Source organism: Sphingomonas sp. T1, assembly GCF_902506585.1.
Classification (GTDB): Bacteria; Pseudomonadota; Alphaproteobacteria; order Sphingomonadales; family Sphingomonadaceae; genus Sphingomonas; species Sphingomonas aerolata.
Window position 1 is genome coordinate 1,693,542 of the sequence record NZ_LR733875.1, and the last position, 57,671, is coordinate 1,751,212.

General features: G+C 68.2%; 49 protein-coding genes and 1 tRNA gene (1 of these 50 only partly in view). 23 read left to right on the forward strand and 27 right to left on the reverse strand.

Features of this window, described 5'->3' with window-relative positions; all coding sequences use genetic code 11:
* The 12 genes from GV027_RS07655 to GV027_RS07710 all read left to right on the forward strand — a co-directional run.
* On the forward strand, positions 1–1,315 hold a 1,315-nt coding region (locus GV027_RS07655; RefSeq protein ID WP_236559107.1), incomplete at its 5' end, for an efflux transporter outer membrane subunit.
* Between the two features lie 95 nt (positions 1,316–1,410).
* The gene (locus GV027_RS07660; protein WP_159511502.1) at positions 1,411–2,118 is read left to right on the forward strand and encodes a phosphocholine cytidylyltransferase family protein; all 708 of its coding nucleotides are present in this window, start codon (positions 1,411–1,413) and stop codon (positions 2,116–2,118) included.
* A complete protein-coding gene (locus GV027_RS07665; RefSeq protein ID WP_159511503.1) occupies positions 2,115–3,221 on the forward strand; it encodes a hypothetical protein in 1,107 nt (368 codons plus the stop codon). The genes GV027_RS07660 and GV027_RS07665 overlap by 4 nt, the downstream gene beginning before the upstream one ends.
* A 56-nt stretch (positions 3,222–3,277) precedes the next feature.
* Positions 3,278–4,384, forward strand: a complete 1,107-nt coding sequence (locus tag GV027_RS07670; protein WP_443029526.1) for a CDP-alcohol phosphatidyltransferase family protein — start codon at positions 3,278–3,280, stop codon at positions 4,382–4,384.
* Between the two features lie 73 nt (positions 4,385–4,457).
* Complete coding sequence (locus GV027_RS07675; protein WP_051916461.1) at positions 4,458–5,786, forward strand: lipopolysaccharide biosynthesis protein; 1,329 nt, start codon at positions 4,458–4,460, stop codon at positions 5,784–5,786.
* 95 nt (positions 5,787–5,881) lie between these two features.
* On the forward strand, positions 5,882–6,346 hold the full coding sequence (locus GV027_RS07680; RefSeq protein ID WP_056679741.1) for a DUF2141 domain-containing protein: 465 nt from the start codon (positions 5,882–5,884) through the stop codon (positions 6,344–6,346).
* Positions 6,347–6,412: 66 nt separating this feature from the next.
* Entirely contained in the window at positions 6,413–7,450 is a 1,038-nt protein-coding gene (locus GV027_RS07685; protein WP_159511504.1) for a diacylglycerol/lipid kinase family protein, read from the forward strand.
* A complete protein-coding gene (locus GV027_RS07690; RefSeq protein ID WP_159511505.1) occupies positions 7,447–8,340 on the forward strand; it encodes a hypothetical protein in 894 nt (297 codons plus the stop codon). The genes GV027_RS07685 and GV027_RS07690 overlap by 4 nt, the downstream gene beginning before the upstream one ends.
* On the forward strand, positions 8,337–9,116 hold the full coding sequence (locus GV027_RS07695; protein ID WP_159511506.1) for a nucleotidyltransferase family protein: 780 nt from the start codon (positions 8,337–8,339) through the stop codon (positions 9,114–9,116). The genes GV027_RS07690 and GV027_RS07695 overlap by 4 nt, the downstream gene beginning before the upstream one ends.
* A gap of 101 nt (positions 9,117–9,217) precedes the next feature.
* Positions 9,218–9,946, forward strand: a complete 729-nt coding sequence (dapB, locus tag GV027_RS07700; protein ID WP_056405144.1) for a 4-hydroxy-tetrahydrodipicolinate reductase — start codon at positions 9,218–9,220, stop codon at positions 9,944–9,946.
* A 4-nt stretch (positions 9,947–9,950) separates the two neighbouring features.
* The gene (gene nth, locus GV027_RS07705) at positions 9,951–10,640 is read left to right on the forward strand and encodes an endonuclease III (protein ID WP_159511507.1); all 690 of its coding nucleotides are present in this window, start codon (positions 9,951–9,953) and stop codon (positions 10,638–10,640) included.
* A 23-nt stretch (positions 10,641–10,663) separates the two neighbouring features.
* Positions 10,664–10,740: transfer RNA gene (locus GV027_RS07710), tRNA-Arg, on the forward strand.
* A gap of 30 nt (positions 10,741–10,770) precedes the next feature.
* Here the strand turns inward: GV027_RS07710 and GV027_RS07715 are convergent.
* Positions 10,771–11,475 carry a dihydrofolate reductase family protein gene (locus GV027_RS07715; protein WP_159511508.1) on the reverse strand — a complete coding sequence of 235 codons (705 nt, stop codon included), beginning with the start codon at positions 11,473–11,475 and terminating at the stop codon, positions 10,771–10,773.
* Between the two features lie 163 nt (positions 11,476–11,638).
* On the opposite strand from GV027_RS07715, the gene GV027_RS07720 reads away from it, so the two are divergent.
* Positions 11,639–12,643 carry an SDR family oxidoreductase gene (locus tag GV027_RS07720; RefSeq protein WP_159512801.1) on the forward strand — a complete coding sequence of 335 codons (1,005 nt, stop codon included), beginning with the start codon at positions 11,639–11,641 and terminating at the stop codon, positions 12,641–12,643.
* 144 nt (positions 12,644–12,787) lie between these two features.
* Positions 12,788–13,597 carry a retropepsin-like aspartic protease family protein gene (locus GV027_RS07725; protein WP_159511509.1) on the forward strand — a complete coding sequence of 270 codons (810 nt, stop codon included), beginning with the start codon at positions 12,788–12,790 and terminating at the stop codon, positions 13,595–13,597.
* A gap of 67 nt (positions 13,598–13,664) precedes the next feature.
* Here GV027_RS07725 and GV027_RS07730 read toward each other — a convergent pair whose 3' ends face one another.
* Positions 13,665–14,504 carry a hydroxypyruvate isomerase family protein gene (locus GV027_RS07730; protein ID WP_236559108.1) on the reverse strand — a complete coding sequence of 280 codons (840 nt, stop codon included), beginning with the start codon at positions 14,502–14,504 and terminating at the stop codon, positions 13,665–13,667.
* 172 nt (positions 14,505–14,676) lie between these two features.
* Here GV027_RS07730 and GV027_RS07735 point away from each other — a divergent pair, with 172 nt between their 5' ends.
* Positions 14,677–14,934: a hypothetical protein gene (locus tag GV027_RS07735; protein ID WP_037531029.1), complete on the forward strand. Its 258-nt coding sequence runs from the start codon at positions 14,677–14,679 to the stop codon at positions 14,932–14,934.
* Positions 14,935–14,944: 10 nt separating this feature from the next.
* On the opposite strand, the gene GV027_RS07740 is transcribed toward GV027_RS07735, so the two are convergent.
* Together GV027_RS07740 and GV027_RS07745 are read right to left on the reverse strand one after the other, a co-directional pair.
* Positions 14,945–15,472 carry a hypothetical protein gene (locus tag GV027_RS07740; protein WP_159511510.1) on the reverse strand — a complete coding sequence of 176 codons (528 nt, stop codon included), beginning with the start codon at positions 15,470–15,472 and terminating at the stop codon, positions 14,945–14,947.
* Between the two features lie 97 nt (positions 15,473–15,569).
* Positions 15,570–15,830 (reverse strand): hypothetical protein, encoded by a 261-nt coding sequence (locus tag GV027_RS07745; protein WP_031393857.1) that lies wholly within the window; start codon positions 15,828–15,830, stop codon positions 15,570–15,572.
* Between the two features lie 244 nt (positions 15,831–16,074).
* Here GV027_RS07745 and GV027_RS07750 point away from each other — a divergent pair, with 244 nt between their 5' ends.
* Both GV027_RS07750 and GV027_RS07755 read left to right on the forward strand, forming a co-directional pair.
* Positions 16,075–17,193 carry a fatty acid desaturase family protein gene (locus tag GV027_RS07750; RefSeq protein WP_159511511.1) on the forward strand — a complete coding sequence of 373 codons (1,119 nt, stop codon included), beginning with the start codon at positions 16,075–16,077 and terminating at the stop codon, positions 17,191–17,193.
* A gap of 77 nt (positions 17,194–17,270) precedes the next feature.
* Complete coding sequence (locus tag GV027_RS07755; RefSeq protein ID WP_159511512.1) at positions 17,271–17,585, forward strand: hypothetical protein; 315 nt, start codon at positions 17,271–17,273, stop codon at positions 17,583–17,585.
* A 177-nt stretch (positions 17,586–17,762) separates the two neighbouring features.
* Here the strand turns inward: GV027_RS07755 and GV027_RS07760 are convergent, their stop codons facing one another.
* From GV027_RS07760 to GV027_RS07775, 4 genes are all read right to left on the reverse strand, one after another.
* Positions 17,763–18,854 (reverse strand): acyl-CoA dehydrogenase family protein, encoded by a 1,092-nt coding sequence (locus GV027_RS07760; protein WP_159511513.1) that lies wholly within the window; start codon positions 18,852–18,854, stop codon positions 17,763–17,765.
* 4 nt (positions 18,855–18,858) lie between these two features.
* Positions 18,859–20,067, reverse strand: coding sequence for an acyl-CoA dehydrogenase family protein (locus tag GV027_RS07765; protein WP_159512803.1), 1,209 nt, complete (start codon positions 20,065–20,067; stop codon positions 18,859–18,861).
* Positions 20,068–20,315: 248 nt separating this feature from the next.
* Positions 20,316–21,869, reverse strand: a complete 1,554-nt coding sequence (locus GV027_RS07770; protein ID WP_056409205.1) for an alginate export family protein — start codon at positions 21,867–21,869, stop codon at positions 20,316–20,318.
* 52 nt (positions 21,870–21,921) lie between these two features.
* Complete coding sequence (locus tag GV027_RS07775; protein ID WP_260171256.1) at positions 21,922–23,268, reverse strand: dicarboxylate/amino acid:cation symporter; 1,347 nt, start codon at positions 23,266–23,268, stop codon at positions 21,922–21,924.
* A gap of 230 nt (positions 23,269–23,498) precedes the next feature.
* Here GV027_RS07775 and GV027_RS07780 point away from each other — a divergent pair, with 230 nt between their 5' ends.
* Together GV027_RS07780 and GV027_RS07785 are read left to right on the forward strand one after the other, a co-directional pair.
* Positions 23,499–25,259, forward strand: a complete 1,761-nt coding sequence (locus tag GV027_RS07780) for a sensor histidine kinase (protein WP_201302597.1) — start codon at positions 23,499–23,501, stop codon at positions 25,257–25,259.
* Positions 25,256–26,581 (forward strand): sigma-54-dependent transcriptional regulator, encoded by a 1,326-nt coding sequence (locus tag GV027_RS07785; RefSeq protein ID WP_056409201.1) that lies wholly within the window; start codon positions 25,256–25,258, stop codon positions 26,579–26,581. Before GV027_RS07780 ends, GV027_RS07785 begins: the two co-directional genes overlap by 4 nt.
* A 226-nt stretch (positions 26,582–26,807) precedes the next feature.
* On the opposite strand, the gene GV027_RS07790 is transcribed toward GV027_RS07785, so the two are convergent.
* From GV027_RS07790 to rpiA, 15 genes are all read right to left on the reverse strand, one after another.
* Entirely contained in the window at positions 26,808–27,863 is a 1,056-nt protein-coding gene (locus GV027_RS07790; RefSeq protein ID WP_042467687.1) for an AbrB family transcriptional regulator, read from the reverse strand.
* Positions 27,860–28,522 carry a spermidine synthase gene (locus GV027_RS07795; protein ID WP_159511514.1) on the reverse strand — a complete coding sequence of 221 codons (663 nt, stop codon included), beginning with the start codon at positions 28,520–28,522 and terminating at the stop codon, positions 27,860–27,862. Before GV027_RS07795 ends, GV027_RS07790 begins: the two co-directional genes overlap by 4 nt.
* Positions 28,519–29,817 (reverse strand): Hsp70 family protein, encoded by a 1,299-nt coding sequence (locus tag GV027_RS07800; RefSeq protein WP_159511515.1) that lies wholly within the window; start codon positions 29,815–29,817, stop codon positions 28,519–28,521. The genes GV027_RS07795 and GV027_RS07800 overlap by 4 nt, the downstream gene beginning before the upstream one ends.
* Positions 29,818–29,917: 100 nt before the next feature.
* The gene (locus GV027_RS07805; RefSeq protein WP_159511516.1) at positions 29,918–33,190 is read right to left on the reverse strand and encodes a PAS domain-containing protein; all 3,273 of its coding nucleotides are present in this window, start codon (positions 33,188–33,190) and stop codon (positions 29,918–29,920) included.
* 43 nt (positions 33,191–33,233) lie between these two features.
* Positions 33,234–33,701: a YaiI/YqxD family protein gene (locus GV027_RS07810; RefSeq protein ID WP_159511517.1), complete on the reverse strand. Its 468-nt coding sequence runs from the start codon at positions 33,699–33,701 to the stop codon at positions 33,234–33,236.
* A gap of 244 nt (positions 33,702–33,945) precedes the next feature.
* Entirely contained in the window at positions 33,946–35,712 is a 1,767-nt protein-coding gene (locus tag GV027_RS07815; RefSeq protein ID WP_159511518.1) for a DEAD/DEAH box helicase, read from the reverse strand.
* 57 nt (positions 35,713–35,769) lie between these two features.
* A complete protein-coding gene (locus GV027_RS07820) occupies positions 35,770–36,942 on the reverse strand; it encodes an NAD(P)/FAD-dependent oxidoreductase (protein ID WP_261362608.1) in 1,173 nt (390 codons plus the stop codon).
* A gap of 308 nt (positions 36,943–37,250) precedes the next feature.
* Positions 37,251–37,433 (reverse strand): hypothetical protein, encoded by a 183-nt coding sequence (locus GV027_RS07825; RefSeq protein WP_031396458.1) that lies wholly within the window; start codon positions 37,431–37,433, stop codon positions 37,251–37,253.
* On the reverse strand, positions 37,433–37,888 hold the full coding sequence (locus tag GV027_RS07830; RefSeq protein ID WP_031441771.1) for a GreA/GreB family elongation factor: 456 nt from the start codon (positions 37,886–37,888) through the stop codon (positions 37,433–37,435). The genes GV027_RS07825 and GV027_RS07830 overlap by 1 nt, the downstream gene beginning before the upstream one ends.
* Before the next feature lie 4 nt (positions 37,889–37,892).
* Positions 37,893–38,636, reverse strand: a complete 744-nt coding sequence (locus tag GV027_RS07835; protein ID WP_031441770.1) for an HAD-IIB family hydrolase — start codon at positions 38,634–38,636, stop codon at positions 37,893–37,895.
* Positions 38,633–39,442: a Cof-type HAD-IIB family hydrolase gene (locus GV027_RS07840; RefSeq protein ID WP_236559109.1), complete on the reverse strand. Its 810-nt coding sequence runs from the start codon at positions 39,440–39,442 to the stop codon at positions 38,633–38,635. Before GV027_RS07840 ends, GV027_RS07835 begins: the two co-directional genes overlap by 4 nt.
* Before the next feature lie 8 nt (positions 39,443–39,450).
* A complete protein-coding gene (gene gnd, locus GV027_RS07845) occupies positions 39,451–40,434 on the reverse strand; it encodes a phosphogluconate dehydrogenase (NAD(+)-dependent, decarboxylating) (protein ID WP_056409181.1) in 984 nt (327 codons plus the stop codon).
* Between the two features lie 147 nt (positions 40,435–40,581).
* On the reverse strand, positions 40,582–41,706 hold the full coding sequence (tal, locus tag GV027_RS07850) for a transaldolase (RefSeq protein WP_159511521.1): 1,125 nt from the start codon (positions 41,704–41,706) through the stop codon (positions 40,582–40,584).
* Positions 41,706–43,799 carry a transketolase gene (tkt, locus tag GV027_RS07855; protein ID WP_159511522.1) on the reverse strand — a complete coding sequence of 698 codons (2,094 nt, stop codon included), beginning with the start codon at positions 43,797–43,799 and terminating at the stop codon, positions 41,706–41,708. The genes tal and tkt overlap by 1 nt, the downstream gene beginning before the upstream one ends.
* 70 nt (positions 43,800–43,869) lie before the next feature.
* The gene (gene rpiA, locus GV027_RS07860; protein ID WP_159511523.1) at positions 43,870–44,544 is read right to left on the reverse strand and encodes a ribose-5-phosphate isomerase RpiA; all 675 of its coding nucleotides are present in this window, start codon (positions 44,542–44,544) and stop codon (positions 43,870–43,872) included.
* A gap of 560 nt (positions 44,545–45,104) precedes the next feature.
* Here rpiA and GV027_RS07865 point away from each other — a divergent pair.
* From GV027_RS07865 to GV027_RS07875, 3 genes are read left to right on the forward strand one after another with little or no spacing between them, the layout of a single operon-like run.
* Positions 45,105–46,295, forward strand: coding sequence for an efflux RND transporter periplasmic adaptor subunit (locus GV027_RS07865; RefSeq protein WP_159512805.1), 1,191 nt, complete (start codon positions 45,105–45,107; stop codon positions 46,293–46,295).
* Positions 46,296–46,301: 6 nt separating this feature from the next.
* Positions 46,302–49,577 carry a multidrug efflux RND transporter permease subunit gene (locus GV027_RS07870; RefSeq protein ID WP_159511524.1) on the forward strand — a complete coding sequence of 1,092 codons (3,276 nt, stop codon included), beginning with the start codon at positions 46,302–46,304 and terminating at the stop codon, positions 49,575–49,577.
* Positions 49,577–51,151 (forward strand): efflux transporter outer membrane subunit, encoded by a 1,575-nt coding sequence (locus tag GV027_RS07875; protein WP_443029527.1) that lies wholly within the window; start codon positions 49,577–49,579, stop codon positions 51,149–51,151. Before GV027_RS07870 ends, GV027_RS07875 begins: the two co-directional genes overlap by 1 nt.
* A 46-nt stretch (positions 51,152–51,197) precedes the next feature.
* Here the strand turns inward: GV027_RS07875 and GV027_RS07880 are convergent, their stop codons facing one another.
* Positions 51,198–51,635, reverse strand: a complete 438-nt coding sequence (locus tag GV027_RS07880; protein ID WP_159511526.1) for a phasin family protein — start codon at positions 51,633–51,635, stop codon at positions 51,198–51,200.
* Positions 51,636–51,900: 265 nt separating this feature from the next.
* Between GV027_RS07880 and acnA the strand changes: the two genes are divergently transcribed.
* Positions 51,901–54,585, forward strand: a complete 2,685-nt coding sequence (acnA, locus tag GV027_RS07885; protein WP_159511527.1) for an aconitate hydratase AcnA — start codon at positions 51,901–51,903, stop codon at positions 54,583–54,585.
* Between the two features lie 455 nt (positions 54,586–55,040).
* Here the strand turns inward: acnA and mtnP are convergent, their stop codons facing one another.
* The 3 genes from mtnP to GV027_RS07900 all read right to left on the reverse strand — a co-directional run.
* Positions 55,041–55,904: an S-methyl-5'-thioadenosine phosphorylase gene (gene mtnP, locus GV027_RS07890; protein WP_159511528.1), complete on the reverse strand. Its 864-nt coding sequence runs from the start codon at positions 55,902–55,904 to the stop codon at positions 55,041–55,043.
* Entirely contained in the window at positions 55,901–57,292 is a 1,392-nt protein-coding gene (locus tag GV027_RS07895; protein ID WP_107931942.1) for an amino acid permease, read from the reverse strand. The genes mtnP and GV027_RS07895 overlap by 4 nt, the downstream gene beginning before the upstream one ends.
* Positions 57,293–57,459: 167 nt before the next feature.
* Positions 57,460–57,671, reverse strand: the 3' portion of a protein-coding gene (locus tag GV027_RS07900; protein WP_159511529.1) for a HesB/IscA family protein. The gene runs 142 nt beyond the window's last position; only the last 212 of its 354 coding nucleotides appear in the window; its start codon lies off the right edge, out of view — the gene reads right to left on this strand; its stop codon occupies positions 57,460–57,462.

The window sequence follows — 57,671 nt, forward strand, 5'->3', positions numbered from 1 at the left end:
CGCCGCGACCGCGGTTGCCCCACCCCCCGCGTGGCGGACCGCGCTGGGGCCGGGTACGCCGATCCGGGCGGACTGGTGGAGCGCGTTTGGTGATCCTGCGCTGACGAGCCTCGTCGCGCGGGCGCTTGCCAACAGCCCCGATCTCGGTGCTGCCGCGGCGCGGATCGACGAGGCGCGGGCCGCCGCGCGGCTGGCACGGGCGCAGCAGACGCCGCTGGTCACCGGATCCGCGCCCGGCACCACCGGGCAGACGGTCGGCGCGCTCGGCACGCCGATCGATGCGATCGGCGCGCAGCCCGCGGTCAGCATCAGCTATGATCTCGACCTGTTCGGCCGCCTGCGCCAGGCGAGCCGCGTGGCGCAGGCGCAATTGCTCGCGAGCGAAGCGTCGCGCGACACCGTCCGCCTTGCGATCGCGAGCAGCGTCGCGACCGGCTACATCACGTTGCGCGCGCTCGACCAGCGGCTCGCGGTCGCGCGCCAGACGCTCGATGCGCGCGCCGAGGGCCTGCGCATCGCCCGCCGCCGCGCCGAGACCGGCTACACCTCGAACCTCGAACTGCGCCAGGCCGAGGCGGAATATCACGCCACCGAACAGCTCGTCCCCGCCGCCGAACTGTCGATCAGCCGCCAGGAAAACGCGCTCAGCCTGCTGCTCGGCGATGTCCCCGGGCCGATCCCGCGCGGCCTGCCGCTCGACCGGCTCGCCGCGCCCGCCATCCCCGACGGGCTGCCCGCGGACCTGCTCCGCCGCCGCCCCGACCTCTATCAGGCGGAACAGACGCTGGTCGCGACCGACCGCTCGCTCGACAGCGCGCGCGCGGCGATGCTGCCCAATCTCGCGCTCACCGGCTCGGCGGGTGTCGTGCTGTCGAGTGCGCTCGCCGATCCGATCGCGGTGTTCTCGCTCGGCGCGAGCGTGCTCAGCCCGATCTTCGACGGCGGGCGGCTGGGCGCACAGGCCGATGCCGCGACCGCGCGCCGCGACCAGGCGGCGTTCGCCTATCGCCGGACTGCGCTCCAGGCGTTCCGCGAGGTCGACGACAGCCTTGCGGGCGTCCGCCGCTCGGGCGAACAGGCCAATGCGTTCGCCGCGCAGCGCGATGCGCTCGCGGGCGCGCTGCGCAACGCCTCGAACCGCTACCGTGCGGGCTATTCGGCCTATATCGACCAGCTCGATGCGCAGCGCGGGCTGCTGACCGCGGAGCTGTCGCTGGTCCAGGCGCGCGCGGACCGGCTGACCGCCTATGTGACGCTCTACCAGGCGATGGGCGGCGGCTGGTCGCGCGACGATGCGGCGATCGTGCGGCGCTGAGGAGGGTTACGCAGGACACCGCCTGCGGCCCTGCCCCCGCATTCGCACGCGAAGATCTGCATTTTCCTGCCACAGTTGATGCATAAGCGGGTGCCATGAAGGCCATCATCCTTGCCGCGGGCCACGGATCGCGGCTCCTGCCGCTGACGCTCAGCACGCCGAAATGCCTCGTGCAGGTCGGCGGGCGGGCGATCCTCGATTCGCAGCTCGACGCGGTCGCGGCGGCGGGGTTCGATGGCGCGGTGATCGTCGGCGGGTATCGTATCGACCAGATCGCCGCGCATCTGGCCGGGCGGTGCGGCGATCCGCCGACGACGCTGATCTTCAACCCCTTCTGGTCGGTCGCCAACAGCATCGGCAGCGTCTGGGCGGCGCGCGCGCATCTGGGCGCCGCGTTCGCGCTGATGAACGGCGACACATTGTTCGACGCGGCGATCCTGCAGGCGGCGCGCGCCGAGCCCGCGCCGGGCGTGACCCTGGTGGTCGAGCCGCTCCATGAACCCGGCCTCGACGACATGCTGGTCGAGGCGGAGGGCGACCGGGTGATCGCGGTCGGCAAGCATCTGGTCGGGCATCAGGCGACCGACCGGTCGCTCGGGCTGATCCTGTCGGGTGGCGGCACCGCCTATGCAGACGCGCTGCACGCGGTGATCGGCGAGGACGAGGGGATCCACGCCTATCACCACGCGGTTGTGCGCCGCGTCGCCGAAGGGGCCGGCGTCCGCGCGCTGCGGATCCCCGCCGGCGCGCGCTGGCAGGAGATCGACCGGCCCGAAGACATTGCGCAGTGGCAGGCGTCATGACCCGCAAGGTCGCGTTCCTGTTCCTCGGCGAGACGCTGCTGATCCCGCATCTCTATCCGATCGTCGAGGCGCTCGCCGCTGCCGAGCCGACGCTACCGATCGAATTGTGGGTCAGTACCTCGGTCCACGAGGCGCTGCTTGCACGCTGGAGCACGGGGCTTGGGCAGGTCACGATCCGGCGCGCACCGGGGTTTCGCGCGCTGCCCGGCCATGCGGAGGGCGACAATCCGCCGCTGCCGCCCAAGCTGCCGACGCTGTTCCGCCTCCTACCGCATCTGCTGCGCACGCCGGTGGTGGTGTGCGCCGAACAGACCAGCCTGTGGCTGCCCGCGACGCTGCCGCTGCGGACGCGATTCATCGACACGTTCCACGGCGCGGGGTCGATGATGGCGCGCGGGCATTGGCGACGGCGCGCGGGTTGGCGCACCTTGGTCGCGGCCGAGCGCGACCGGCAGGCGCTGATCGACGGCGGCGACGCGCCCGAGCGGATCGTCACCACCGGCTATGTGAAGGCCGCATTCCGCCAGCGCACCCCCGCCGCGCGGCTGTTCGCCGATCCGCGGCCGGTGATCCTCTACACCCCGCACTGGCAGGCGCACCGCTCGTCCTGGTGGCGCTGGGGCCCCGAGGTGGTCGAACGGATCCTCGCCGACGGGCGCTACAACCTGATCTTCGCGCCGCACCAGCGGCTGGTCGAGCGCGCGCCCGAGCTGCGCGGCTTCGTCGCCGGGCTCGCCGGCCGCGCGGGGGTGCATGCCGATCTCGACAGCTTCGCGATGGTCGATGGCAGCTACACCGCCGCCGCCGACCTGTATCTCGGCGACACGTCGAGCCAGGTGGTCGAATATATGATGCGCCCGCGGCCGTGCGTGTTCCTGAACGCGCTGGGCGCCGACTGGGTGGACGATCCCTCTTATGCGATGTGGGGCGCAGGCGCGGTGGTCGACAGCCTCGACGCGCTGATCCCCGCGATCGACGCCGCGCCCGCGCTGCATCCCGGATATCGGGCTTTCCAGACGCGGTTCGTCGAGACCGCGCTGGGCGACGTGGCGGGCGGCGCGCCCGCACGCGCGGCGCAGGCGGTGCTCGCCGCGCTGCGCTGAACCAGCCCGGGCTCGCAATCCGCGCGCAATCGGCTATCGGGCAGCGGATGCAAGACATGCCAGCACTCGTGCCCCTGGGCGACAATCCGACCCTGCTCTGGGGGATGCGCAACGACGAGCGGCTGCGTCGGATCGGCGTGGCGCAGGGCTTTGCCGGCAGCGACGCGGCGGACGGCCCGGCGATCCTCGCCAACATGGCGTTCGCGTTCGACCCGGTCTGGACCGCGCATCTGAAGACGCGCCCCGGCACCGTGATGACGCGCGCGGGCGTTCCCGTGCTGGCGCATGTCCGGACCGCCGAGGAGCGGGCGCGGGTCGCCGCGGCGATGCACGCGGACGCAACCCTCGACGCCGCCAGCGGGCTGACGATCATCGCCGCCGAGTCGGACGAGGGGATCCTCAACGAGGCGCTGCGCAAGCGCGAAAAGCCGTTTGCCAAACGGCTCGTCCCCGCCGCGGTCCCCGCGATCGAGCGGGCGAGCTATGTCGGCGCGTACAAGGGCGTCACCGACCTGCTGACCAAATATCTCTGGCCCGAATGGGCGCTGGCGATCACCCGGGTCTGCGCGCGCGCGGGGATCACGCCGAACCAGGTCACCGCGATGGGATCGGTGCTGTGCATCGTCGCGACGATCGCCTTCTGGTATGGCTGGTTCTGGACGGGGCTTGCCACCGGCCTCGTCTTCATGGTGCTCGACACCGTCGACGGGAAGCTCGCGCGCTGCACGATCACCGCGTCGAAGCTCGGCAATGCATGGGATCACGGCGTCGACCTGGTCCATCCGCCCTTCTGGTGGTGGGCCTGGGCCGCGGGCTGCGCGCCCTATGGCCGGCCACTCGACGATGCGACCTTCTGGGCGGTGATCGGTACGATGCTGTTCGGCTATGTCGCGCAGCGGCTGATCGAGGGCGCGTTCATCGTCCGGTTCGGGATGCACATCCATGTCTGGGAACGCTTCGACAGCTGGTTCCGGCTGATCACCGCGCGACGCAACCCGAACATGGTGATCCTGTTCGCGGGGCTGGTCGTGACGCGGCCCGACTGGGGGATCATCGGCGTGGCGGCGTGGACCGCGATCTCGCTGGTCGTCCATCTCGTCCGGCTGTTCCAGGCGATGGCACGGCGCGCGAAGGGCGGCGCGATCACCAGCTGGCTCGCCTGATCGCGTCGAACGCCCCGACCCGCCAGCCGCGACTTGCCGCACCGCACCGCGCGCTTTAGGGGCCGCAGGGCGCATGACCCAGGCCCCCGCCCCTTCCCCCACGACCAAGGATTTCGGTGGCGTGCTGCGTTCGGCGGCGCGCAACCTGGGCTGGCTGCTCGCGAGCCGCAGCGTGCTGGCGATCCTGTCGCTCTTCTATCTCGGCTTTGCGACGCGCACATTGGGGGTCGTCGATTTCGGCCGGTTCGCGCTGATCACCGGCGCGGTCCAGGCGCTGACGACGTTCGTCGGGTTCCAGACGTGGCAGATCATCGTCCAGTACGGCGTCCAGCCGCTCCACGACGGTGACAGCCCGCGGCTCGCGCGGCTGTTCCGGCTGGCGGCGCGGCTCGACCTGTCGAGCGCAATCCTCGGCGCGCTGCTGACGATCGGCATCCTCCAGATCTGGGCAAACGCGTTCGGCATTCCGCGCGACCTGATGCACTACACGCTGGTCTTCGCGGTGATCCAGCTGCTGACGATCCGCTCGACCCCGCTCGGCATCCTGCGGCTGCGCGACAAATTCTCGCTGTCCGCGCTCGCCGACAGCATGACGCCGGTGATCCGCTTCGTCGGCGCGGGCGCGGCGATGCTGTTCGACCCGACGATCCGCGGCTTCATGATCGCCTGGGCCGCGGCCGAGCTGGTCACCGCGGCGACCTACTGGATTATGGTGTGGCGCAGCGGCGACTTCGCGCTGCTGCTGGGCGGGCGCAGCGGCTGGCGCGCGCTGGTCGCGGAAAATCCCGGCGTGGTGAAGTTCGCGCTGAGCACCAATGCGAGCGCGACGCTCGGCCTGTCGAGCAAGCAGATCCCGTTGCTGCTGGTCGGTGCGTCGATCGGCCCCGCCGCGGCGGGTGCGTTCCGGCTCGCGGCACAGGTCGCGCAGGCGCTCGCCAAATTGTCGCAGCTCCTGTCGCGCGCCGCCTTCCCCGAGATCGTCCGCGCGGTGCGGACCGCGGCGCCCGAGCGGCTGCGCTATATCCTGGTGCGGACGATGCTGGCGAGCAGCGCGGCGGCGCTCGCGATCCTCGCGGTCGTCGCGCTGATCGGCGAACCGATGCTGAAACTGGTCGGCGGCAAGTCGTTCGGCAGCGCCTATCCGGTGCTGCTCTGGCTTGCGGCGGCGGGGTGTTTCGACCTGGCGACCGTCAGCCTCGATACCGTGCTGACCGCGGTCAACCGCGCGGGCACGGTGTTCGCGATCCGCGTCGTCGGCGTCGTCCTGCTGTTCATCGGCGCGTTCGCGCTTATGCCGCTCTATGGTTCGTCCGGGGTGGCGATGGGCGTCGCGATCGGCTCGGTTGCGGTCGCGATCCTGCTGGGGTTCGCTGCGGCGAATCTGACGCGCAGCCGTCCCTGAGAGCGGCACGCCCCGCCGCGGTCGATAAAGCGCGGGTTCACAGAGCCGACGTCATTGGCCTCCAAATTGCCGTTATGCGATTGCAAGGGTCCCCCATGACGAATCTGCCTCTCCTGCTCGCGCTCGCCGCGGGTGCAACGCTCGCCTCGACGTCCGCGGCTGCCGCGGAGACGTGTGTCGGCACGCCCGGCAACGGCGCGGCCAAGCTCGTGCTTGAGGCGACCACGCTGCACAATGCGGTCGGCGAGGTCGCGTTCACCGTCTATCCCGACGACAAGGGCCGGTTCCTGTCCAAGGGCGGCAAGCTGGCGCGCGCGCGCGTGTCCGCCGCGCAGCCGCACGCCTGTTTCTGGCTGAAGCCCGGTTATTACGCGATCGCGCAATATCATGACGAGAACAGCGACCATGATTTCAACCGCACGCTGTTCCTGCCCAAGGAGGGGTTTGGATTTTCGAACGACGCCCCCACATCGGTCGGTCTGCCCTCCTTCGCGTCGGCGCGGGTGGCGTTGCCGGCCGGGGGGACGGTCGTGCGGATGAAGATGCGGTATCGGCGCTAGCGTCGATCAGGGGCAGACGTGCCATAAAAATGTAGCGATACTAGCCTGCGACAGGTAGCCAAGAGTGTGAGCGACGCCGTTTCCAATTTCCAGGCCTTTGATGGCGTGCCGTTTCCAGCGGCCAGACGCGGCGCGGCACCGGACGTGACCGCGCGCAGTGCCGCGTCGCAGATCCGCACCGGGATCATCTGCAACCCCAAGAGCCACCGCAATCGCAGCAGCGTCGAGGCGACGCGGCCGTTCGTGTCGGGCACGGTGCTCGCGGTCACGCCGCGGACCCAGGCCGAGCTGGCCGCGGTGCTGACCGATTTCGCGCAGCACGGGATCGAGCTGCTGGTGATCGACGGCGGCGACGGCACGATCCGCGACGTGCTGACCGCGGCGGCGACGGTGTGGACGGGCGCGATGCCGCGCGTCGCGATCGTGCCGTCGGGCAAGACCAACGCGCTCGCACTCGATCTCGGCATCCCCGATCACTGGACGCTCGACCAGGCGCTCGCCGCGGCGCGCGACGGCGCGAGCATCGTCCGCCGCCCGGTCGAGGTCGAACGCGCCGGCACCGGCCAGAAACTTCGCGGTTTCCTGTTCGGCGCGGGCGCGTTCGTCGAGGCGACCGGGCTCGCCCAGCGCGCGCACCGCGCGGGCGCGTTCAAGGGGTTCGCGGTCGGCGTCGCGCTGAGCTGGGCGATCGTCCAGACCTTGTTCGGTCGCGCATCGGGCATGTGGCGCGCGGGCAACCGGATGCACGTCCGCTACGATTCCGCCGCCGATGCCGGCCGGGTCGCGGATACCGACACGCATCGCTACATCCTGCTCGCCTCAACGCTGACGCGGATGCCGCTGGGCGTCCAGCCGTTCGGCGCGGCGCGCGACGGGCTGAAGACGCTGCTGGTCGATGCGCCGCCGCGCTGGCTCGCCGCCGCCGCGCCGCTGATCGTCGCGGGATCGCCGGCGAAATGGCTCGACCGGGCGGGCTATCACCGGATCGATACGCCCGCGCTCGACGTAACGATGGAGGCGGGCTTCATCCTCGACGGCGAAGTCTATCCGGGCGGCGCGCTGACGATCCGCCAGGCGGCGCCGATCAGCTTCGTCGTTCCGTGAGCGCGACGCTTGGCGCGCTGGTGCGCGACCAGCTCGCCACCCCGGTAATCCCCGCGGTGCGGCGCGTCGCCGAGGCGCTTGCGGCAACGCCCGGCGCGGTCGGCATCCTGTTCTACGGCTCCAACCTGCGGACCGGCGCGACCGAGGGGGTGCTCGACTTCTACGTGCTGACCGCGGGCGCGCCCGAACGCGGCATCTGGCCGACCGTCAGCTACTGCGAGTTCGACGAGGCGGGCGAGACGCTGCGCGCGAAGATCGCGACGATGCGACTGTCGACCTTCGCCAAAGCGGCAGACGCGGGGACGCTCGACACGACGATCTGGACGCGCTTCGTCCAGCCCTGTGCATTGGTCTGGTCGCGCGACGAGGCGACGACCGCGCGGATCGCCGAGGCGATCGCCGCCGCCGCACGCTCCGCCGCGCGGTTCGCCGCCGCGCTCGGCCCCGAGACGGGCACCCCGCGCGACTATTGGCGGGCACTGTTCCGCCAGACCTATGCCGCTGAATTCCGCGTCGAAAAGGGTGGACGCGAGGATCAGATCATCGGCTTTGACCCCGACCGCTATGACCGGCTGCTCCCGCTCGCCTGGGCGGCGGACGGGATCGCCGTGACCGCCGAGGGCGAGGCGCTGCGCCCTGCCCTGCCGGCCGCACGCCGCGCCGCGGTGCTGCGCGCGTGGCGGCTGCGGCGGCGCGCGGGCAAGCCGATCAACATCGCCCGGCTGATGCGCGCCGCCTTCACCTTCGACGGGGCGGCCCGCTACGGCGCGTGGAAGATCGAGCGGCACACCGGGATCGCCGTGCCGCTGTCGCCCTGGGCCGAGCGGCATCCGATCCTTGCCGCGCCCGGCGTGCTGTGGCGCGTCTGGCGCGCGCGGCAGGCGGCATGACGGACGCCGTGACCCGTGGCCGCCCGCCGTTCAACGCGCTGATCCTCGCCGGGTCGCGCGGCGGCGTCGATCCGCTCGCGGCCTATGCGGGCGTCACGCACAAGGCGCTGATCCTGCTCGAGGGGCGGACCTTGCTCGCGCGGGTCGCGGACGCACTGCGCGAGGCGGGCGCGGGCGTGATCGCGGTATCGGTATCGGACGCCGCGGTGCGCGATCATGCGGTCGCGCTGGGGCTGCGGGTGCTCGACGCCGCGAGCGGCCCGAGTCTGAGCGTCGGCGACGGGATCGCCGCGCTCGGCACCCCGCTGCTCGTCACCACCGCGGATCATGCGCTGCTCCGGCCCGAATGGATCACGCGGTTCCAGGCCGACATTCCCGCAGACGCCGATGTCGCGGTGCTGCTCGCGCGCCGCGACGTGGTCGAGGCGGCGGCGCCGGGGACGCGGCGCACCTATCTCCGCTTCGCCGATGGCGGCTGGTCGGGGTGCAATTTGTTCCGCTTCGCCACGCCGCGATCGATCGCCGCGATCGATCTGTGGCGGCAGGTCGAGGCGGATCGCAAGCGGCCTTGGCGGATCGTCCGCCGGCTCGGCCCGGGGCTGTTGCTGCGTTATGCGCTGGGCCGGCTGACGCTCGGCGATGCGATCGCGCATCTCGGGCGCAAGGCGGGGCTGGTCGCGGCAGCGGTCGCGACGCCGTACGGGCTGGCCGCGGTCGATGTCGACAAGCCCGCCGATCTCGACCTCGTCCGGTCGCTCCCGTCCGTCCCGCGATAACGCTATCGCGCGGATTTGGGGTCTATTCGCGACCCCCCGCTTCGTGCGAAAGCGCGCGCATGATTGCACCGACCTCGCCTCCGTCCGCCCCCCGGGCCCGCATGACCGCGATCGGCATCTATGGCAGCGCCGGCCGGATGGGCCGCGCGATCACCGACGCGATCGAGACTGCGGGCGCGACGCTCGCGGGCGGCGTCGATGCCGGCGACGACCCCAGCCCGCTCGCCGCCGCCGCCGACGTGCTGGTCGACTTCTCGACCCCCTCGGCGATCGAGGCGCATCTCGCCGCCGCGCGCGCGGCGGGCACCGCGCTCGTCATCGGCACGACCGGCCTGACCCCGCAGCACCAGTCGCTGATCGACGCAGCGGCTGCCGACATCGCGATCCTCCAGACCGGCAATACCTCGCTCGGCGTCACGTTGCTCGGCATCCTGGTGCGCGAGGCCGCGGCGCGGCTCGGCCCCGACTGGGACGTCGAGATCGTCGAGATGCATCACCGGCACAAGGTCGACGCGCCCTCGGGCACAGCACTCCTGCTCGGCGAGGCCGCCGCGCGCGGGCGCGATTCGACGCTTGCAGAACTGCGCGTCGACAGCCGCGCCGGGCTGGTCGGCGCGCGCAGCGAGGGGACGATCGGTTTCGCGTCGCTACGCGGCGGATCGGTGATCGGCGACCACAGCGTGATCTTCGCGGGCGAAGGCGAGCGGATCGAGCTCAACCACCGCGGCGACGATCGCAGCATCTTCGCACGCGGTGCGGTGCGTGCGGCGCTCTGGCTCGCCGACCAGCCCGCCGGCCGCTACCGGATGGGCGACGTGCTGGGGCTGTGAGCCAGTGAAGAAGGCCGACGTCGTCGACTTCTATGCGCGGCTCGCCGAGGCCGATCCGCATCCCGAGACCGAGCTCGAATTCGTCAATCCCTACACGCTCGTCGTCGCGGTCGCGCTGTCCGCACAGGCGACCGACATCGGCGTCAACAAGGCGACGCGCGCGCTGTTCCGCATCGCCGACACGCCGCAGGCGATGCTCGCGCTCGGGATCGACGCGCTGAAGGAGCACATCAAGACGATCGGCCTGTTCAACACCAAGGCCAAGAACGTCATCGCGCTGTCGCAGATGCTCGTCGACGAGCATGACGGCATCGTCCCGAACGACCGCGCCGCGCTCGAACGCCTGCCAGGCGTCGGCCGCAAGACCGCCAATGTCGTGCTCAACGTGGCGTTCGGCGCAGAGACCTTCGCGGTCGACACACACATCTTCCGCGTCGGCAACCGCACCGGCCTCGCGCGCGGCAAGACCCCGCTCGCGGTCGAAATGAAGCTCGACGCGGCCACCCCCCAGCCCTTCCGCCTCCACGCGCATCACTGGCTGATCCTGCACGGCCGCTATGTCTGCAAGGCGCGCACCCCCGAATGCTGGCGCTGCCTCGTCGCGGACCTGTGCGCGTTCAAGCCCAAGACTCCGCCGCCCAAGCTCACCGCCAAGATCGGCACGGCCAAGAAAATGGCTGGCGCACCCGACTAGGCTTTGCTACGCGCACGCCTCAGGCACCCGTAGCTCAGCTGGATAGAGCGCTGCCCTCCGAAGGCAGAGGCCACTGGTTCGAATCCAGTCGGGTGCGCCATGTCCGTTCCGCTATGTACGCCGACTGCGCTTAGCCGACCGCCGCCACCCGGTACCGCAAATTGACCGCCCCGGCGGCCAGGTGTTCGCATCCGAGCAGCGACAGCGTCACCTTGCCCTTCAGACCGTCGCCCGCCGCGACGATCCGCTCCGCATTGGTACCGCCGTCGAGTGCGGGTGCGATGACGAGGTTGAGTTCGTCGACCAGGCCGGCGGCGAGGAACGAGCCGTTGATGCCGGCGCCGCCTTCGAGCAGCAATGTTTCGATGCCGAGTTCGCGCCGCAGCGTTGTGAGCGCACCGGCGAGGTCGATCTCGTCGCTGTCCGACACGAGGTAGGACACGCCATTGGCGGCGAGCTCCGCGAGATGGGCGTCGCTCACACCGCATGCGAGCAGCACGACCACAGGGTCGCCGCCGATGTCGGGACCGGCGAAGCGGGTCTTGCCGGCGCGATCGAGCGTGATCGCGAAGGACGCGGCATCGCGCGCCTGGAACAGCGACGGTCGCGCGGGCGCGTCCGCCGTCGTCGACGCACGCGGCTCTCCCTTCGCCATCTCCGCCATGGTGACGCGTCCGACGATCCAGCCATCGGCGTCGAGGCGCTCGTGAAGCGCCTCGTAGGCACGCGTCCACTCGCTGGCGGGGCCATCCGGGCTGTCGGTGTAGCGGCTCGGATGCAGGCCACCATCGACCGACGCGGTCATGAGGCAGATGATGCGGGGGCGGTCGGTCATGGCAGGATACTCGCGGGTGCAGACCGGGCATGAACGCCGCTCGGCACCCGCGGTTTCCGCGGTATCGGGCCGGATGACCGCGCCGATGGAACGGTCCGCGCCGCGGTTCGTCGAGCAGGGACCAGCACGCCGGCGACCCCGACCCACCGACAAGGATCCGATCATGAGCAACGGTGAAACCTCACGCCGCAGCATCCTGGGCAGTGCCGCCATCGGCCTTGCAGCGGCGGCCGCGCCGGGCATGGCGCGGGCCCAGTCGACCGAGCCCTCCGCCACCGGGCCCGCCCCCAGCCTGCGCGACCCGCGCAATGCGTACACCCGCACCCCCTTCCCCGAGCAGCGTCAGGCCTGGCCCGCGCTCGCCAGCAAGATGACCCCCCGCCCCGATCATGGCGAGCAGAGCTATCGCGGCAGCGGGAAGCTGGTCGGTCGCAAGGCGCTGCTCACCGGTGGCGACAGCGGCATCGGGCGCGCGGCCGCGATCGCCTTTGCGCGCGAGGGCGCGGACGTCGCGATCAACTATTATCCCAGCGAGGAGCCGGACGCGCGCGAGGTCGCCGACCTGATCCGGCAGGCGGGGCGCAAGGCGGTGCTGCTGCCCGCCGACATCCGCACGCAGAAGGCCTGCGAGGATACGGTCAAAAAAGCGATCGCGCAGCTCGGCGGTCTCGATATCCTGGTCAACAATGCCGCCTATCAGCAGTCCAAGGCGGACATCATGGAGATCAGCGACGAACAGTTCGTCCGCACCTACGAAACCAACGTGTTCCACGTCTTTCGCTTTTCGAAGGCCGCGATCCCCGCGATGCCGCCGGGTTCGGTGATCATCAACACGATCTCGCAGAACGCCTATGATCCGAATGACGACCTGATCGACTATGCCTCGACCAAGGCGGCGATCCAGAACCTGACGCGCGGCATGGCCAAGCAGCTCGCCAAGAAGGGCATCCGCGTCAACGCCGTATCGCCCGGCCCGATCTGGACACCGCTTCAGGTCGCGGGCGGGCAGCTGCCGGGCAAGATGCACGAATTCGGCCAAGACACGCCGCTCGGCCGCGCGGGACAGCCGTCGGAACTCGCGATATTGTTCGTCGCGCTGGCATCCGGCGAGGCGAGCTACTCGACCGGGACCGCGGTCGGCGCGCATGGCGGTGCGGGCTTCCCCTGATCCCGGACCGCGCCCGCGTCGCCAAGCGCCATGGACGTCGACCGAAGCGCATCGTGCCGCGCTAACCAACTGTAAACACAATGACGCTAGGGTTCTGTTGATCCTCCGGGACGGATGTCCGTGGACGAGGAAAAGAGGACTGCCGTGGGCATCAGAGCAACCGTCCGCGCAGGGGCACTCGCGATCGCGCTGGCGTCCGCGCTGACCGCTACCGCTGCCGCCGCGCAGGTCCGCGTCGCGATCGGCGGGCAGGTCCAGGACGTCCCGGCGAACACGGTGCGCACCGTCACCACAATCAACGGTCGGACGCGCATCGTCGACACTGCGTGGCGCGGCGGCACGGCGACACCGGGCATGGCGGTGATCACGACGACCGAGACGACCGACGAGGACGACGAGGGGCACATATTGTCGCGCACCGTCGTCACCTGTATCGAGCCACAGCGCACGATGGTCGCCGCGGTGAGCTATGCGCCGCCGCCGCCGCCCCGCATCGAGCTCGACCCCGCCGATTTCGACCCCGCCGATTTCGACGAGCCCGTGACCTTCGCGCAGCCACATGTCCTGCGGATCAATCGCGATCCCTGGGGCGGGCATTTCGTCGCGGCGATGATGGTCAACGGCGTCCGCATCCGTGCGATCGTCGATACCGGCGCGGCCTACACCATCCTGTCGGCGGACGATGCGCGCGCGACAGGGGCCGACCGTGCCGTGCAGCGCGAGGAAACGGCGATCGGCATCGGCGGCTATACCCGGCTCGGCGTCGCGCGTGTCGCCTCGGTCGAGATCGGCGGGCAGAGCCTCGGGCGGATGGCGATGCGCATCGGCCAGCGCGGCATGCCCTATACGCTGCTCGGCCAGCCCGAGATCGCGCGGCTGGGACGTGTGACGATCGAGGACGGCGTGATGACGATCACGCCGCGCGCGTTGACGACGCAGCTCGCGATGCGCTGAGGCCCGAGGGTCGCGCGCGCACGCGCTGGCCCCGGCAGTTACGAAGCGTCGACCGTCCGGCTCCCGGTCACACCGTGCAGGTCCGGACCGCCTGGGCGAGCGCCGTCAGGGGATCGCCGACCGGCACAAATTCATGCGCGAAATAGCCCTGGAATTTGAGATCGGCGACGCTGCGCGCCACTGCCCGCCAATCGACCTCCTGCGTGCCGTCGAGATTATGCCGCCCGGGAACCCCGCCGGTATGGAAATGGCCGATCCAGTCGATGTTCTTGCGGATCGTGTCGATCAGGTCGCCTTCCATGATCTGCATATGGTAGATGTCGTAGAGCAGCTTCACGCGGGGCGACGCGACTTCCTTGGCGACCCGCACGCCCCAGGCGGTGTGGTCGGCCATGTAATCGGGGTGGTCGACCTTGCTGTTGAGCAGCTCGACGCAGATCGTCACATCATGATCCTCGGCGATCCGCTTGAGACGGTTCAGCCCCGCGACGGCGTTGTCGGCGCCCTCCGCCTCGGACAGGCCGCGGCGATTGCCTGAAAAGGCGATCACATTGGGGACGCCTGCCTTTGCGGCCTGCGGGATACCGATGCGGAACGCCCGTTCGATCGCCGCGTGGTTTTCCCGCCGGTTCAGACCATTGGGGATGGTCATGATGTCGGCGGCATAGCCCATCGTGCAGCGCAGTCCGTGCCGGCGCGGCACCGCATATTCGGCGGGCTGCAGCAGGTCGATGCCGTCCAGCCCGATCCGCGCCGCGGCGGCGCACAAAGCATCGAGCGGCATGTCCTGATAGCACCAGCGGCTGACGGACTGCCTCAGCCGGCCACGCCGCACGGGCGCCGCGGCGATCGCCGAGGTCGCGCACAAGGCGAGAGAGGAAGCGATGACAGTGCGCCGAGTAATCATGCCCGCACACTAGGCCAGACGGCCCTGCCGGCAAGCGGTATTGCACCCCGAAGCCACACGCCGCGAATGGCGTGCGACCAAGCCCTTGATCACGGGAAGATTTCGTGGTGGTCGGGGTACAAAGCGAACCTCGCTTGTCAGGGACCGGGGGCGCATGATGGAGATGCCGGCGATGTCCGACGATTATGCACGCGGACGGCGGGACGGGCTTCGTCTCGCACTCTCGATTCTCGCTGCCGAGGAGGCCAAATGGGAGGCGCTGCTCGGTGAGAGTTCCTCTTGGCGGACGAACGCGACGCGCGCGATCCGGCACAAGGCGTATCAGGTCGCCACCAAGCGCGTGCAGACCGCGCTCAACCGCCTGTTGCCCAAGGCGGAAACCGCGTTGCCGGCCGAGATCGCATCGATGATCGATCAGGCCGGTTTATAGGGGAATCGTGTCAGCGGCGGTTGGCGTTGAATGCGGCTTTCTCGGCCTCGGTGGCGCGGCGCGGGGCGGATTCGAGCTGGGGCAGCCGCAAGGGTGGGCGTGACGGGTCGCGCCGGGTGGTTGCGGCGTCGGTGCTTGCCGCGCGGCGCGGGGTGGGCGTCGGCGCGGCCGCGGGCGGTGCGGATGGCGGGGCATCCTGCAGCGCATAGGCCTTGGCCTCGACGGCCGCGAGACGGCCCTTGAGCAGGTCGATCTCGACCGTCTCGGGGGTGGTCTGCATCTCCGCGAGCGACTTTTCGAGCGCCTCGATACGCTTTTCGGCGATCGAGAGGCGGACGGATTCTTCGGTGCGGGCGATATCCTGCGCGACCCGTTGCGTCTCGGTGCGCCTGAAATCGGCATCACGCCGTGCCATCGGGTCGCGGCTGTCCGTATCGGCGCCCCCACGCGTCCAGCGTGGCGGATCGCACGCCGACAATGCCAGGGGCAGTGCGAGCAACGGGACGATCAGGGCGCAGCATCGGACGATACGGGTCATGTCCCAGCCCTACACGGCGCGGCCGTGAAACGTCTATTGCCCGAAATCGGGCAACTTAGGTTGCGGGGGCGACGCATCCGCCGCCCCCGCGCACTACTCAGTTGCTGTCCGAGTTGTCGTCGTCATTTTCCTTGTCGATGACGAGATATGCAACACCGGCGATCACGCCTGCGCCGATGACCAGCGGTGCGATGCTGTCCGCGGCGACCTTGCTCGAACGCTTGGTGGCGGTGCCGGCGCGAGCCGACGACGCGACCGACAGCGACTGCGCGGCGTTGCCGGTGACAGGTGCTGCGCTCGCCGCGACGGGAAGGGCAGTCATGGCAAGCGCGGCTGCGCCAAGGATCAATGTCTTCATAAAATTCGCTTTCTCGAAAATGAGCCCGGTTGGGAACCACCGCCCTAACGATTGCGCCAGTAAAGTGTTCCTAATTCAGATCAACGATGCAGGAGGGTCTTCACGGCCCCGCGTGCCTGCCTGGACGACGACGCGCAATCGGCCGCGGCCCGGCCGGGTGGTTGATTCCGGTCGTCCCGTCACCATTTTTCAGCCTGAATTCTTCTGTATCGACGACGATACGTCACCCGAAAATGGTATGATCATGGCAACCGCATTCGTCACGCCCGACCCCCTTGCTGCGGCCCTGTCGCGGGCCTCGGCCGCGCTTGCGCGTCCCAAGGCGGCGCAGGCGGGTCGCGAGGATATCGCGATGATCAAGGCCGCGGCGTCGCTGACGCGCGACCTGCATGCGGCGCGCCCGATCGTCTACTGGACCGATCTGATCGCGTCGGCGGGGCTCGGCTATGCGGGCATGGCGGTGGCGATCGTCGCGACGCCGGTCTGGGCCAAGCTGCTCGGCGCGGTCGTCGCAGTGCTCGCACTGTACCGCGCGCTCAGCTTCATCCACGAACTGTCGCACATGAAGCCGAACGCCGTGCGCGGCTTCACGGCGGGGTGGAACATCCTGTTCGGTGTGCCGGTGATGATGCCGTCGCTGATGTACGAGGGCGTCCATACGCTGCATCACGCCAAGACCCGCTACGGGACGAACCGCGATCCCGAATATATGCCGCTCGCCCGCGGGCCGGCGGCGACGCTCGCGATCTTCGTGCTGGTGTCGGCGCTGCTGCCGATCGGGCTGATCCTGCGCTACGGCGTGCTTGCGCCACTGTCGCTGCTGTCGCCCAAGCTGCGCGAGATCGTCGTCACGCGCTATTCCGCGCTCGCGATCAACCCGCAGTTCCGCCGCAAGCCGCCCGAGGGCGCCGCGCTGCGCAGCTGGCGGATCTGGGAGACCGCGGCGAGCATCTGGGCGATCAGCTTCGTCGTGTTGACCGCGACCGGCGTGTTCCCGCTTGCCGCCTCGCTCACCTTCCTCGCCATCGTCTCGGCGATCGCGGTGCTCAACCAGGTCCGCACGCTGGTCGCGCATCTGTGGGAGAATGAGGGCGATGCGATGAGCATCACGGACCAGTATCTCGACAGCGTCAACGTGCCGCCGCCGGGCCTGCTCGCCGAGATCTGGGCGCCGGTGGGCCTGCGCTATCACGCGCTGCACCATCTGCTGCCGGGGCTGCCCTATCATGCGCTGCCCGAGGCGCATCGCCGCCTGACGGGCGAGCTTGGTGACGGGTCGTCCTATCACCATGCCAATTATTCGACGCTGTCGGGGCTGATCGTCAATCTGGTCAAGGCCTGCCGCAAGGCCGTGCGCGGCTGATCACGCCGGTATCGCTGCGCCGATCATCACGGTAAGCCCCCGCCCGGGCAGCACCCTGCCCGCGGCGGAGGCTCTACGTGTTACCCAAATTCTACCATCAGTGGATCGACTGGGTCGGCGACGGCACCGGGCTACCCGACACCATCCTGCATATCCATGCGGGCATGGCGCTGCTGATGATCGCACGGCTGATCACGCGGCGTTCGTTCGGCACCTTCATCCCTTGGACCGTGGTCGCGGCGGGCGAGGCGTTCAACGAGATCATGGACCGGCTGAACTACGGGTCGTGGCGCTGGGACGACACGCTGGTCGATGTCGCGAACACGATGTTCTGGCCGACCGTCATCTGCCTCGGTGTCCGCCTGCGGCCGATCATCGCGCGGCGCGGCTAGCGCCGGACGCCCTGCCGTCGCCCCCTCTTCCCGTTCGTCCCGAGTAGCTGCTGAGCGAAGCCGAAGCGGCGTATCGAAGGACAGGTTGGCGGATGAAACCTGTGCTTCGATACGAGCCCTCGATACGCCCCTTCGGGGCTACTCGATCTCTACTCAGCACGAACGGGAGAGCGGACCTCAGGCGGCCTTGGCGAGGTCGATATAGCGCTGGAGGTGATGATCCTCGTCGCCGAGCTGGTGGTCGATCATCACCAGCCGCTTGGCATAATGCGACACCGCATATTCCCAGGTCATGCCGATCCCGCCGTGAAGCTGGATCGATTCCTCGGCGACGAGCGCGCCCGTCCGACCGATCGTGTATTTCGCCGCCGCCAGTGCGCGCGCGCGCGCGGTCGCATCGTCGCCGTCGAACGCCGCCGCCGCGTTGATGACGGCGGACTGCGCCTGTTCGATCTCGAGCAGCACGGTCGCCATGCGGTGCTGGAGCGCCTGGAACTTGCCGATCGGCACGCCGAACTGCTTGCGGTCGCGCAGATAGCCGAGCGTCGCCTCCTTGACGAACGCCATCGCGCCGAGCGCCTCGGCGGACAGCGCGAGCAGCCCCGCCTCGATCGCCGCATCGACCACCGCACGCCCCTGCCCGTCCGTGCCGATCCGGGCGTCGGCGCCGAGCGCGACGCCGTCAAACGTCACCTCGCCCGCGCCGCCGCCCTCGACGACGCTGTAGCGGCGGACCGACACCCCGGTGGCGTCAGCGGGGACGAGCAGGACGAGCGGGTCGCCCGCCTGTTCGACGCTGACGACGAAGACCGATGCGGCCCCCGCCTGGTGCACGACCGCCTTGGTGCCGCTGAGCGTCCAGCCGTCTCCAGCAGGCGTGGCGGTCACGCGACCTTGCGCATCCTCGTGCGCGAAGGCGGCGATCGTCTCGCCCGCGACGACCTTCGCCAGCACCGCGTCGTGTCCGCCCGCCGCGGCGAGCGCGCGACCGGCCATGAGGGCGCCGAGGAACGGCTCGACCACCAGCGCGCGGCCGAGCGCCTCGAACACCACCATGATGTCGAACCCGCTGCCGCCGAATCCGCCCGCGGCCTCGTCGAACAGGGCCGAGACGATGCCGAGTTCGGTTAGTTGCTGCCAGACCGCGGGATCATAACCCGCCTCGCCATAGGCACCCGCGTTGCGCGTCTCGATCGGATAGCCGTCGCGGAGTGCCCGGACGAGCGTGTCGGCCAGCATCCGGCGGTCATCGCTATGCTCGAAGTTCATATGCTCAGAGACCCAATATGGCTTTGGAGATGATGTTCTTCTGGATCTCGTTGGATCCGCCGAAGATCGACAGCTTGCGGTTGTTGAAATAGCTCGGCGACGCGGTCGCGGCATCGTCGGGCCCGACCGGCTCGCCATTCCACCCCGCCTCGAGCGCCTCGGGGATATAGGGCGCGGCATAGGCGCCATAGGCGCGCCGCGTCAGCGCGGTGATCTCCTGGCGGATCTCGGTCCCCTTGATCTTGAGCATCGAGCTTTCCGCGCCCGGCGCACCGCCGCCCGCCACCGCCGCGACGACGCGCAAATTGGTGGTCTGCATGTTGGCGAGGTCGATCTCGACGCGCGCCATCCGCGCCGCGAACAGCGGATCGTCGGCGAGCGGGCGGCCATTCTTCGTCTGCGTGCGCGCGACCGTCTTCAGCTGCTCGAACGACGCGATCGAGAAGCCGACGCCGGCGATGTTGGTCCGCTCATAGGTCAGCAGATATTTGGCATAGGTCCAGCCGTCATTCTCGGTACCGACCAGATTCTCGACCGGCACCTCGACATCGGTGAAGAACACCTCGTTCACCTCCTGCTCACCGTCGATCAGCGTGATCGGGCGGACCTCGATGCCGGGGGTCTTCATGTCGATCAGCAGGAAGCTGATCCCCTCCTGCTTCTTGGCGGCGGGGTCGGTGCGGACGAGGCAGAAGATCATGTCGGCATGCTGGCCCAGCGTCGTCCAGGTCTTCTGCCCGTTGACGACATAGACCTCGCGGCCATCCCGCGTCTCGCGCACCGCGGTGGTCTTGAGCCCCGCGAGATCGGAGCCGGCGCCGGGTTCCGAATAGCCCTGGCACCACCAGTCGGAGCCGTCGAGGATGCGCGGCAGCCAGTGGCGCTTCTGCTCTTCCGACCCGTATTTGATCAACACCGGCCCCAGCATGTTGACGCCGAACGGCACGACGCGCGGCGCGTGCGCGAGCGCGGATTCATTGTCGAAGATGAACCGCTGGATCACGCTCCAGCCCGGCCCGCCCCATTCGCGCGGCCAGTGATTGGCAAGCCAGCCGCGCTCGTTGAGGATCGCGTGCCATTCCTCCATGTCGGCCTTGCGCAGCCGGCGGCCCTCGCGGACCAGCGTCGAGAGACGCGCGGGGAGTTTTTCGCGGAAGAAGTCGCGCACCTCCTCGCGGAAGGCCTCTTCGTCGGGTGTGAAGCTCAGATCCATGACCATGTGACTCCTGATGATGGAGTCCATGTGCCACAGTCGATCACGAAATTGAAGGACCGGTATGGTCGGGAGGACGGAAAATACGGGTGGGTGCGACGCAGGTTAATCCTGACGGTATCGCGCCCCCCGCCCCCCCTGCCGTCATCCTGACGAAAGTCAGGACCCAGGGTCACAGGCGCTGACGTTCCTGGCTCTGGGTCCTGACTTTCGTCAGGATGACGGATTGGGGCGGGGAGGATCGTCGGTCAGAAGCGGTAGCTGAGCCAGCCGGCGAGGAAGTCCGAGTTCTTGTACCCGGCGCGGGTCAGTGACGACCCCGCGATCAGATGCTCGTAGCGGCCGGTGAAGGACAGCCGCGACGAGATCGGATAGACCGCCTGGAAGCGGATCGTGTCGGCGATCTTGCTGCCAGACACATTCTGCGTGCCGGCAAAGGCGCTGCCATTGGCGCGGTACACGGCGTCGTTCTGCGAATCGCGCCACGACAGCTGATATTCCGCAGTCAGACGCAGCTTGTCGAGCACGGTGAAGCTGACGTTCGGCGCGACCGCGATCAGGTTGGTCGGCGTCGCGAACAGCTGATAGCTGTAATAGATGTTGTTGCCGAACGGCGCGAGCGCGGTGCGCAGCGTGCCGTTGCCATAGGCACCACCACCGCTGGCATAATCCGCATGGAAGCCGACGCGCGGCGCGTTGCGCCCCTTGCCGAGCTTGTAGGTCTGCGCGAGCAGGATCAGCCACGCCTTGATCGAGCGGTTGTCATAGCTGCCGCCCTGATAATTGACGGTCCAGTCGAGATTGACCGGTCCGGCATCACCCCAGAAATGCAGGCCGTAGAAATTGCGGACCTCGCGCGCATTGTCGGTGCCCCAGACCGCATTGCGGTTGCGCAGCCGCCAGAGGAACGGATCGAGATAGAGCTTCGACCCGCCGAACAGCGTGTCGGGCAGGACGACGCCGGTCGAGATGCCCGAGAAGCGCCGCGCGCTCTCCGCATCGTCGTCGCGCGTGCCTTGCGTGCCGTAGGCGGTCGGCTTGAAGTCGAACACGTCGGCGCGCACGCCCGCGGTCCGCGCCCAGGCGCGAAAGCCGTTGAACCCGAAATACAGCGTGTTGTTGTCGCGCGGCACGACCATCAGGTTTGGCCCGTCAGCAAAGGTCTGGCGACCATAGCGCACCCCGACATCGACATCGGCGACGGTGCCCGTCAGGTCGACGAACGCCTGCTGCACCGCGAGCTTGTTGCGCAGGTTCGGCAGCACGTTGCCGAGATTTTCACCCTCGAGCGTGCCGTGCGCGACCTCGCCATAGAAGCGCAGATGCTCGCCGACATGCAGGTCGGCGCCGCCGAACAGGCGAAGGATGTCCTGCCGCTGCGCCTCGCTGTCGCGCAGATTGGGGTTGGTGGTGTGGTTGACGCGCAGCCGCGCCTCGCCCGACAGCGTCAGGTAGACGTCGCCGTCGCCCGCGATCGAGATGAATTTCAGCTGGTCGATGATGTCCTTGCGCTTGGCCGGGTCGCGCAGTTTCGACCAGTCCTCCGCCCAGCGTGACTGGTTGTAGCCGCCCGCGGTGACGCCGTCGCCGACCGCGGCATTGGGATAGCTCTCGGCGATCGGCGAGGCCGCGCTGGTGCCGGCCGCGTCCTTGGACACGGGACCGAGCCGTTCGCGCGCCTTGGGCGGTGCGCTCTCGGGAGCAGCCTGTTGCGGCGCGGCCTGGGCGAGCGCCATTGCGGGAAGGGTCGCGACGGCAAAGCCGGCCGCATGGCGCACGCGGCGCATCATCATCGAGGTCATAAAAGCTATCCGGTACTGGTCGCGGGGCCGGCCAACGCCGGCCCCGTCGGGATCATGCGGCAGGAGCGGCGGCGGTCGTGATCGGCGCCGGCGCGAGTTCGGGCAGCTGGCCCGACAGCGCCGCGTTCAGCTTGTCGCGGTCGAGCGCACCTTCCCAGCGAGCGACGACGATCGTCGCGACCGCGTTGCCGATGAAGTTGGTCAGGCTGCGGCACTCGCTCATGAAGCGGTCGACGCCGAGGATCAGTGCCATGCCCGCGATCGGCACGGTCGGCACGATCGACAACGTGGCCGCCAGCGTGATGAAGCCCGCACCGGTAACGCCCGCGGCGCCCTTTGACGAGATCATCGCGACGACGAGCAGCAGCAGTTCCTGCCCGAGCGTCAGGTCGGTGTTGGTCGCCTGTGCGATGAACAGCGCGGCCAGCGTCATGTAGATGTTGGTGCCGTCGAGGTTGAACGAATAGCCGGTCGGCACGACCAGCCCGACGACCGACTTCTCGCAGCCCGCAGCCTCCATCTTCTGGATCAGGTTCGGCAGCGCGGCTTCCGACGACGAGGTGCCGAGCACCAGCAGCAGTTCGGCCTTCAGATACTTGATCAGCTTGAAGATCGAGAAGCCCGTCAGACGCGCGACGGTGCCGAGGATGACGACGACGAACAGCGCCGCGGTCAGGTAGAAGGTCGCGACCAGCGCGCCGAGATTGGCGAGGCTGCCGATCCCGTATTTGCCGATCGTGAACGCGATCGCGCCGAACGCACCGAGGGGGGCGGCGCGCATCAGGATGCCAACCAGCTTGAAGACGATCAGGCTGAGACGCTCGAGGAAGTTGAGCACGGGCTTGGCAGGCTCGCCGACCAGGCTCAGCGAAATGCCGAACAGGATCGCGATCAGCAAAATCTGCAGGATGTTGCCGTCGGTGAACGCGCTGACCATCGTGTCCGGGATGATGCTCATCAGGAACCCGGTGATCGTCGTCTCATGCGCCTTGACCGTATAGTCGGCGATGCCCTTGGTATCGAGCGAGGCGGCGTCGATGTTCATCCCCGCGCCCGGCTGGACGACATTGGCGACGATCAGGCCGACGATCAGTGCGAGCGTCGAGAAGAACAGGAAGTAGGCGAACGCCTTGCCCGCGACACGACCGACCGCGCCCAGTTCCTTCATCCCGGCGATACCGGTGACGAGCGTCAGGAAGATCACCGGGGCGATGATCATCTTCACCAGCTTGATGAACGCGTCGCCGAGCGGCTTCAGCGCCGCGCCGTACGTCGGATAGAAATGCCCGAGCGCTGCGCCCAGCGCGATCGCGATCAGCACCTGGATATAGAGCTGGCTGGTCCAGCCTTTGCGTGCCGGCGTTTCCGCGACCGCATATGTCTGGGATGGTAGGGTCAACATCGCCTCCTGAAAGTCTCGTCCACTCACGCGGGACGTTAGTGAGGGCGGTAATGCCGGGCCGGACCCCGGACTACAAGTGATCACGTCAAGCACGTCAAACCCTTGGATTCGCGTGAGTTTGCTCCGTACCGATGGTTCGAATGTGCGGAAAATGCACATTTTTGCCGATGGCGTCACGCGAATGTGTGTGATAATCCGCACAGATGAGACGGACTCGATCCTCGCTGGTGACGACCGCGTTGGCGGTGCTGATGGCGTTCGCCGCGCTCGGTGTGATCGTCTCGGTGGTCGCCTCCGTCTATGGCCGGCGGACGGTGGCGGATGCGACCGCCGCGGTCCGGCTGCGGGCGATGCAACAGACGCGCAGCAACCTGCGGCTGCTTGAGGCGGAACTGCAGACCTATCGCCTGCTCCCCGTCATGCTCGGCGAATATACCGATGTCCGGGCGGCCCTCGCGTCGGGCACGGTCGATCCGGCGCTCAATGCCAAGCTCGCGCTGCTCGCGGCGCGCACCGGTGCACCGGTCATCTATGCGCTCGATACGCAGGGGATGACGATCGCCGCGTCGAATGCGGACCGCCCCGACAGCTTTCTCGGCCATGATTATCGCTACCGCGACTATTTCACCAAGGCGATGGCGTCGGGCGCGACCGAGTTCTTCGCGCTGGGCAGTGTCAGCGGACGCCCCGGCCTCTACCTCTCGCGACGGATCGACCGCGCGGGACGGCCGCTTGGCGTCGTCGTCGTCAAGGTCGAGTTCGACCGCATCGCACAGGCCTGGATCCAGGATCACATGACGACCTTCGTCGTCGATGCGGACGGCGTGATCCTGATCTCCAGCGATCCGCGACTCGAATTCCACACGACGCGCGCGCTGTCCCCTGCACGGCGTCGGACACTCGCGCAGACGCGGCAGTTCGGCACGCTGCCGCTGCTCCGCGCACCGCTGACGCTGGCGGACGACCGGTCGCGGCTCAGCGACGGGACGCCCGCGGTGACGGTGTCGCTGCCCGTGCCGATCGCGGGCTGGCATCTGGTCCATATGGAGCCGCTCGACGCGGCGCTGCGCAGCGCTGCGGTGCGAACGCGCTCGGCGACGACGATCGCCGCGCTGGCGACGATCGCGGCGATGCTCGGCGCATGGTGGCTGCACCAGCGCCGCAAGCGCAACGCGGGCGCGCGGGCCGAACTCGAGGCCGAAGTCGCACGCCGCACCGCCGAGCTCAGCGCCACCGCCGACCGGTTGCAGATCGAGGTCGAACAGCGCGAGGCCGCCGACCAGCGCTTCCGCCAGGCGCGCGAGGAGCTCGCCCATGCCAACCGCGTCGGCTCGATCGGCACGATCACCGCGAGCGTCGCGCACGAGATCAACCAGCCGGTCGCGGCGATCCGCACCTTTGCCGACAATGCCGCCGCGTTCCTCGCGCGCGACGAACCCGCGCGCGCCGCGACCAACCTGCAGGCGATCGTCGATCTGACCAGCCGGATCGGCACGATCACCGCAGGGCTGCGGCGCTATGCCAGGCGCGGCGCGGGCTCGATCGGCCCGGTCGCGCTCGACGCGGCGATCGACGGCGTCCGCCTGCTGATCGGCGACCGGTTCCGGGCGAAGGGCGTGACGCTCGACCTGCCGAGCGGGCCCGAGGCGCGGCTGACCGTGATCGCCGGCCGCGTCCGCCTCGAACAGGTGCTCGTCAACCTGCTCCAGAACGCGCTCGACGCGGTCGCCGAGCGGCCCGATGCGCGCGTCGACGTCACCGTCGGGCGCAAGGGCCGCGATGTCGTGCTGACCGTCGCCGACAACGGCCCCGGCATCGATCCCGGCATCGCCGACGACCTGTTCACCCCGTTCGCGACCAGCAAGACCGACGGCCTCGGCCTCGGGCTCGGCATCGCGCGCGACATCATGACCGAGTTCGGCGGCACGCTCGACCTCGTCCCTGCTCCACGAGGCGCCGTCTTCCGCATGATCCTGGTAAAAGCATGAGCGAGCAGAGCGTCCTGCTCGTCGACGACGACGACGTGCTGCGCGGCGCGCTCGAACAATCGTTCGAACTCGCCGGCATCGCGGTGATCGCCGAGCGCGATCCGACCGTTGCGCTCGCGCGGATCGATGCGGGCTTCGACGGCGCGGTGGTGTCCGACATCCGCATGCCCAAGATGGACGGGCTGGAGCTGTTCCGCCGCATCGCCGCGATCGACCACGAGATCCCGGTGCTGCTGATGACCGGCCACGGCGACGTCGCGATGGCGGTCGCAGCGCTCAAGAACGGTGCGTTCGACTTCATCCCCAAGCCGTTTGCGACCGATCACCTGATCGCGGGCGCGAGGCGGGCGCTCGAGATGCGCCGCCTCGTCCTCGACAATCGCCGGCTGCGCGCCGCCGCCGAGGAGACGATCGGCGCCGAACCGCTGATCGGCGAGACCCCGGTGATGGTCCGGCTGCGCGAGACGATGCGGCAGATCGCGCAGGCCGATATCGACGTGCTGGTCGAGGGCGAGACCGGCACCGGCAAGGAACTCGTCGCGGTGCTGCTCCACCGCTGGAGCAACCGCCGGTCTCGGCCGTTCGTCGCGGTCAACTGCGCCGCGCTGCCCGAGGCGGTCGCGGAGATCGAGCTGTTCGGCCATGACGGCGATTCGCGCCTGCCCCGCACCGGCCGGATCGAGGCGTCGAACCGCGGCACGCTGTTCCTCGACGAGATCGAGAGCACGCTGCCCGCGGTCCAGGCCAAACTGCTCCGCGTGCTCGAGGAACGCGAGGTCATGCCGGTCGGCGGCGACCTGCCCCGCGCGCTCGACCTGCGGGTGATCGCCGCGGCGAAACCCGGGCTCGACCAGGCGGTCGAGGACGGCCGGTTCCGCGCCGAGCTGCTGTTCCGGCTCGATGCGGTGCGGTTGCGCATTCCGCCGTTGCGCGAACGCCGCGACGACGTGCCCTTGCTGTTCGGGCATCTGCTGCACCAGGCCGCCGAGCGGTTCGGGCGCGAGGTGCCGACGATCGACACCGCGACGCTCGCCTATCTCGGCCAGCATGACTGGCCGGGCAATGTCCGCGAGCTCGACAATCTGGCGAAACGGCTGGTGCTGCGCGTCGAGGCGGATGCGCCCGCGGACGAGGATGGCGACCTGCCGCTCCCCGCGCGTGTCGACAAGTTCGAGGAAGCGACGATCCGCGCGACGTTGCACCAGGTCAGCGGCGACGTCCGCTCCGCGCTCGCCGCGCTCGGCATCCCGCGCAAGACCTTCTACGACAAGCTGAAACGCCACGAGATCGACGTCGAGGCCTATCGACCGACCAAGGGGTGACGGGCCCATTCCGTTCGCCCTGAGCGAAGTCGAAGTGACGGGTCGAGGCTACCGGTAACGCCCCCAACCCCGTTCGCCTTGAGCGAAGTAGAGGTTACAGGCCGGGACTACCGGTAACGCCCCCAACTCCGTTCGCCCTGAGCGAAGTCGAAGGGCAGGTCCCGCGCGCAAGTGCTTCGACTTCGCTCAGCACGAACGGATTGGGGTTAGGCGGGTCGATCCACCCCTAGGTCGGAATAACCGGCACCACCCCGCCCTGCCGCGTCGCCACGAATCGCGCGAGCGGCGGTCCGATCAGCAACACGCCAAGAAACCGCATCACCTGCAGCGCCATCACGAACGGCACGTCGACCGGGCTCGACGCGGCGATGATCGCGACCGAATCCATCCCACCGGGGCTCGACGCAAGATAGGCGGTGACCGGGTCGATCCCCGCCCAGCGCGTCAACGCCGCCGCGATCCCGCCACAGAACGCGATCAGCAGCCCGACCGACAGCAGGATCCGCGGCATCGCCTTGCCGGCGACCCGGAGCGTATCGCGCGTGAACGACAGCCCGATCTTCCACCCGACCACCGCATAGCTGATCGCGAGCAGCCATTGCGGCAGCACCGGCTGCGCGATCCCGGTGACGTTGAGCACCCCGCCCAGCACGAGCGGTCCGAGCAACGCGCCCGCGGGCAGCCGCAGCTTGACGCCAAGAACCGCGCCGACTCCCGCGATCGCCACCGTCCGCAGCACTGCGACCGGATCGACGCCCACGAACCACGCCGCGGCCGGATGGTGCCCGCTGCCGCCGCCGACCATCACCGCCGCCAGCACCGAGGCGACGACCGCGACGCACACGACGCGCGTATAGGTCATCACCGCGACCAGCCGCGAATCCGCGCCATAGGCCTGTGCCATCAGCACCATCGCGCTCGCGGCGCCCGGCGTCGAACCCCACACCGCGACGGTGCCCGGCAGCACCTGCCAGCGGCTGAGCAGATAGCCGAGCACACTGCTGGCCGCGAGCGTCGCGACATTGACCGCGAGGAACACCGGCCAGTGCTGCGCAACGGTCGCGACGATCCCGGTGGTGATCGACCCCGCGATCAGCGTCCCCACCGCCGCCTGTGCGCCGCGAAAGGCGAGGATCGGCACCCCCAGCGACCAGCCGCGCACCGCGAGCACGACCGCCGCGATCATCGGTCCGAGCAACAGCCCCGCGGGCAGTCCGATCCATTCCAGCGCCCCCGCCACCAGCGCCGACAGCGCGACCAGCAGAGCCCAGCGCCAGATCATGCCTTGGTCGCGAACCAGATCACGTGACGCGCCCCGCCCTTGCGCGTCGCGCGCGCGACGACCTCGTCGACCACGAACCCCGCCTCGTCGAGCCGGCGAGTGAACGGCTTGCTCGGCGCCGACGACCAGACCGCGAGCACCCCGCCCGGCCGCAGCGCGGCACGCGCCCGCGCCAGCCCCGAAGCGCCGTAGAGCCGGTCGTTCCCCGGCCGCGAAATCCCGTCGGGACCATTGTCGACGTCGAGCAGGATCGCATCCCACTCCCCGTCCGCGATCGCCGCGGCGACATCGCCCTCGAATATCCGCGTGCGCGGGTCGCTCAGGCTGTCGCCGTGCAGCGCCGCCATCGGCCCGCGCGCCCATTCGACCACCGCGGGCACGATCTCGGCGACCGCCACCTCGGCATCGGGCCCGAGCCGCGCAAGTGCTGCACGCAACGTGAAGCCCATGCCGAGCCCGCCGATCAGCATCCGCACACCCGGCCGCGCGCCGATCCGGTCGCACGCCTGCTCGGCCAGCGCCTCTTCGGACCCGCTCAACCGGCTGTTCATCAGCTCGTTCGCGCCGAGCATGATCGAGAATTCCGCGCCGCGCTGGAGCAGCCGCAACTCGCCGCCGCCCGGCACCTGCGCCGTCCCAAGAAGAACCCGCGGGATCATGCAGACCACGCCGCAATGTCGTCCTGCTCGCCGATCAGCGCGAGGCCGTGCGCGATCGAGGTCAGCTCGCCACCGCTCATGATCGCGGCCTCGCCGAACCGGTCGACGAAGATCTGCCGCACCCGCGGGATCAGCGACGATCCGCCGGTCAGGAACACCCGGTCGATATCGCCGCCGCCGACCTTCGCCGCGGCCAGCGCGCTGTCGACCGTCGCCTCGATCCGCGCGACATCGTCGGCGATCCAGCCCTCGAACTGCGCGCGCGTCACCTCTGCCTCGATCTCCAGCCCGGCACCCGCAAAATGGAAATGCGCGTCCTCGCCCTGCGACAAGGCCCGCTTCAGCGTCCCCACCGCGTCGTACAGCGGATAGCCGAGCTCGTTCTCGATCACCGCGATCATCCGACCGATCGCATCCGGGTCGATCGCAGTCTTCTGCAACCGCTCGAGCTCGGTCATCGTCTTGCGGTTGCGCATCAGCGCGAGCCTGGACCAGTCCGCGAAATCGGCGAAATAGGCGCGCGGGATCTCCAGCTCCTTGCCGAACGACTTGTACGCGCCGCCCTTGCCCAGCATCGGCAGCACCAGCCGGTCGAGGATGCGGTAGTCGAACCGGTCGCCCGCAATGCCGATGCCCGCATGGCCGAGCGGCGTGCAGCGTCGCGCCGCGCCCGGCTCGGCGACCCGCACGACCGAGAAATCACTCGTACCGCCACCGAAATCGGCGACCAGGATCGTCGCGGGCTCGGTCAGCCGCGTCGCATAGCTGTACGCAGCGCCGAGCGGTTCGTAGACGTAATGGATCTCCGCGCCGAAGCCCTTGAACATCGCGTCGTAGCGCGTCCGTGCCAGCGCCTCGTCGGGCCGCGCGCCGGCATATTCGACCGGCCGCCCGACGACGATCCGCTGCGGCCGCGTGTCGAGTTTGCCGCCCGCATGCGCGATCAGCTTGTCGAGGAACAGCTTGCCCATCTCCTCGAAGCGATAGCGCTTGTCGAAGACGGAGGCCTGCTCGAACGTCTTCATCGCCGCGACCGACTTGAACGACTGGATGAACCGGCTGTCGAGCGGATATTCCATATATTCCGCGATCGCCCACGGCCCCGCATCGACCGCGAGCCCCTTGCCGCTGTCGTCCTGCCAGAAGCAGAGCGCGGAGCGGAACACCGGGCTGGTCTCGGCGGGCGCGGCGAAGGTCACGAGTTCGGGCGTGCCGCCGGGCGTCCCGAGCGCCACGACGCTGTTGGTCGTGCCGAAGTCGAGCCCCAGTGCGGGACTCGCGGCTGGCGTTTGCATGAAGGTCTCCGGGAGCGGGTGGCGCCTGCCTATGCCGACCGGGGCCCCGGGATGGCAACCGGTAAAGTCGCGTGCGGCGCGTCTTCGCGCTCGCCCGGGGTCAGCGCGCGACCATCTCGCGGATCCGTTCGGCGAGCACGTCGAGCGCGAACGGCTTGGTGATCATCTCCATCCCCGGCCCCAGAAACGCGCCGCGCACCGCCGCCTTTTCGGCATAGCCGGTGACGAACAGAATGCGCAGATCGGGGCGATGCCGCCGCGCGACCTCGGCGAGCTGGCGCCCGTCCATCCCGGGCAGGCCGACATCGCTGACCAGCAGGTCGACCCGCCGCTCGCTTTCGAGGATCGGGATCGCCGCGCGTGCGTCGCCCGCCTCCATCACGCCGTAGCCGAGGCTGCCGAGGATATCGACGATCAGCATCCGCACCGCGACATCGTCCTCCACCACCAGCACGCATTCGCCGTCCGCGCGCGGCAGGTCGCGGTCCGCGGTCGGCACGCTGGCCGCCGCAGTGCCGTGGAAGCGCGGCAGGTACAGCTTGACCGTCGTGCCCTCGCCCTCCTCCGAACAGATCCGGACATGCCCGCCCGACTGACGTGCAAAGCCATAGATCATCGACAGGCCGAGCCCGGTGCCCTGCCCGATCGGCTTGGTGGTGAAGAACGGGTCGAACGCCTTCTCGATCACCGCCTTCGACATGCCCGTGCCGGTGTCGCTGACGCCGATCGCGACATAGTCGCCGGGCGCGAGATCGCCGATCGCCTCGGTATAGTGCGCGTCGAGATGCATGTTCTCGGTCTCGATCGTCAGCCGCCCGCCCTCGGGCATCGCGTCGCGCGCGTTGATCGCGAGGTTGAGCAGCGCGCTTTCGAGCTGGTTGGCATCCGTCGTCACCGGCCAGGTCGCGTCCTGCCGCCGGATCTCGAGCCTCGCATTCTCGCCGAGCGTTCGTGCGAGCAGATCCTCCATGTCGGCGATCAGCCGGTCGACATCGGTCGCCTTCACGTCGAGCGACTGGCGCCGCGAAAAGGCGAGCAGCCGCTGCGTCAGCCCCGCGGCACGCTGCGCGGAGACCGTCGCCGCCTCCAGATAGCGGTCGACCTTGTCCGGGCGCGGTTCGGGCACGTTGCGCCGGACCATGTCGAGTCCGCCCAGGATACCGGTGAGCATGTTGTTGAAATCATGCGCGATGCCGCCGGTCAGCTGGCCGACCGCCTCCATCTTCTGCGCCTGGCGCAGCGCATCCTCGGCGCGCGCGAGCTGCGCCTCGCGCTCCTTGTCCGCGGTGACGTCGCGCCCGACCGCGTTGATCAGCCCGTCGCCCGGCCGCGCCGCCCAGCTGATCCAGCGATAGCTGCCATCCTTGTGGGCATAGCGATTGTCGATTCGCGCGACTGCCTCGCCGCGGGCGATCCCCGCCGCGGCCAAGCCGGCATGCGCGACGTCGTCGGGGTGGAGCAGCGAGAAGAGCTGGCGTCCGACGATCTCGTCCATCGACCAGCCCAGCATGTCGGTCCAGGCGGGATTGGCGGCGACGATCGTGCCGTCGAACTCGGCGCGCAGCATAATGTCCGACGACAATTCCCACAACCGGTCCCGGTCCGCGGTCGACACCTCGACGGCCTCGGCCAGTCCCTCGTTGATCGCGCGCAGCTGGCGCTCCGCCGCCTTGCGCGTCGACTGGTCGAGGATCGCGCCGATCATCCGCGTCGGCGCGCCGTCCTCGTCGCGGATAACGTAGCCGCGGTCGAGCACATCGGCATAGCGGCCGTCGGCGCAGGCGAACCGGTATTCGTCGGTCCAGTCGCTGTCCTGCCCGTAAATCACCGCATCGATGCTCGCATGGATCCGCGCGCGGTCGTCCGGATGGACCTGTTCCAGCCACCAGTCGCCGGTCGACTTCGCATCGGGCAGGACATGGCCATAGGCGCGCGTCAGCGCCTCGTTCCACAGCACCGAATTGCTCCGCAGGTCCCAGTCCCAGATCGCGTCGTTGGTCGCACGGCTGGCGAGCCGTAGCCGCTCGCTCGTCTCGCGCAGCGCCGCCTGTGCGCGGCGATCGTCGCTCATGTCGACGACCGTCCCGACCAGCCGGATCGGACTATCGCCATCGAAGAACGCGATGCCGTGCGCGACGATATGGCGCTCGACGCCGTCGCTCTGGCCGATCGTGCGATATTCCGAATCGAACATCCGCGTGCCGCGCGGATCGAGCGCGGCGGCGACTTGCGCATCGGCGGCCGCGCGGTCGTCGGGGTGGAGATTGGCGAGGAAGGCGGACTCGTACTCGACCGGCGCGCCTGCCGGGATCCCGAACAGCGCGCGGCACCGGTCGTCCCAGCGCAGCATCCCGTCCGCCGGCCGATAGTCGAACCGGCCCAGCCGCGCGACCCGCGTCGCCAGTTCCAGCTCCTCGCGGCTTTCGGACAGCGCGACCTCGTTGCGGCGGCGCTCGCTGATGTCGTTGAACAGCACCGCAACATGGTTCAGCTCGGGCGCATCGACGCGGTAGGCATAGACCTCGAACCAGCGATCCTGCAGCGCGGAGGCGGGATCCTCGAACCGCAGCGGCTCGCCGGTCGTCGCGACATGGCCGTACAGGTCGAACCAGCGCTGTTCCATGTCGGGCGCGACGTCGCGCATCGTCCGCCCGATCATGTCGTCGAGCCCGGTGTTGCGCGCGAACGCCCGGTTCACCTCGAGGAAGCGATAGTCGTAGGGCGCGCCGTCGGCGAACAGCACCTCGATCACGCAGAACCCCGCATCGATCGATTCGAACAGCGAGCGATAGCGCGCCTCGCTCGCCTTCACCGCGGTCTCACCGCGCACCCGGTCGACCGCGTCCGAGGTGCGCAACGCGACGTCCTCGACCAGCGCGATATCCGCCCTGGTCCAGTCGCGCGGCGTGGCCTCGTGCAGGTACAGGACCGCCGCGAGCTGCCCGTCACGGAGCAGCGGCGCGGCGATCAGCGCGCCGACGCCGGCCTGCGCCCAGCACCGCGCGGTCGCCGGATCACGCGCGCGTGCGTCGGTCGCGCAATCGTCGACGATCACGGTGCGCCCGCGCCGCAGATCGGCGATCACGCCCGCGCCCAGCGCCGCGTCCCCGTCCCCGTCTCCGTCTCCGTCTGGCGTCGCGGCGAGGCCGGGCAGCGCCCCGTTCGACCAGTCGCTGACGCCCCGGGTCATCGCGCCGTCCGCCGAAACCTCGTCATAGCCGCAGCGCGCGACGTCGAGATGCGAGCCCAGCGCCGCGGCGGCCGCCGCCATGATGTCGTCGGGCAGCGCCATCGTGCGGAACAGGTCGACCAGCGCGAGCTGGAACGCCTGTCGCGCGAGCAGTTCATCACGATCGAGCAGAGGGGGACGCATAACCTATGTGTGCCCGGAGAGACCGGGGAAGTCGAGCCATGGCTCAGCCGCGCTTCAGCCGGACCAGCGCAGCGTCGAGCGCGGACAGGAAACGCGACCGGTCCGCCTTGGCAAAGGGTGCCGGCCCGCCGATCACGTCGCCGCCCGCGCGCAGATCGGCCATGATCGCGCGCGTCGCGATCGCACCGCCGATCGAGCTGGTGGTGAACGGCTTGCCGGTGTTCGCGAGCACGGTCGCCCCCGCCTTCACGCAGCGATCGGCGAGCAGGATGTCGGCAGTGATCACCACCGCCCTCGCATCGGCCTGCTCGGCGATCCAGTCGTCGGCGGCGTCGAACCCGTCGCTGACGACGACGCGGTTGACGAGCGGGTGGACGGGTATCCGAAAATGGCTGTTCGCGACGATGGTGACGGGCACCTCGTGCCGCCACGCGACCTTGTAGATCTCGTCCTTGACGGGACACGCATCGGCGTCGACGAGGATGCGGAGCGAGGGTGGCAGGTCGGTCATGGTCATCTCCCGCCCCTCGTCATCCTGACGAAAGTCAGGACCCAGGGTCATACAGGACGGCGTTCGTTACTCTGGGTCCTGACTTTCGTCAGGATGACGGGGCTGAGAGGGCCCCTGCCATCGTCAGAATGACGGCGCGGGGGCCGGCCAGCGCCCTCACCCCGTTCGCCCTGAGCGAAGTCGAAGGGCATGCCCCAGGCCGGGGTACCTCGACGTCGCTCAGCACGAACGGAAGGCGGCAGGTTCAGCTACACTCGCGATTGCCGCGATACGGCGCCTTGCGCGCCGGCGCCGGACCGCCGCGCGGGGCCGCGCGGTGCAGCGTCGAGCGCGGGGCGCCCGCGTTGCTGCGACCACCGCCGCCGGCATGGCGTGCGGTGCTCTCGGGTGCGCCCTGCATCGCCTCGATCGCGACGCCGCTCTCCTCTTCGCCCGCCTGCGCGGTGCGCTGGATCGCCGCCGAGAAGCGCGACGCGACGGCGCGCGGGATCTCGAACGCGGTCTCGTTCGGGCCGATGCGGATCGCACCGATCTCGGACTTGGTGATGTGCCCGCGACGGCAGATCAGCGGCAGGATCCAGCGCGGATCGGCGTTCTGGCGACGACCGATGTCCATGCGGAACCACACCGTGTCCTCGAAGCCCGCGCGCGGACCCTGCGAACGATCGTCGCTGACCGACTGCTTGCTCTGGTCGATCAGATCCTCGGCCTGCGGCATCGTCGCGCGGTGCATGTGCACCAGCGCCGCGGCGATATCCTCAGGGGTCTTCTCGGCCATCAGGCGGGTCGCGAGCTCGCGATCCTCTTCCTCGACCTCGACCGGCTGCATCAGCATCGTGATCAGCCGCTCATGGTCGTTCTTGCGGATGTCCTCGGCGGTCGGGGCGTTGACCCACTCCGCGTTGATCTTCGCACCTTTCAGCATCATGTCGACGCGACGGCGACGCGGGAACGGCACGATCAGCACGGCGGTGCCCTTCTTGCCCGCACGACCGGTACGACCCGAGCGATGCTGCAGCGTCTCGGCATCTCGCGGCAGCTCGACGTGCACGACGAGGCTGAGCGTCGGCAGATCGATGCCGCGCGCGGCGACGTCGGTCGCGACGCAGACGCGCGCACGGCGATCCCGCAGCGCTTGGAGCGCGGCGTTACGCTCGTTCTGCGAATGCTCGCCCGACAGCGCGACCGCGGCGAAACCGCGCTCGACCAGGCTCGCATGCAGATGGCGCACGTTATCGCGCGTCGCGCAGAACAGCATCGCCGTCTCCGCTTCGTGGAAGCGCAGCAGGTTGATCACCGCATGCTCGATCTCGGACGGCGAGACCGTGACGGCCTGGTACGAGATGTCGCCATGACCGCGATCCTCACCGACGGTCGAGATCCGCACCGCGTCGCGCTGGTAGCGCTTGGCGAGCGCGACGATCGGCCGCGGCATCGTCGCCGAGAACAGCAGGGTGCGGCGCTGCTCGGGCGACGCGTCGAGGATCTGCTCGAGATCCTCGCGGAAGCCCATGTCGAGCATCTCGTCGGCCTCGTCGAGCACCGCGACCTTCAGGGCCGACAGGTCGAGCGCGCCGCGCTCAAGATGGTCGCGCAGACGGCCGGGCGTGCCGACGACGATATGCGCGCCGTGTGCGAGGCTGCGACGCTCCTTCGACGCGTCCATGCCGCCGACACAGGTCGAGATGCGCGCACCCGCCTTGGCATAGAGCCACATCAGCTCGCGGCTGACCTGCAGCGCGAGTTCGCGCGTCGGTGCGATGCACAGGACGAGCGGCTTGTGCGGCGCCGGCAGGCGCTGAACGCCGTCCTCACCCGCTTCACCGAGCAGTTCGCCGGCCATGGCCAGGCCAAACGCGACGGTCTTGCCCGAGCCGGTCTGTGCGGACACGACGAGATCGCGACCGACCGCATTCTCCTCGATCACATGCGCCTGGACGGGGGTGAGCGCGGTATAGCCACGCGCGGCGAGCGCTTCTGAAAGAAGCGACGGAATATTTGAAAAAGGCATGTACGTCCTAATTGGTGGCCGGCTTGACGCTACGGCAAAGCACTGGCGTGGTGGTCCCTACAGGACTTGGCCCGCGGCCCACCCGCTCGCCCATGCCCATTGGAAGTTGTAGCCGCCGAGCCACCCTGTGACATCGACCGCTTCGCCGACCGCATACAGGTTTTTTACGCGTTTGGCTTCCATTGTTTGTGAAGAAAGCTCAGCAGTGCTGATTCCGCCCGCCGTCACCTCCGCCTTGGCATAGCCTTCGCTGCCATTTGGCGTGAATTGCCAATGGCTTAGCGCACGCTCCGCGTCCTGGAGCCGGCGATCGGTGAGGGTGGAAATCTCCCCCGTCATCCCCAGCCGCTCGCTCAGCGTCTCGGCGAGTCGGTCGGGCAGCGTACCCCCGAGCAGCTTGCGTAGCGTCGTGCGCGGCGTGGTGCGCTTCGCTGCGGGGAGCCAGCCGGAGTCGCGGTCGGGGACGAAATCGATGCCCACGGGCTGGCCGTGCCGCCAATAGGACGAGGCTTGCAGGATCGCCGGCCCCGACAGCCCGCGATGCGTGAACAGCGCTGCCTCACGGAACGCGGTCTTGCCGGCCGTCGCAACGACGTCGGCGGCGACGCCCGACAGCTCGCGGAACAGGATCTCGTCGCCGCCTAGCGTCAGCGGGACGAGCGCGGGCCGCGGCTCGACCACCTTCAGCCCGAATTGCCGCGCCAGATCATAGGCAAAGCCGGTCGCGCCCATCTTCGGGATCGACGGCCCGCCGGTCGCGATCACCAGCGCGGGCGCGGTGACCGCGCGGCCGTCGATCGCGACGCGGTAGCCGCCGTCACCCTGCTCGACCGCGGTGACGCCGCGTCCCAGCGACAGGTCGACCCGCCCCTTGTCGCATTCGTCGAGCAGCATCTCGACGATCTGTTTCGCCGAGCCGTCGCAGAACAGCTGCCCCAGCGTCTTTTCGTGCCACGCGATCCCGTAGCTCTCCACGAGCGCGAGGAAATCCTGCGCGGTGTAACGGCCGAGCGCGGACTTGGCGAAATGCGGATTGGCGGAGATATAGCGGTCGGCGGCGGTGTGCATGTTGGTGAAGTTGCACCGCCCGCCGCCCGAGATCAGGATCTTCTTCCCCGCCTGCTCGGCATGGTCGACAAGCAGGATCCGCCGCCCGCGCTGCCCCGCGACCGCGGCGCACATGAGCCCGGCGGCGCCTGCCCCGAGGATGATCGCGTCATAGTCGGACAAGGTTCGCTCCGTGCGGCGCGGGGTGCCGGCCGCTGATGAAAGGTGGTTCCCCGCGAAGGCGGGGACCAGGCTGGGCTCCCGCCTTCGCGGGAGAACAAGGCCGGATTCGGCGCGTTCGGGATCGCCCATATAGGCGCCACCGGCTCCTAACGAAAGCACCACCCCGGCGAAGGCCGGGGCCCAGTTGGGGGACGCCAATGACGCACGTCGCGCGTCATTACACCCACCTCTCCAACTGGACCCCGGCCTCCGCCGGGGTGGTGAATTCTTCAATCGTCATCCTGACGAAAATCAGGACAACGGAAAAGTCAGCGCAGCTTCGCGATATTCAGCGAATCTTCCTTCGCGCGCGTCTTCACCGATTCCTCGCTCCGCGTCAGCGCCTTGGCGATCGCCTTCAGCGCCATGCCCTTCTTGGCGAGCGTATGCAGCTTCTGGATCTCGTCCTGGGTCCAGGGCTGGCGGTGCCGTTCGAATTTGGCCTCGGCCATTATGCGATCTCCACTATCTCGATCGCATCCGCCTTGCCGGCAAACGCCACCGTCTCGCCCACCGCGGCGCCCATCAGCGCGCGTGCGAGCGGGGCGGAGAAAGCGAGGCGATCCTCGCCCGGCTCGGCCTCGTCGCCGCCGACGATCGCGATCGTCCGTTCCGCGCCGTTCATCCGCACGCGCACCGACGATCCGATCCCGACCTCACCCTCTTCGGGCTCCGGCGCGAGCTCGGCAGTCGTCTGGCGCGTGTGCCAGTAGCGCAGGTCGCGCAGCAACACCTTGCGCGCTTCCTCGTCCGTCTCGGCCGCCACCGCCGCCTCGATCGTCTCGACGCGCTCGCCGATCAGCGCAAGGCCGCGCGCCGTGACCAGATTGGGCCCCGGCGCGATCGGCTGTTCGAACTTCGGCTCGAGATGTTCCTCGTCGCTTTCACGGCGAAACGCGACGCTCATGCGCTTACTTCAGGCATGCGACGATACCCGCGATCGCCGCCAGCGTGCCGTCGACATTCTTCACCTTCACGACGTCGAGCCCGAGCTGCTCGGCCGGATAGTCGTTGCCGCCCGGGAAGATCGCGTCGCCGATGAACATCATCTTGTCGAGCGCGATCCCGCTCGCTTCGTTGAGCTTCTTCAGGCCATACGCCTTGTCGACACCCTCGCGCGTGATGTCGATCGAGGTCGCGCCGCCCATGTTGATCGACAGACCCGGCAGACGCTGGCGCAGATCGGCCTGGATCACCTTGCGCTTGGCGAAGTCGGGATCCCAGCTGTGCTTGGCGTCGATCGGCGCTTCCTGGCCGAGCGCGGAGAAGGTGATCTGGCTGCCGCGATCCTCGATCCGCTCGCCCCAGGTCTGCTCGGGCACGAACCCGGTCGCCTCGAGCGACTCGTCGAATGCCTTGAGGATCTTCTGCTTCTCGTCGTCCTCGAACAGCTCGGCATAGACCGCACGCCAGGCGTCGTCGAACCGGTACAGCTTGGTGCCGGTCGTCGGCATCAGCCACAGCTTGGTGCGATCGGCGCGCTCGGGCAGACGGCTCGCGACCTGCTTTTCGAACTGCGGCCAGTCGCCACCCGAGATCACCGCGACATGCGCGACGTCGAGCAGGTCGGCGAGCGCCTCGCCCATCGGCTCCTGCAAGGGCTGCTTGCTTTCGGCCAGCGTTCCGTCGAGGTCAAAGGCAACCAACTCTTTCATGCGGAAACTCCCGTGAGGATAAAGGTGTCGATCGCGTGCGCGACGCCATCGGCATCGTTCGCGGTGGTAATCTCATGCGCGACGTCGCGGACGGACTGCGGCGCATTGCCCATCGCGATCGCCAGCCTGGCCCGCTTGAGCATCGCAATGTCGTTCGCCTGGTCGCCGATCGCCGCGGTCTGCGTCAGGCTGATGCCGAACGCGTCCGCGAGTTCCTCGATCCCGCTACCCTTGTTGCCCGCCACGGGCGTGATGTCGAGATAATAGGTCTGGCTCTGGACGATCGTCGCCTGCGCGTCGAACTTCGCCGCGACCTTGGCGTGCAGGTCGCGCAGCAGATCCTCGTCGTCGCTGACGAACGTCACCTTGTCCGCCTTGCCGAGCAGGTCGGTGAAGTCGGCGACGATCACCGGATCCTGCGCCGAGGCCTTGCGCTCACTGTCGACATGGCTGCCCTGGTCGGTGCTGGCATACCAGACATCGTCGGCGAAGATCCAGGTATCGACCGGCGCGTCACCGATGATGTCCATCGCGCCGCGCACGACGTCGACATCGACCATGTGATGCTCGATCACCGTGCCGTCGCGCTTGAACACGATGCCGCCGTTGAACGCGCCCATCGGCTCGTCGATGCCGAGCAGGTCGGCGATCGGCATCATCCCCGATCGCGGCCGCGCGCTGATGATCGTGAAGCCCAGGCCCGCCGCCTTCAGCCGCCTGACCGCATCGACGGTCGCGGGCGCGACCTTCTTGTCCTTGTCGACGAGCGTGCCGTCGACGTCGGACACCAGGAGCTTGATGCTCACTTGCCCGTTCACTGGGGCATCTCGACATGCCCGCCAAAGCCGAAGCGCATCGCCGACAACAGCTTGTCGCCGAACGTATGGTCGACCCGGCTGCGATAGCGTGCGTAGAGCGCGGCGCTCAGCACGTTGGCGGGCACCTTCTCCTCCATCGCCGCGTCGATCGTCCACTGGCCCTCGCCCGAATCCGCGACGCTGCCGCTGAACCCTTCGAGCGTGCCATCCTTGGCCAGCGCGATCGCCGACAGGTCGAGCAGCCACGACGAGATCACGCTGCCGCGACGCCACACTTCGGCGACATCGGTCAGGTTGATGTCGAACCGCTGGTCCTCCGCGACATGCTCGCCCGACTTGCCCTTGAGGATGTCGAAGCCCTCGGCATAGGCCTGCATCAGGCCGTATTCGATGCCGTTATGGACCATCTTGACGAAATGCCCGGCGCCCGGAGGGCCCGCATGGATATAGCCCTTTTCCGCACGCGGATCGGCCTGCCCCTCGATGCGGCCCGGCGTGCGGACGATCTCGCCCATGCCCGGTGCCAGCGTGTCGAAGATCGGATCGAGATAATCGACCGTCTCCGTCTCGCCGCCGATCATCATGCAATAGCCGCGCTCAAGTCCCCAGACGCCACCCGACGTGCCGACGTCGACATAGCGGATGCCCTTTTCGGCGAGGTCCTTCGCGCGGCGGACGTCGTCCTTGTAAAAGCTGTTGCCGCCATCGATGATGATGTCGCCCTCGGCGGCCTTTTCGGCGATCGCCTGCACGGTCTGCTCGGTCGGCTCGCCTGCGGGCACCATCACCCACCAGATCGCCGGCGTGTCGAGCTTGCCACGCATGTCGTCGAGCGAGTCCGCACCGATCGCACCATCCGCCGCGAGCTTCTTCACCGCCTCCGCATCGCGATCGAACGCGACGACCTCATGGCCGTTTTTCATCAACCGGCGCGCGATATTGCCGCCCATCCGGCCGAGGCCGATCAGTCCGATCTTCATGATTCACTCCGCGCTTTCGCTGGAAAATACCTGCCGTTCGTCCCGAGTAGACGTCGAGCGTGTCGAGACGACGTATCGAGGGACATGTACCTCGATACGGTCTCTCGACTTCGCTCGATCCCTACTCGGCACGAGCGGGAACGTGTCTTACGCCGTCGCCGGCTGCTTCTTCGCGATCGACCCGAGCAGGTCGTCGAACGCCTTCACGAACGACGCGACACCCTCTTCGACCAGCGTGCCGGTCACGCCGGTCAGGTCGAGGCCCAGCCGTTCGGCTTCCGCCAGCACATGCTTCGCGCCATCGACATCCGCGGTGATCGTCTCCGCCGCGGTGCCATGGTCGCGAAACGCGTCCATCGTCTTTGGCGGCATCGTGTTGACCGTGTCACGGCCGATCAGCGTGTCGATGTAGAGCGTGTCGGGATAGCTCGGATCCTTGACCCCGGTCGACGCCCACAACAGCCGCTGCGGCTGCGCGCCCTTGGCGGCGAGCGCCTGCCAGCGGTCCGACTTCAGGAACTCGAGATACCATTGATACGCCATCTTCGCATTGGCGATCGCGACCTTGCCGCGCACTGCCTTCAGCGCATCCGCCTCGGCATCACCCTTTTCGAGCCGTGCATCGATCTGCTTGTCGATCATCGTATCGATCCGGCTGACGAAGAAGCTCGCGACGCTGGCGATCCGGTCGATCGGCTTGCCCTCGGCGACGCGCTTCTCGAGTCCTGCCGCATAGGCCTCGGCGACGCGCACATAGGCGTCGATCGAGAACAGCAAGGTCACGTTGACGTTGATCCCTTCCGAGATCGCGGTCGAGATCGCCGGGCCGCCCGCAAGCGTCCCCGGGATCTTGATCATCAGGTTCGGCCGGTCGACCGCCGCCCACAGCTTGCGCGCCTCGGCGATCGTCGCGTCGGTGTCGTCCGAGATATAGGGCGACACTTCGAGGCTGACATAGCCGTCCTTGGCGTCGAGCCGGTCATACACCGGCTTCAGCGTCTCCGCCGCCGCCTTGATGTCCTGGATTGCGAGATGCTCGTAGCGGTCGATCGTCGCCGCGCCGGGGTTCTCCTTGTCGAACTTCGCGAGCGTCGAGTCATAGGCCTCGCCGTGGCCCATCGCCTTTTCGAAGATCGACGGGTTGGAGGTGACACCGGTCAGGCCGTCCGCGTCGACCAGCTTCTGGAGGCCACCGGCCTCCAGGAACTTCCGGTCGACGAAATCGAGCCATACCGCCTGGCCGAAGCCTTCGAGTTCGTTAAGCGCACCCATCACTTGGTCTCCATAACCTGGCGGGCAACCTTGACGACATTGTCGACGGTGAACCCGAACTTGTCCTGCAGTTTGGCGAGCGGTGCCGAAGCACCGAAGGTCGACATCGTCACGGTCGCGCCGTCGAGCCCGACATAGCGGTCCCAGCCGATCGACCCGGCCATCTCGATCGCGACGCGTGCCCGCACGCCCCGCGGCAACACGCTTTCCTTGTAGGCGGCGTCCTGCAGTTCGTAGCGATACCAGCTCGGCATCGACACGACCCGGCTCTTCACGCCGTCCGCGACCAGCTTCTCATGCGCCTCGACCGCCAGCGACACTTCGCTGCCCGTCGCGATCAGGATCACGTCGGGCGTGCCGTCACAATCGGCGAGCACATAACCGCCCTGCTCGACGCCGTCGGCGCTCGCATATTTGGTCCGGTCGAGCGTCGGCAAAGCCTGGCGCGACAGGATCAGCGCGGCGGGCGTGCTGGCATCCTTCAGGACCGCCTTCCACGCCGCGACGACTTCGTTCGCGTCGCTCGGGCGGATCGTGTCGAGCCCGGGGATCGCACGCAGCGTCGCCAGATGCTCGATCGGCTGGTGCGTCGGGCCGTCCTCGCCGACGCCGATCGAATCGTGCGTGAACACCCAGACCGCGCCGACCTCCATGATCGCCGACAGGCGCACCGGTGCGCGCATGTAATCGACGAAGACGAGGAAGGTGGAGCCGTAGGAGCGCAGATGCGACAGCGCCATGCCGTTGACGATCGCGCCCATGCCATGTTCGCGAATGCCGAAATGGAAGTTGCGGCCGGCATAGTTGTTCGCCTCGAACGAGGGCTGGCCCTTGATGTCGGTCTTGGTCGACGGCGCGAGATCCGCCGAGCCGCCGATCAGCCACGGCACCTTGGCGGCGATCGCGTTGAGCACCTTGCCGCCCGAATCACGGCTGGCGACACCCTTGGGATCGGCCTCGAACACGGGAATGTCCGCGTCCCAGCCCTCGGGCAGCTCGTCCTTGAGCAGCAGGTCGAGCTCGGCCGACAGCTCGGGATATGCGTCACGATACTTGTCGGTCAGCGCGACCCATTCGTCGCGCAGCTTGGCGCCGCGCTCTGCGATCGCACCGTTGAAATGCTCGATCACGCCGTCCGGAACGTAGAACGACTTGTCCTCGGGCCAGCCATAGGCCTGCTTGGTGAGGCGGATATTCTCGTCGCCGAGCGGCTCGCCATGCGCCTTCTCGCTGCCAGCCTTGGGGCTGCCGTAACCGATCACCGAATGCACGACGATGAAGGTCGGCTTGTCGGTGGTCGCCTTGAACGTCTCGATCGCACGGCTCAGCGCCGCGGTGTCGTTCGCGTCGTCGACATGGATGACGTTCCAGCCATAGGCGTCGAAGCGCAGGCCGACATCCTCGTCGAACGCGAGATCGGTCGCGCCCTCGATCGAGATGTGGTTGCTGTCGTAGATCCAGCACAGATTGCTGAGCTTCAGATGCCCGGCCATGCTCGCCGCCTCGGCCGAGACGCCCTCCATCATGTCGCCGTCACCACAGATGGTGTAGACGTCATGGTCGAACAGCGTGAAGCCGTCCTTGTTGTAGCGCGCCGCGAGCCAGCGCTCGGCGATCGCCATGCCGACCGAATTGCCGCAACCCTGGCCGAGCGGGCCGGTCGTGGTCTCGACGCCCGTCGTGTGCCGATATTCGGGGTGACCCGGGGTCTTGGACGAAAGCTGACGGAACTGCCGGATGTCCTCGAGGCTGACCGCCTCCTTGCCGCTCTTCTCGCCGTCCGCACTGATCTCTTCGATCTTGGCGAGGTGGATCAGCGCATAGAGCAGCATCGACGCGTGGCCGACCGACAGCACGAACCGGTCGCGATTGGGCCAGTCGGCGTGCTTGGGGTCGTAACGCAGGAATTTCGACCAGAGCGTGTAGCCGACCGGCGCGAGCGCCATCGGCGTGCCGGGATGGCCCGAATTGGCCTTCTGCACCGCGTCCATCGACAGCGTGCGGATCGTATCGATCGTCAGACGCTCGGGCGAACCGTCCTCGTGCAGGTTCGGATCCGCCTTCATCGTGGGGGCGGTTGCGGTATCGGTCATGAAAGAAAGCCTCGCTCTAGACGGTGACCGAACGCCGCGCATCCGATCTGGTTGCCAACATAGGATGCCTTTAGGCGGATGCATCCGAGCGTTCCAGTCGCGTAACGACGCCTTTCGATGCAATATACGCGGCATCGACCTCGTCGAGAAACAATCCGTGGCCCAGCACGCCCGGAATCGCCGCCAGCACCGCCGCCAGCGCGTGCGGGTCGCCGAGCGTCGGAAACCGGCAATCCGCGACCAGATTGTCCTGATCCGTCCGATAGTTGGCACGAATCACCGGCGCTCCGCCAAGGTCGCTCAGCACGCGCATCACATAGGCCCGCGCGAAGGGCAGCAGCTCGACCGGCAGCTTCGCCGCGCCGATCCGTTCGACCCGCTTCGATCCGTCCGCAATCACGACCATCCGTGCCGAGCTTGCGGCGACGATCTTCTCGCGCAGCATCGCCCCGCCCGCGCCCTTGATCGCGAAACAGCGCGCATCGATCTCGTCCGCGCCGTCGATCGTCAGGTCGACCTGCGCGATGTCGGCAAAGTCGAGCACCGGAATGCCCACCTGCTGCGCCAGGATGCCGCTTGCCTCGGACGTGACGACCGCGCGGACGTCGAGCCCCGCCGCGACCCGCTCGCCCAGCGCGCGGATCGCGAACGCCGCGGTCGACCCGGTACCCAGCCCGACCAGCATCCCGTCCCGAACCTCCGTCACCGCCGCCACCGCCGCCGCCTGCTTGTCGTCATCGATCATGTGTTGCGCCTTTTCAAATCAACTGCCCGCCCCCTCACCGTTCGCCCGTTCCGCTCCCCGTTCGCCCTGAGCGAAGTCGAAGGGCATGCCCCAGGAGAAGATGCTTCGACTTCGCTCACCACGAACGGGAGGGACGACCGGATAAACGCAACGAACGGAGTGGGGGGAACGAACGGATGAACGAAACGAACGGATTGGGGGGAACGAACGGATTAGGGAATACGAACGGATCAGGAGAACGAACCGCCCCGGGGAATCATCCTAACACCCCCCAAAACCCCCCGTCATCCTGACGAAAGTCAGGATCCAGAGCCACCAACGATCCCCTCGCGACCCCGGATCCCGACCTTCGCCAACACAACCGACCGCAAAAAACCCCACCCCGGAAACACCACAAAACACCCCCACCAACAAACCAGGTTACTCTTTCTTCCCTATTTTTCGCGTCCGCTTTTCAACTGACATACTTCTGGTACATCCGCATGGTTTAGCCGGCCCTCATCTGATCGCGGATACCCCACTTGATAGCCAAACGACTTACCCCTTGGCGCTACGCCGTGATGGCACCCGCGCTGATCGGCCTCGCGGCCTGTTCCGGCGGCGACGGCGATGCCGCAAAAGGCAAGGGCAAGGGCGGTCAGCCGGGTCAGGGCACCCCCACCGTCGGCTATGTCGTGATCCAGCCGTCGAGCGTCGCGATGACCACCGAGCTGAGCGGCCGCACCACCGCGTTCGAAAGCTCGGACGTCCGCCCCCAGGTCACCGGGATCATCCGCCGCCGCTTCTTCACCGAGGGCACGCTCGTCGAGAAGGGCCAGCCGCTCTACGAGATCGACCCGCGCCTCTACCGCGCCGCCGCCAACGAGGCGCAGGCGAACCTGCAGAGCGCGCGCGCCAATGCCGAGGCGCAGGGCATCCTCGCCCAGCGCTACAAGCCGCTCGCCGAGATGGAGGCGATCAGCAAGCAGGATTATACCAACGCGATCGCGACCTCGCGTCAGGCGACCGCCTCGGTCGCACAGACCCGCGCCGCGCTCGAGACCGCGCAGATCAACCTGAAGTTCACGACCGTCCCCGCGCCGATCACCGGGAGGATCGGCCGCTCGCTGTTTACCGTCGGCGCGCTCGTCTCCGCGACGCAGACTGATCCGCTGTCGCAGATCCAGCGGCTCGACCCGATCTTCGTCGACATCCAGCAGGCCTCGGGCGACCTGCTCGCGCTGCGCCGCTCGCTTGGCCAGAACGGCATCGTCCCGACCCGCGCCGAGGTCCGCCTCAAGCTCGAGGACGGCAGCGATTACGGCGCGACCGGCTCGGTTGAGTTCGCCGAGGCGCTGGTCAACACCGAGACCGGCACCGTGACGCTGCGCGCGCGCTTCCCCAATCCCCAGGGGCTGTTGCTGCCCGGCATGTTCGTACAGGCGAAGTTCGCGCAGGCGATCAACCAGCGCGCCTTCCTCGTACCGCAGGCGGGCGTCGCGCGCGACGCGAAGGGCAATGCGACCGTCTATGTCGTCAGCGCCGACAACAAGGCGGTGCAGAAGACGATCAAGGCCGACCGGACGCAGGGCCCCTATTGGGTCGTCACCAGCGGGCTCAACCCCGGCGACCGGATCATCACGCAGGGGCTGTCGAAGATCGCCCCCAATCAGAGCGTGAAGCCGGTCCCCGAAAACACCGCGCAAAAGATCGAAGCGCCCAAGGGCGACTCCTCGGGTGGCGATAAGGCCAGCCAGAAAAAGGCCGGCTAGACCCTTATGTTATCCCGTGTCTTCATCGATCGCCCGATCTTTGCCTGGGTGCTCGCGATCATCGTGATGCTCGGCGGCATCGGCGCGATCATGAGCCTGCCGATCGCGCAATATCCCGACGTCGCGCCGCCACAGGTAACGATCCGCGCGACCTTCCCGGGCGCCAACGCACAGACGATCCAGAACAGCGTGACGCAGGTCGTCGAACAGTCGCTGACCGGGATCGACGGGCTGATCTATTTCAGCTCGTCCTCGTCGTCGCGCGGCTCGGTGACGGTCACGGTCACGTTCGAAAAGGGCACCGATCCCGACATCGCGCAGGTCCAGGTCCAGAACCAGGTCCAGCAAACGCTCTCCCGCCTCCCCACCCAGGTGCAGCAGCAGGGCCTCGTCGTCCGCAAGTCGAACCCGGACAACCTCCTGATCGTCGGCGTCTATGACGAGACCGACAAGCTGACCAACCAGGACGTCTCGGACTATCTTGTCTCGAACCTCCAGGATCCACTCGGTCGTATTCCGGGCATCGGCGACAGCAACGTCTTCGGTGCGCAGTACGCGATGCGGATCTGGCTCGACCCGAACAAGCTGGCGAGCTTCCAGCTGATCCCGAGCGACGTGACGACCGCGATCCAGGCGCAGAATACCGAGGTCGCGGCCGGCGAGCTCGGCGGCCAGCCGCAGCCCGACACGCAGATGCTCAACGCGACCGTCACCGCGCAGTCGCGTCTCCAGACGCCCGAGCAGTTCGCCAACATCATCCTGAAGACGACCAACACCAGCGCGACGGTCAAGCTGCGCGACGTCGCGCGGATCGAACTGGGCGCCGAGAACTACAACGCGCGCAGCCGCGTCAACGCGCATCCGGGCGCGGGCATCGCGGTGCTGCTGGCCCCCGGCGCCGACGCGCTCAAGACTGCCGAGCTGGTCAAGGCCTATGTCGAGAAGTCCGCCAAGAGCTTCCCGCCCGGCCTCAAATTCGCTTACGCCAACGACACGACCAACTTCATCAAGCTGTCGATCGAGGAGGTCATCAAGACGCTGATCGAGGCGGTCATCCTCGTCGTCATCGTCATGTTCGTGTTCCTGCAGAGCTGGCGCGCGACGTTGATCCCGACGATCGCGGTGCCGGTCGTGCTGCTCGGCACGTTCGGCGTCTTCTATCTCGCGGGCTTCTCGATCAACACGCTGACGCTGTTCGGGCTCGTGCTCGCGATCGGCCTGCTCGTCGACGACGCGATCGTCGTCGTCGAGAATGTCGAGCGCCTGATGGAGGAAAATCCCGACATGTCGCCGCGCGAGGCGACGATCGAGTCGATGAACGAGATCACCGTCGCGCTGGTCGCGATCGCGCTCGTGCTGTCCGCGGTGTTCCTGCCGATGGCGTTCTTCGGCGGGTCGACCGGCGTGATCTACCGCCAGTTCTCGCTGACGATGGTGTCGGCGATGGTCCTGTCGGTGCTGGTCGCGCTGATCCTGTCGCCCGCGCTGACCGCGACGTTGCTCAAGCAGAAGAAGACGGATGCCGACGGCAATCCCGAACAGAGCTGGGGTGAGCGCAAATTCCCGAAGGTCGCGCATTTTTTCACGCGCGCGGGCGACAAGTTCAACGACACGTTCGAAAAGGGTACGAGGAAATACGTCGGCGCCGTCCAGTCGGTGGTCAATCGCAAATGGCTGTTCCTGCTGATCTATGCCGCGGTCGTCGCGCTGCTCGCAGTGATGTTCCTCCGCCTGCCCACGGGCTTCCTGCCGACCGAGGACCAGGGCACCGGCATCGTCCAGTTCCAGCTGCCCGCGGGCGCGACGCAAGGGCGCACCTTCGCGCTGCAGAAGCAGATCGAGAAATATTACTTCACGAACGAGAAGGCGAATGTGAGCACGATGTTCACCGTCAGCGGCGGCGGTGGCGGTGGTGCGAGCGGCCAGAATACCGGCCAGGGCTTCGTCTCGTTCGCGCCGTGGGAAAATCGCGAGGGCAAGGAAAACACCGCCGAGGCGATCACCGGGCGCGCGGCCCAGGCGTTCGCAGGGTTCCGCGATGCGCAGGTCTATTCGCTCGTCCCGCCGGCGATCCGCGGTCTAGGCTCGTCGAACGGCTTCACGATGCAGCTGCAGAACAGCGGCAGCCTGAGCCAGACCGAATTCAACGCCGCGCGTGACAAGCTGCTCGCGCTCGCCCGCGCCGATTCGTCGCTGACCGCGATCCGCCTGACCGAATTGCCCGACGTCGCGACGCTGCGCGTCGATGCCGACCAGCAGAAGCTCTCGACGCTCGGGCTGACCCAGGCGAACGTGAACTCGACGCTCTCGACCGCCTGGGGTGGCCAGTATGTCAACGACTTCATCGACCGCGGCCGCGTGAAGCGAGTCTATGTCCAGGGCGACGCACAGTTCCGCGCGGCACCCTCGGACCTGAGCCAGTGGTTCGTCCGCGGGTCGAACGGCCAGATGGCGCCCTTCTCCTCGTTCGCGCGAACCAGCTGGTCGCAGGCGCCGACGACGCTGTCGCGGTTCAACGGCATCTCGTCCTACGAGATCCAGGGGTCGGGCGCGGCGGGCGTCAGCTCGGGCGACGCGATGACCCGGATCGCCGAGCTTGCCGGGAAAATCCCCGGCACCTCGGTCGCCTGGTCGGGGCTCTCCTATCAGGAACGCCTGTCCTCGGGCCAGGCGCCGATCCTCTACGGTCTGTCGCTGCTCGTCGTCTTCCTGTGCCTCGCCGCGCTCTATGAAAGCTGGTCGATCCCGATCGCGGTGCTGCTCGTCATCCCCTTGGGCCTCGTCGGCGCGATCCTCGCGGTGACGCTGCGCGGGCTCATCAACGACGTGTATCTCCAGATCGGGCTGCTCACGACGATGGGGCTTGCGGCGAAGAACGCGATCCTGATGATCGAGTTCGCCGAACAGGAAGAGCGCAAGGGCAAGCGCGTCATCGAGGCCGCGCTGTCCGCCGCCAAGATCCGTCTTCGTCCGATCCTGATGACGTCGTTCGCGTTCATCCTCGGCGTGCTGCCGCTCGCGCTGTCGACCGGCGCGGGTGCGAACAGCCGCATCGCGATCGGCACCGCGGTGGTCGGCGGAATGCTGACCGCGACCCTGCTCGCGATCTTCTACATCCCGCTGTTCTTCGTGCTCGTCCGCCGCGGCGCGCGCGACGGCATCGCCAAGCTGCGTGGTCGCCCGACCGGCTTCCACGGCGGCGAGGATGACTATGACGGTCGCGATTCCGAAAAGCTCGGCCCTCCCGAACAACCAGGCCCCCACCGGCCGGAGCCCGCATGATGCGTTCGCCACTCCTGATCCTCGCCGCGTCGACCGCGCTCGCGGGCTGCTCGCTCGCCCCCAAATATGTCCGGCCCGAGCTGCCGACGCCAGTATCCTGGCCGGTCGGCGACGCCTATCTGCGTCAGTCCGAGGCGGCGCTGCCGGCCTTCACCTACCGCGACGTGTTCCGCGACCCGCGGCTCCAGCAGATCATCGTCCAGGCGCTGGCAAACAACCGCGACCTGCGCGTCGCCGCCGCGAACATCGCCGCCACCCGCGCGCAATATCGCATCCAGCGCGCCGACCTGCTCCCCCAGATCGATGCGAGCGGCCGCTACAGCTATTCGGGCGGCGGCAATGGCGCGCGCAGCACCGCGACGAGCAACACGGGCACGGGCACGGGCACGGGCGGCACAGGAACCGGGACAGGCACCGGCACGGGCGGGACCGGCACGGGGACCGGCGGGACCGGCACGGGCGGGACCGTCGTCAGCTCGTCCAGTTCGAACAGCGCCTTCTCGGTCGATCTCGGCACGACCGCGTTCGAGCTCGACCTGTTCGGCCGCATCCGCTCGCTGACCGGGGCCGCGCTCAACCGCTATTTCGAGACCGAGGCCGCCGCGCGTGCGACCCGGCTGACGCTGGTCGGCGACATTGCCGACGCGTGGCTGACCTATGCCTCGGACCAGAGCCTGCTCAAGATCGCGCAGGACACCGTTGCCAGCTCGCAGCGCAGCGTCACGCTCACGCAGGCGCGGCTCCGCGGCGGCGTCGCGCCGCGCACCGACCTGCGTCAGGCCCAGCAGATCCTGTTCACCGCGCAATCCGACCTCGCGACCCAGAAGACCGCACTCGCGCAGGATATCAACGCGCTGCAACTGCTCGTCGGCGCGCCGGTCGACGCCGCGCTGCTGCCCGCGTCGATCGAGCAGGCGCTGCCGACCGTCGCCACCCTGCCCGCCGGCCTCGACAGCGGCATCCTGCTCCGCCGCCCCGACGTCGTTCAGGCGGAATATGAGCTGCGTGCGACCAATGCCGAGATCGGCGCGGCGCGTGCCGAGCTGTTCCCGCGCGTCTCGCTCACCGGCCTGCTCGGCTTTGCCAGCAGCGCGCTGACCTCCCTGTTTTCGGGCGGCGCGTTCAACTATTCGGTCGCGCCCTCGATCAGCTACCCGATCTTCCGCGCCGGCGCGGGCGTCGCCAATGTCGAATATACCAAGGCGCAGCGCGACGCCGCGCTCGCCACCTACGAGAAATCGATCCAGACCGCGTTTCAGGAAACCGCCGACGCACTCGCGCGCCAGGGCACGATCGCCGATCAGCTCGCCGCCAACGTCAATTTCGCCGCGGCGGCGCAGGACACCTATCGCCTGTCCGACGCGCGCTATCGCGGCGGCATCGACACCTTCCTCAGCTCGCTCGACGCGCAGCGCTCGCTCTATACGGCGCAGCGCAACCTCGTCGCGATGCAGTTGGTCGGCGCGAGCAACCGCGTCACGCTCTACCGCGTGCTCGGCGGCGACTCGACGCTCGAGGCGACCGCCAACGGACCGCGGCCGGTCACCGCCACCGGCGCACCGCGCGCCGAATAGGCCGGTCGCGCCGGGCCGATCCTGTCGGCCCGGCGCGCGTCGATGATCAGCCGCCCTTCATCGGCGTGACCGCGTCGCGCCCGAACCGCATGATCAGCTCGCCGATCTCACGCGCCTGGCTCATGCTGCGCTCGCTCTGTGTCCGCAGATAGTCGCTCTGGATCTTCATCACGTCGGTCAGGTCCTTGGCGGACGCCGCCTCGCGCATCGCCGCGAACGCCTCGCGCGTATTCTGTTCGGCCTGGTCGATCATCTTTGCGCCGATCGTCGACCCGTTCTCCGCCATCTTGCGTCCCGATTCCTTCAGCGCCTCGCCCGCGCGCTTGGCGGGTTCACCGAAATGATCCGAAAACGCGGCCTGCGCGCCCTGCGCATCCGCCTGCATCCGGTCGGTCGCGGTCTTCGCCGCATCCGCGGCCTGGTCGGTCGCGGCCTTTGCCCGACCAGCACCCTTTTCGATCGCGGCTTTGACATCGTCTGACATATTTACGGTCCTCTCCATTCCGGCGTGCTTGCTGCATCGACCTTCGACGGGCCCGAAGCATAACCGGTTGTGGCCCGGTCGCAATGTCGGTCGCAATGTTAGTCGCGCACGCGAAACCGCGTCTCAATCGAAACCCGCCCTTCCCCGCCCTTGCTAAGGCCCCGGCAGTAACCGCATTCAGGTCGGTCCCCTACGCGCCCCCGCGGTCCCATAGGCCGCTTTCCCCTCGGCGCCCGGCGGCCCGACGCCCACGGGAAGGACCCCTATGACTGCCATCGGCCAGGACACCCTCAAGACCCGCACGAGCCTTTCGACCGGCGGCAAGTCCTATGACTATTACAGCCTCGCCAAGGCCTCCGAACAGCTCGGCGACATCAGTCGCCTGCCCTTCTCGATGAAGGTGCTGCTCGAGAACCTGCTGCGCTTCGAGGACGGCGTCACCGTCACGCGCGACGACATCCAGGCGATCGTCGACTGGCAGAAGGAGCGTCGCAGCGACCGCGAGATCCAGTATCGCCCGGCGCGCGTGCTGATGCAGGATTTCACCGGCGTACCGTGCGTCGTCGATCTCGCCGCGATGCGCGATGCGATGACCAAGCTCGGCGGCAACCCCGAGAAGATCAACCCGCAGGTCCCCGTCCACCTCGTCATCGATCACTCGGTGATGGTCGACGAGTTCGGCACGCCCAAGGCGTTCGAGGATAACGTCGACCTCGAATATGAGCGCAACATCGAGCGCTACGAGTTCCTCAAGTGGGGCAGCAAGGCGCTCGACAATTTCCAGGTCGTCCCCCCCGGCACCGGCATCTGCCACCAGGTGAACCTCGAATATATCGGCCAGGCCGTCTGGTCGTCGGCCTCGTCGGGTGATCACGGCGACGGCACGATGATCGCCTATCCGGACACGCTGGTCGGCACCGACAGCCACACGACGATGATCAACGGTCTCGGCGTGCTCGGCTGGGGCGTCGGCGGGATCGAGGCCGAGGCCGCGATGCTCGGCCAGCCCGTGTCGATGCTGATCCCCGAAGTCGTTGGCTTCAAGCTGCTCGGCAAGCTGAACGAGGGCATCACCGCCACCGATCTCGTGCTCACCGTCACGCAGATGCTGCGCGCCAAGGGCGTGGTCGGCCGCTTCGTCGAGTTCTTCGGCCCAGGCCTGTCGTCGATGACGCTCGCCGATCGCGCGACGATCGCCAACATGGCGCCGGAATATGGCGCGACCTGCGGCTTCTTCCCGATCGACGACAAGACGCTCGATTACATGCGCCTTACCGCGCGCTCGGACGAGAATGTCGAGCTGGTCGAGGCGTACGCCAAGGCCAACGGCTTCTGGCGCGACGAGAATGCCGAGGACCCCGTATTCACCGACACGCTCGAGCTCGACATGGGTTCGGTCGTCGCATCGCTCGCCGGTCCGAAGCGCCCGCAGGACCGCGTCAGCCTCAACAAGGTCGACGAGGTGTTCAACAGCGACCTCCACAAGCTGTACCACAAGGAGCAGCCCGAGCGCGTCGCGGTCGAGGGTCGTGAGCATGACATCGGCGACGGCGACGTCGTGATCGCCGCGATCACCAGCTGCACCAACACGTCGAACCCGTCGGTGCTCGTCGCCGCCGGCCTCGTCGCGCGCAAGGCGAACGCTCTGGGCCTCAAGTCGAAGCCCTGGGTGAAGACCTCGCTCGCGCCGGGTTCGCAGGTCGTCACCGACTATCTCGACAAGGCCGGCCTCACCGCCGACCTCAACGCGCTCGGCTTCAACCTCGTCGGCTATGGCTGCACGACCTGCATCGGCAATTCGGGCCCGCTGGCGCCGGCGATCTCGTCGGCGATAAACGAGAATGACCTCGTCGCCGCGTCGGTCCTCTCGGGCAACCGCAACTTCGAAGGTCGCGTCTCGCCCGACGTCCGCGCCAACTTCCTCGCATCGCCGCCGCTCGTCGTCGCCTATGCGATCAAGGGCACCGTCACGACCGACATGATCGAGACGCCGCTGGGTCAGGGCACCGACGGCCAGGACGTGTATCTGCGCGACATCTGGCCGACCAACGAGGAAGTCCGCAGCACGATGGACGCAAACATCGACGCGTCGATGTTCGGCGCGCGCTACGGCGACGTCTATGCGGGCGATTCGAAGTGGCGCGAGATCGACGTCACGGGTTCGGACACCTACGCCTGGCGCGCAGGGTCGACCTATGTCGCCAACCCGCCCTATTTCGAGGGCCTCAGCATGACGCCGTCGCCGGTGCAGGACATCATCGACGCCAAGCCGCTCGCGATCCTCGGCGATTCGATCACCACCGATCACATCTCGCCCGCAGGCTCGATCAAGGCGGACAGCCCCGCCGGCCGCTTCCTCCAGGAGCATCAGGTCAGCAAGGCCGACTTCAACAGCTATGGCGCACGCCGCGGCAACCATGACGTGATGATGCGCGGCACCTTCGCCAACATCCGCATCAAGAACGAGATGGTCCCCGGCGTCGAAGGTGGCATGTCCAAATATGACGGCGAGGTCATGGCGATCTACGACGCCGCGATGCGCTTCAAGCAGGACGGCACGCCGCTCGTGATCGTCGCCGGCAAGGAATATGGCACCGGTTCGTCGCGTGACTGGGCGGCCAAGGGCACCAACCTGCTCGGCGTCCGCGCGGTCATCACCGAGAGCTTCGAGCGTATCCACCGCTCGAACCTGGTCGGCATGGGCGTGCTGCCGCTGCAGTTCGCCGAAGGCACCGATCGCAAGACGCTCGGCCTCGACGGCTCGGAGACGTTCACCATCCTCGACGTGGCAAGCATCCGCCCGCGTCAGGACGTGAGCGTGAAGATGACCCGCGCCGACGGCACCAGCGAGACGTTCCAGACCAAGTGCCGGATCGATACCGTCAACGAGCTGGAATATTTCCTCAACGGCGGCATCCTGCACTACGTCCTGCGCAAGCTGGCCGCGTAAGCGACCGACGTCGTCCCGGAGCGATCCGGGGCGACGCCTGCTGCCCCCGAACTACCGTCATCCCAGCGAAAGCCGGGATATCCCCGTGAGGCTCACATCGCCCACCACGAGGGATATCCCGGCCCTCGCTGGGATGACGTGTTTTGGATGGCGAGTTTCACCAGACGGCGCGTCTCGAACGCGACCCAGGCCCGGCAGAAAAAGCGGGGCGACCATGACGGTCGCCCCGTAGTTCAGGGAGGGACCGGGAGGGGGAACAACCCGGCCACGTCGCCGTCCACAGGGGGAGAGGGAGCGGCGACCCCCACCTCATCGCGCCGATATGTTGCACCAATGTGTCGGAGCCCACGGATCGCCGCAATTCTTCCGCCGATCACCGCACCCGGGGGCCGACCGCCCCCCAACCGTCATCCTGACGAACGTCAGGACCCAGAGCCCCACGCGTCACCGCGCCGCTAGAGCGCCCGCCCCGCCACCGCGTCGAGCTTGGCCACCAGCGCCGGATCCCGCGCGCCCTGCGCCGTGATGATCGCACTGTCGAGACAGGTATCGATCGGCGACGCCGGACGCTCCGCCGGCAGGCCACGCAGCAACGCCATTACCATCGCCCGCGCTTTCGCCGCATTCGCGCCGAGCTGCGCAATTACCTCCGCGACATCGACCCCCGCCGCATCCTCGCGCCAGCAGTCATAGTCGGTCACCATCCCGACCAGCGCATAGGGCAGCTCCGCCTCACGCGCGAGTTTCGCCTCGGGCATCGCGGTCATCCCGATCACGTCGCACCCCCATTGGCGGTACAACCGGCTTTCCGCGCGCGTCGAGAATTGCGGCCCCTCCATCGCCAGATAGGTGCCGCGATCGTCGACCTGCGCGCCGGCCTGGCGCGCGGCATCGGCGGCATGGCCCGACAGCCGCGGACACACCGGGTCCGCCATCGAGACATGCGCGACCAGGCCCGTGCCGAAGAAGCTCGACACCCGCCCTTTGGTCCGGTCGATGAACTGGTCGACGATCGTGAAGCTTCCCGGCGGCCGCGCCTCGACCAGCGACCCGACCGACGACACCGCGAGCACATCGGTCACGCCCAGCCGCTTCAACGCATCGATGTTTGCGCGCGCATTGAGCTCGGACGGCGCGATTCCGTGCCCCCGCCCGTGCCGCGGCAGGAACGCCACGCCGACAGGCCCGACGCGCCCGGTATAGATCGCATCTGACGGCGCACCCCAGGGCGTCTCCACCGTCTGCCAGCGCCCGTCCTCGATCCCCTCGACCGCATACAGCCCCGAGCCGCCGATGATCCCGATCGTCCAGCCGCTCATTCGGCAAGCGCCCGCGGCCGCGCATAGGCGAAGTAGATCACCAGCCCGAGCAGGTTCCACAGCCCGAAATAGAGCTGCGTCTTCGAGGGCAGGCTGAAGAACAGGTACAGGCAGCCAAGAATGCCGACGATGCCCACCAGCGTCGCGGCCGGCGCGCGGAAGGTCCGCACCGCATCGGGCGCACGGCGACGCATCACCAGCATGCACGCGCACACCGCAACGAACGCCGCGAGCGTCCCCGCATTGGCGAGTGCGGCGATCTCGGCGAGCGGCAGCAGCCCCGCGATCACCGCGACGATCGCCGCGGTAATCCAGGTGATCCTTACCGGCGCACCGCGCTTGGAGACCTTGGCGAGGCCCAGCGGCAGCAGCCCGTCACGCGCCATCGTGAAGAAGATCCGGCTCTGCCCGAACAGGAAGGCGAGCAGCACGGTCGGCAATGCGATGACCGCCGACGCGCCCAGGAAGGTCGCGAACCCCGGCCGCCCGATCTCGCGCAGGATCAGCGCCAGCGGCTCGGCCGAGCCTGCGAACCGCGTGTAGGACAGCGCGCCTACAGCGGCGACCGCGACGAGGATATAGATCGCGATGCACGCCACCATCGACCCGAGGATGCCGATCGCAAGGTCGCGGCCCGGATTCTTCGTCTCTTCCGCCGCGGTCGAGATCGCGTCGAACCCGTAGAATGCGAAGAAGATGATCGCCGCCGCCGCCATCACGCCGCGCTCGGCGCCGTCGGGCTGGACCGCCTTGGGGAAGCCGTACGGCATGAACGGCTGCAGGTTCGCGCTGTTGAAATAATGGAGCGCGATGAACACGAACACGGTCAGCGCGATCATCTTCACCGCCACCAGCACCGCGTTCAGTGTCGCACTCTCGCGCGTCCCGAACGACAGCACGCCCGCGACGACCGCGATGATCACGATCGCCGGCACGTTCAGGACGCCGCCCAGCTCGGGGCTGAGCGTCAGCGCCTCGGGAAACCCGAACGCGCCGCGCAGCAAGGGTGCAGCATAACCCGACCAGCCGACCGCGACGGTCGACACCACCAGCGAATATTCGAGGATGAGGCTCCAGCCGATCACCCAGGCGATCAGCTCGCCGAGCACGACATAGCTGTACGTATAGGCGCTGCCCGAGGCGGGGATCATCGTCGCCATCTCGGCATAAGCGAGCGCGGCGCAGGCACAGATCCCGCCGGCGATGATGAACGACAGGATGACCGCCGGCCCCGCGAGCCCTGCCCCGACGCCGATCAGCGTCAGGATCCCCGTGCCGACGATCCCGCCCACACCCATCGCGACCAGATGCGGCCACGACAAAGTCCGCGCGAGCTGATGCTCGGGCGGCTGCTCGGTGACGATTTTTCGGCGAAACAGACTGGCCACGTAGATCCCCTTTTCCTCAAGGGGGAGTGGCACAGGACAGGATGGGCAAGCAAGGCGGCCGGTCGGCCGGCATCGCCTTGGCTCGGCCGGATCTTTGTTCTCCCGCGAAGGCGGGAGCCCAGTCTGGGTCCCCGCCTTCGCGGGGACACACTACCTCACGGCACGATTCAGACGGTAAAGCTTTCCCCGCACCCGCACGCACCCTTGGCGTTGGGGTTCTGGAACACGAACCCGGCCGTGAAGTCGTCCTCGACCCAGTCCATCGTCGAGCCGATCAGGTACAATATCGACCCGCCATCGACGAACAGCGTGCCGCCGGGCGTGTCGATCCGCTCGTCGAACGGCTTGGCCTCGCTCACATAATCGACCGAATAGGCGA

What these genes read in the sequence shown, in the direction of transcription:
- GV027_RS07815 (WP_159511518.1), bottom strand. Translation starts at nt 35,712, where the DNA reads ATGCCTTTTTCAAATATTCCGTCGCTTCTTTCAGAAGCGCTCGCCGCG.
- GV027_RS07875 (WP_443029527.1), top strand. Translation starts at nt 49,577, where the DNA reads ATGCGTTCGCCACTCCTGATCCTCGCCGCGTCGACCGCGCTCGCGGGC.
- GV027_RS07805 (WP_159511516.1), bottom strand. Translation starts at nt 33,190, where the DNA reads ATGCGTCCCCCTCTGCTCGATCGTGATGAACTGCTCGCGCGACAGGCG.
- tkt (WP_159511522.1), bottom strand. Translation starts at nt 43,799, where the DNA reads ATGACCGATACCGCAACCGCCCCCACGATGAAGGCGGATCCGAACCTG.
- GV027_RS07750 (WP_159511511.1), top strand. Translation starts at nt 16,075, where the DNA reads ATGGCAACCGCATTCGTCACGCCCGACCCCCTTGCTGCGGCCCTGTCG.
- GV027_RS07670 (WP_443029526.1), top strand. Translation starts at nt 3,278, where the DNA reads ATGCCAGCACTCGTGCCCCTGGGCGACAATCCGACCCTGCTCTGGGGG.
- GV027_RS07675 (WP_051916461.1), top strand. Translation starts at nt 4,458, where the DNA reads ATGACCCAGGCCCCCGCCCCTTCCCCCACGACCAAGGATTTCGGTGGC.
- tal (WP_159511521.1), bottom strand. Translation starts at nt 41,706, where the DNA reads ATGGGTGCGCTTAACGAACTCGAAGGCTTCGGCCAGGCGGTATGGCTC.
- GV027_RS07825 (WP_031396458.1), bottom strand. Translation starts at nt 37,433, where the DNA reads ATGGCCGAGGCCAAATTCGAACGGCACCGCCAGCCCTGGACCCAGGAC.
- GV027_RS07770 (WP_056409205.1), bottom strand. Translation starts at nt 21,869, where the DNA reads ATGACCTCGATGATGATGCGCCGCGTGCGCCATGCGGCCGGCTTTGCC.
- GV027_RS07720 (WP_159512801.1), top strand. Translation starts at nt 11,639, where the DNA reads ATGAGCAACGGTGAAACCTCACGCCGCAGCATCCTGGGCAGTGCCGCC.
- GV027_RS07800 (WP_159511515.1), bottom strand. Translation starts at nt 29,817, where the DNA reads ATGCAAACGCCAGCCGCGAGTCCCGCACTGGGGCTCGACTTCGGCACG.
- GV027_RS07695 (WP_159511506.1), top strand. Translation starts at nt 8,337, where the DNA reads ATGACGGACGCCGTGACCCGTGGCCGCCCGCCGTTCAACGCGCTGATC.
- GV027_RS07740 (WP_159511510.1), bottom strand. Translation starts at nt 15,472, where the DNA reads ATGACCCGTATCGTCCGATGCTGCGCCCTGATCGTCCCGTTGCTCGCA.
- GV027_RS07830 (WP_031441771.1), bottom strand. Translation starts at nt 37,888, where the DNA reads ATGAGCGTCGCGTTTCGCCGTGAAAGCGACGAGGAACATCTCGAGCCG.
- GV027_RS07790 (WP_042467687.1), bottom strand. Translation starts at nt 27,863, where the DNA reads ATGATCTGGCGCTGGGCTCTGCTGGTCGCGCTGTCGGCGCTGGTGGCG.
- GV027_RS07715 (WP_159511508.1), bottom strand. Translation starts at nt 11,475, where the DNA reads ATGACCGACCGCCCCCGCATCATCTGCCTCATGACCGCGTCGGTCGAT.
- GV027_RS07735 (WP_037531029.1), top strand. Translation starts at nt 14,677, where the DNA reads ATGTCCGACGATTATGCACGCGGACGGCGGGACGGGCTTCGTCTCGCA.
- GV027_RS07765 (WP_159512803.1), bottom strand. Translation starts at nt 20,067, where the DNA reads ATGGATCTGAGCTTCACACCCGACGAAGAGGCCTTCCGCGAGGAGGTG.
- GV027_RS07660 (WP_159511502.1), top strand. Translation starts at nt 1,411, where the DNA reads ATGAAGGCCATCATCCTTGCCGCGGGCCACGGATCGCGGCTCCTGCCG.
- GV027_RS07680 (WP_056679741.1), top strand. Translation starts at nt 5,882, where the DNA reads ATGACGAATCTGCCTCTCCTGCTCGCGCTCGCCGCGGGTGCAACGCTC.
- mtnP (WP_159511528.1), bottom strand. Translation starts at nt 55,904, where the DNA reads ATGAGCGGCTGGACGATCGGGATCATCGGCGGCTCGGGGCTGTATGCG.
- acnA (WP_159511527.1), top strand. Translation starts at nt 51,901, where the DNA reads ATGACTGCCATCGGCCAGGACACCCTCAAGACCCGCACGAGCCTTTCG.
- GV027_RS07760 (WP_159511513.1), bottom strand. Translation starts at nt 18,854, where the DNA reads ATGAACTTCGAGCATAGCGATGACCGCCGGATGCTGGCCGACACGCTC.
- GV027_RS07870 (WP_159511524.1), top strand. Translation starts at nt 46,302, where the DNA reads ATGTTATCCCGTGTCTTCATCGATCGCCCGATCTTTGCCTGGGTGCTC.
- GV027_RS07785 (WP_056409201.1), top strand. Translation starts at nt 25,256, where the DNA reads ATGAGCGAGCAGAGCGTCCTGCTCGTCGACGACGACGACGTGCTGCGC.
- GV027_RS07730 (WP_236559108.1), bottom strand. Translation starts at nt 14,504, where the DNA reads ATGATTACTCGGCGCACTGTCATCGCTTCCTCTCTCGCCTTGTGCGCG.
- GV027_RS07810 (WP_159511517.1), bottom strand. Translation starts at nt 33,701, where the DNA reads ATGACCGACCTGCCACCCTCGCTCCGCATCCTCGTCGACGCCGATGCG.
- dapB (WP_056405144.1), top strand. Translation starts at nt 9,218, where the DNA reads ATGACCGCGATCGGCATCTATGGCAGCGCCGGCCGGATGGGCCGCGCG.
- GV027_RS07865 (WP_159512805.1), top strand. Translation starts at nt 45,105, where the DNA reads ATGGCACCCGCGCTGATCGGCCTCGCGGCCTGTTCCGGCGGCGACGGC.
- GV027_RS07795 (WP_159511514.1), bottom strand. Translation starts at nt 28,522, where the DNA reads ATGATCCCGCGGGTTCTTCTTGGGACGGCGCAGGTGCCGGGCGGCGGC.
- rpiA (WP_159511523.1), bottom strand. Translation starts at nt 44,544, where the DNA reads ATGATCGATGACGACAAGCAGGCGGCGGCGGTGGCGGCGGTGACGGAG.
- GV027_RS07745 (WP_031393857.1), bottom strand. Translation starts at nt 15,830, where the DNA reads ATGAAGACATTGATCCTTGGCGCAGCCGCGCTTGCCATGACTGCCCTT.
- GV027_RS07880 (WP_159511526.1), bottom strand. Translation starts at nt 51,635, where the DNA reads ATGTCAGACGATGTCAAAGCCGCGATCGAAAAGGGTGCTGGTCGGGCA.
- gnd (WP_056409181.1), bottom strand. Translation starts at nt 40,434, where the DNA reads ATGAAGATCGGACTGATCGGCCTCGGCCGGATGGGCGGCAATATCGCG.
- GV027_RS07665 (WP_159511503.1), top strand. Translation starts at nt 2,115, where the DNA reads ATGACCCGCAAGGTCGCGTTCCTGTTCCTCGGCGAGACGCTGCTGATC.
- GV027_RS07835 (WP_031441770.1), bottom strand. Translation starts at nt 38,636, where the DNA reads ATGAAAGAGTTGGTTGCCTTTGACCTCGACGGAACGCTGGCCGAAAGC.